At 70.5% G+C, this 56,197-nt stretch carries 52 protein-coding genes and 1 pseudogene (1 of these 53 running past the window's edge); 32 read left to right on the forward strand and 21 right to left on the reverse strand.

What is annotated here, in order from left to right; genetic code table 11:
- Positions 1-19 precede the first annotated feature (19 nt).
- The 15 genes from prfA to M6B22_RS19675 all read left to right on the forward strand — a co-directional run bounded on the left by prfA (position 20) and on the right by M6B22_RS19675 (position 11,848).
- Positions 20-1,081, forward strand: coding sequence for a peptide chain release factor 1 (gene prfA, locus M6B22_RS19605; protein WP_269443254.1), 1,062 nt, complete (start codon positions 20-22; stop codon positions 1,079-1,081).
- Positions 1,078-1,911 (forward strand): peptide chain release factor N(5)-glutamine methyltransferase, encoded by an 834-nt coding sequence (prmC, locus tag M6B22_RS19610; RefSeq protein WP_269443255.1) that lies wholly within the window; start codon positions 1,078-1,080, stop codon positions 1,909-1,911. The genes prfA and prmC overlap by 4 nt, the downstream gene beginning before the upstream one ends.
- A gap of 68 nt (positions 1,912-1,979) precedes the next feature.
- Positions 1,980-2,621, forward strand: a complete 642-nt coding sequence (locus M6B22_RS19615; protein ID WP_269443256.1) for an L-threonylcarbamoyladenylate synthase — start codon at positions 1,980-1,982, stop codon at positions 2,619-2,621.
- Entirely contained in the window at positions 2,621-3,760 is a 1,140-nt protein-coding gene (locus M6B22_RS19620) for a glycosyltransferase family 4 protein (protein ID WP_269443257.1), read from the forward strand. Before M6B22_RS19615 ends, M6B22_RS19620 begins: the two co-directional genes overlap by 1 nt.
- On the forward strand, positions 3,757-4,128 hold the full coding sequence (locus tag M6B22_RS19625; RefSeq protein ID WP_269443258.1) for a hypothetical protein: 372 nt from the start codon (positions 3,757-3,759) through the stop codon (positions 4,126-4,128). The genes M6B22_RS19620 and M6B22_RS19625 overlap by 4 nt, the downstream gene beginning before the upstream one ends.
- A gap of 33 nt (positions 4,129-4,161) precedes the next feature.
- Positions 4,162-4,473, forward strand: a complete 312-nt coding sequence (locus tag M6B22_RS19630; protein ID WP_269443259.1) for an AtpZ/AtpI family protein — start codon at positions 4,162-4,164, stop codon at positions 4,471-4,473.
- Entirely contained in the window at positions 4,470-5,267 is a 798-nt protein-coding gene (atpB, locus tag M6B22_RS19635) for a F0F1 ATP synthase subunit A (RefSeq protein ID WP_269443260.1), read from the forward strand. Before M6B22_RS19630 ends, atpB begins: the two co-directional genes overlap by 4 nt.
- A 66-nt stretch (positions 5,268-5,333) precedes the next feature.
- Positions 5,334-5,540, forward strand: coding sequence for an ATP synthase F0 subunit C (gene atpE, locus M6B22_RS19640; protein ID WP_269443261.1), 207 nt, complete (start codon positions 5,334-5,336; stop codon positions 5,538-5,540).
- A gap of 43 nt (positions 5,541-5,583) precedes the next feature.
- A complete protein-coding gene (locus tag M6B22_RS19645; protein ID WP_269443262.1) occupies positions 5,584-6,180 on the forward strand; it encodes a F0F1 ATP synthase subunit B in 597 nt (198 codons plus the stop codon).
- Positions 6,177-7,001 carry a F0F1 ATP synthase subunit delta gene (locus M6B22_RS19650; protein WP_269443263.1) on the forward strand — a complete coding sequence of 275 codons (825 nt, stop codon included), beginning with the start codon at positions 6,177-6,179 and terminating at the stop codon, positions 6,999-7,001. Before M6B22_RS19645 ends, M6B22_RS19650 begins: the two co-directional genes overlap by 4 nt.
- Positions 7,002-7,041: 40 nt before the next feature.
- Positions 7,042-8,610 carry a F0F1 ATP synthase subunit alpha gene (gene atpA / locus M6B22_RS19655; RefSeq protein ID WP_269443264.1) on the forward strand — a complete coding sequence of 523 codons (1,569 nt, stop codon included), beginning with the start codon at positions 7,042-7,044 and terminating at the stop codon, positions 8,608-8,610.
- A 10-nt stretch (positions 8,611-8,620) separates the two neighbouring features.
- On the forward strand, positions 8,621-9,568 hold the full coding sequence (locus M6B22_RS19660) for a F0F1 ATP synthase subunit gamma (RefSeq protein ID WP_269443265.1): 948 nt from the start codon (positions 8,621-8,623) through the stop codon (positions 9,566-9,568).
- Positions 9,565-11,019, forward strand: a complete 1,455-nt coding sequence (gene atpD / locus M6B22_RS19665; RefSeq protein ID WP_269443266.1) for a F0F1 ATP synthase subunit beta — start codon at positions 9,565-9,567, stop codon at positions 11,017-11,019. Before M6B22_RS19660 ends, atpD begins: the two co-directional genes overlap by 4 nt.
- Before the next feature lie 4 nt (positions 11,020-11,023).
- A complete protein-coding gene (locus M6B22_RS19670) occupies positions 11,024-11,413 on the forward strand; it encodes a F0F1 ATP synthase subunit epsilon (RefSeq protein ID WP_269443267.1) in 390 nt (129 codons plus the stop codon).
- 30 nt (positions 11,414-11,443) lie between these two features.
- Positions 11,444-11,848 (forward strand): DUF2550 domain-containing protein, encoded by a 405-nt coding sequence (locus M6B22_RS19675; protein WP_269443268.1) that lies wholly within the window; start codon positions 11,444-11,446, stop codon positions 11,846-11,848.
- Between the two features lie 51 nt (positions 11,849-11,899).
- Here the strand turns inward: M6B22_RS19675 and M6B22_RS19680 are convergent, their stop codons facing one another.
- From M6B22_RS19680 to M6B22_RS19690, 3 genes are read right to left on the reverse strand one after another with little or no spacing between them, the layout of a single operon-like run.
- A complete protein-coding gene (locus tag M6B22_RS19680) occupies positions 11,900-13,309 on the reverse strand; it encodes a GntT/GntP/DsdX family permease (RefSeq protein WP_269443269.1) in 1,410 nt (469 codons plus the stop codon).
- An 8-nt stretch (positions 13,310-13,317) separates the two neighbouring features.
- Positions 13,318-13,806 carry a gluconokinase gene (locus M6B22_RS19685; protein ID WP_407935744.1) on the reverse strand — a complete coding sequence of 163 codons (489 nt, stop codon included), beginning with the start codon at positions 13,804-13,806 and terminating at the stop codon, positions 13,318-13,320.
- A gap of 41 nt (positions 13,807-13,847) precedes the next feature.
- Positions 13,848-14,420, reverse strand: a complete 573-nt coding sequence (locus M6B22_RS19690; RefSeq protein WP_269443271.1) for a cob(I)yrinic acid a,c-diamide adenosyltransferase — start codon at positions 14,418-14,420, stop codon at positions 13,848-13,850.
- A 49-nt stretch (positions 14,421-14,469) separates the two neighbouring features.
- Between M6B22_RS19690 and murA the strand changes: the two genes are divergently transcribed.
- Positions 14,470-15,753: a UDP-N-acetylglucosamine 1-carboxyvinyltransferase gene (gene murA / locus M6B22_RS19695; RefSeq protein ID WP_269443272.1), complete on the forward strand. Its 1,284-nt coding sequence runs from the start codon at positions 14,470-14,472 to the stop codon at positions 15,751-15,753.
- Between the two features lie 9 nt (positions 15,754-15,762).
- Here the strand turns inward: murA and M6B22_RS19700 are convergent, their stop codons facing one another.
- Entirely contained in the window at positions 15,763-16,524 is a 762-nt protein-coding gene (locus tag M6B22_RS19700) for a CDP-alcohol phosphatidyltransferase family protein (RefSeq protein WP_269443273.1), read from the reverse strand.
- A gap of 161 nt (positions 16,525-16,685) precedes the next feature.
- Between M6B22_RS19700 and M6B22_RS19705 the strand changes: the two genes are divergently transcribed.
- From M6B22_RS19705 to M6B22_RS19715, 3 genes are all read left to right on the forward strand, one after another.
- On the forward strand, positions 16,686-18,695 hold the full coding sequence (locus M6B22_RS19705) for a protein meaA (RefSeq protein ID WP_331459753.1): 2,010 nt from the start codon (positions 16,686-16,688) through the stop codon (positions 18,693-18,695).
- 70 nt (positions 18,696-18,765) lie between these two features.
- Positions 18,766-20,094, forward strand: coding sequence for a multicopper oxidase domain-containing protein (locus tag M6B22_RS19710; protein ID WP_269443274.1), 1,329 nt, complete (start codon positions 18,766-18,768; stop codon positions 20,092-20,094).
- Between the two features lie 4 nt (positions 20,095-20,098).
- Entirely contained in the window at positions 20,099-20,539 is a 441-nt protein-coding gene (locus M6B22_RS19715; RefSeq protein WP_269443275.1) for a hypothetical protein, read from the forward strand.
- A gap of 12 nt (positions 20,540-20,551) precedes the next feature.
- On the opposite strand, the gene M6B22_RS19720 is transcribed toward M6B22_RS19715, so the two are convergent.
- Positions 20,552-21,382 carry an aldo/keto reductase gene (locus M6B22_RS19720; RefSeq protein ID WP_269443276.1) on the reverse strand — a complete coding sequence of 277 codons (831 nt, stop codon included), beginning with the start codon at positions 21,380-21,382 and terminating at the stop codon, positions 20,552-20,554.
- 105 nt (positions 21,383-21,487) lie between these two features.
- Here M6B22_RS19720 and nucS point away from each other — a divergent pair, with 105 nt between their 5' ends.
- Positions 21,488-22,147: an endonuclease NucS gene (gene nucS / locus M6B22_RS19725; protein ID WP_269443277.1), complete on the forward strand. Its 660-nt coding sequence runs from the start codon at positions 21,488-21,490 to the stop codon at positions 22,145-22,147.
- A gap of 298 nt (positions 22,148-22,445) precedes the next feature.
- The gene (locus tag M6B22_RS19730; protein ID WP_269443278.1) at positions 22,446-24,221 is read left to right on the forward strand and encodes a 3-hydroxyacyl-CoA dehydrogenase family protein; all 1,776 of its coding nucleotides are present in this window, start codon (positions 22,446-22,448) and stop codon (positions 24,219-24,221) included.
- Positions 24,222-24,410: 189 nt separating this feature from the next.
- Here M6B22_RS19730 and M6B22_RS19735 read toward each other — a convergent pair whose 3' ends face one another.
- The 3 genes from M6B22_RS19735 to mce all read right to left on the reverse strand — a co-directional run bounded on the left by M6B22_RS19735 (position 24,411) and on the right by mce (position 27,213).
- The gene (locus tag M6B22_RS19735) at positions 24,411-25,340 is read right to left on the reverse strand and encodes a DivIVA domain-containing protein (RefSeq protein WP_269443279.1); all 930 of its coding nucleotides are present in this window, start codon (positions 25,338-25,340) and stop codon (positions 24,411-24,413) included.
- A gap of 49 nt (positions 25,341-25,389) precedes the next feature.
- Positions 25,390-26,721 (reverse strand): crotonyl-CoA carboxylase/reductase, encoded by a 1,332-nt coding sequence (gene ccrA, locus M6B22_RS19740; RefSeq protein WP_269443280.1) that lies wholly within the window; start codon positions 26,719-26,721, stop codon positions 25,390-25,392.
- 66 nt (positions 26,722-26,787) lie between these two features.
- Positions 26,788-27,213: a methylmalonyl-CoA epimerase gene (mce, locus tag M6B22_RS19745; RefSeq protein WP_407935745.1), complete on the reverse strand. Its 426-nt coding sequence runs from the start codon at positions 27,211-27,213 to the stop codon at positions 26,788-26,790.
- Between the two features lie 163 nt (positions 27,214-27,376).
- On the opposite strand from mce, the gene M6B22_RS19750 reads away from it, so the two are divergent.
- On the forward strand, positions 27,377-28,561 hold the full coding sequence (locus M6B22_RS19750; RefSeq protein WP_269443282.1) for an acetyl-CoA C-acetyltransferase: 1,185 nt from the start codon (positions 27,377-27,379) through the stop codon (positions 28,559-28,561).
- 5 nt (positions 28,562-28,566) lie between these two features.
- Positions 28,567-29,535 (forward strand): methylmalonyl Co-A mutase-associated GTPase MeaB, encoded by a 969-nt coding sequence (gene meaB / locus M6B22_RS19755; RefSeq protein ID WP_269443283.1) that lies wholly within the window; start codon positions 28,567-28,569, stop codon positions 29,533-29,535.
- 4 nt (positions 29,536-29,539) lie between these two features.
- Here the strand turns inward: meaB and M6B22_RS19760 are convergent, their stop codons facing one another.
- On the reverse strand, positions 29,540-30,310 hold the full coding sequence (locus M6B22_RS19760) for a DUF2127 domain-containing protein (RefSeq protein WP_269443284.1): 771 nt from the start codon (positions 30,308-30,310) through the stop codon (positions 29,540-29,542).
- 689 nt (positions 30,311-30,999) lie between these two features.
- Between M6B22_RS19760 and M6B22_RS19765 the strand changes: the two genes are divergently transcribed.
- From M6B22_RS19765 to M6B22_RS19775, 3 genes are all read left to right on the forward strand, one after another.
- A complete protein-coding gene (locus tag M6B22_RS19765) occupies positions 31,000-31,353 on the forward strand; it encodes a YciI family protein (protein WP_269443285.1) in 354 nt (117 codons plus the stop codon).
- Complete coding sequence (locus M6B22_RS19770; RefSeq protein WP_269443286.1) at positions 31,354-32,631, forward strand: RNA polymerase sigma factor; 1,278 nt, start codon at positions 31,354-31,356, stop codon at positions 32,629-32,631.
- Positions 32,632-32,734: 103 nt separating this feature from the next.
- Complete coding sequence (locus tag M6B22_RS19775; RefSeq protein WP_269443287.1) at positions 32,735-33,370, forward strand: LysM peptidoglycan-binding domain-containing protein; 636 nt, start codon at positions 32,735-32,737, stop codon at positions 33,368-33,370.
- A gap of 13 nt (positions 33,371-33,383) precedes the next feature.
- Here the strand turns inward: M6B22_RS19775 and M6B22_RS19780 are convergent, their stop codons facing one another.
- On the reverse strand, positions 33,384-34,556 hold the full coding sequence (locus M6B22_RS19780; protein WP_269443288.1) for an acyl-CoA dehydrogenase family protein: 1,173 nt from the start codon (positions 34,554-34,556) through the stop codon (positions 33,384-33,386).
- A gap of 48 nt (positions 34,557-34,604) precedes the next feature.
- Here M6B22_RS19780 and M6B22_RS19785 point away from each other — a divergent pair, with 48 nt between their 5' ends.
- The 4 genes from M6B22_RS19785 (at position 34,605) to M6B22_RS19800 (ending at position 38,534) form a co-directional block, all read left to right on the forward strand.
- Positions 34,605-35,156, forward strand: a complete 552-nt coding sequence (locus M6B22_RS19785) for a MarR family winged helix-turn-helix transcriptional regulator (protein ID WP_269443289.1) — start codon at positions 34,605-34,607, stop codon at positions 35,154-35,156.
- A gap of 48 nt (positions 35,157-35,204) precedes the next feature.
- Positions 35,205-35,765, forward strand: a complete 561-nt coding sequence (locus M6B22_RS19790; protein WP_269443290.1) for a DUF421 domain-containing protein — start codon at positions 35,205-35,207, stop codon at positions 35,763-35,765.
- Between the two features lie 98 nt (positions 35,766-35,863).
- Positions 35,864-37,531 carry an acyl-CoA mutase large subunit family protein gene (locus tag M6B22_RS19795; protein WP_269443291.1) on the forward strand — a complete coding sequence of 556 codons (1,668 nt, stop codon included), beginning with the start codon at positions 35,864-35,866 and terminating at the stop codon, positions 37,529-37,531.
- A 1-nt stretch (position 37,532) separates the two neighbouring features.
- Complete coding sequence (locus M6B22_RS19800; RefSeq protein WP_269443292.1) at positions 37,533-38,534, forward strand: DUF2891 family protein; 1,002 nt, start codon at positions 37,533-37,535, stop codon at positions 38,532-38,534.
- Here M6B22_RS19800 and hrpA read toward each other — a convergent pair.
- Positions 38,524-42,403, reverse strand: a pseudogene (gene hrpA / locus M6B22_RS19805) (ATP-dependent RNA helicase HrpA); the annotation flags it as partial. The gene M6B22_RS19800 and the pseudogene hrpA sit on opposite strands and share 11 nt — an antisense overlap.
- On the reverse strand, positions 42,318-43,070 hold the full coding sequence (locus M6B22_RS19815; protein ID WP_269443294.1) for a crotonase/enoyl-CoA hydratase family protein: 753 nt from the start codon (positions 43,068-43,070) through the stop codon (positions 42,318-42,320). The pseudogene hrpA and the gene M6B22_RS19815, both read right to left, overlap by 86 nt.
- A 54-nt stretch (positions 43,071-43,124) precedes the next feature.
- Here M6B22_RS19815 and M6B22_RS19820 point away from each other — a divergent pair, with 54 nt between their 5' ends.
- On the forward strand, positions 43,125-44,084 hold the full coding sequence (locus tag M6B22_RS19820; protein WP_269443295.1) for a tetratricopeptide repeat protein: 960 nt from the start codon (positions 43,125-43,127) through the stop codon (positions 44,082-44,084).
- 68 nt (positions 44,085-44,152) lie between these two features.
- On the opposite strand, the gene M6B22_RS19825 is transcribed toward M6B22_RS19820, so the two are convergent.
- Entirely contained in the window at positions 44,153-45,127 is a 975-nt protein-coding gene (locus M6B22_RS19825; RefSeq protein ID WP_269443296.1) for a pirin family protein, read from the reverse strand.
- A gap of 197 nt (positions 45,128-45,324) precedes the next feature.
- On the opposite strand from M6B22_RS19825, the gene M6B22_RS19830 reads away from it, so the two are divergent.
- Positions 45,325-45,510, forward strand: coding sequence for a hypothetical protein (locus M6B22_RS19830; protein WP_269443297.1), 186 nt, complete (start codon positions 45,325-45,327; stop codon positions 45,508-45,510).
- 6 nt (positions 45,511-45,516) lie between these two features.
- On the opposite strand, the gene M6B22_RS19835 is transcribed toward M6B22_RS19830, so the two are convergent.
- The 8 genes in view from M6B22_RS19835 to M6B22_RS19870 are tightly spaced (at most 55 nt apart) and all read right to left on the reverse strand, a layout consistent with a single transcriptional unit that may run on beyond the window.
- Positions 45,517-46,806 carry a competence/damage-inducible protein A gene (locus M6B22_RS19835; protein WP_269443298.1) on the reverse strand — a complete coding sequence of 430 codons (1,290 nt, stop codon included), beginning with the start codon at positions 46,804-46,806 and terminating at the stop codon, positions 45,517-45,519.
- A gap of 26 nt (positions 46,807-46,832) precedes the next feature.
- A complete protein-coding gene (gene glgB / locus M6B22_RS19840) occupies positions 46,833-49,076 on the reverse strand; it encodes a 1,4-alpha-glucan branching protein GlgB (RefSeq protein ID WP_269443299.1) in 2,244 nt (747 codons plus the stop codon).
- Complete coding sequence (locus M6B22_RS19845; RefSeq protein ID WP_269443300.1) at positions 49,073-50,458, reverse strand: maltokinase N-terminal cap-like domain-containing protein; 1,386 nt, start codon at positions 50,456-50,458, stop codon at positions 49,073-49,075. Before M6B22_RS19845 ends, glgB begins: the two co-directional genes overlap by 4 nt.
- Before the next feature lie 37 nt (positions 50,459-50,495).
- The gene (gene treS, locus M6B22_RS19850; protein WP_269443301.1) at positions 50,496-52,259 is read right to left on the reverse strand and encodes a maltose alpha-D-glucosyltransferase; all 1,764 of its coding nucleotides are present in this window, start codon (positions 52,257-52,259) and stop codon (positions 50,496-50,498) included.
- Between the two features lie 55 nt (positions 52,260-52,314).
- Positions 52,315-53,274, reverse strand: coding sequence for an ABC transporter permease (locus tag M6B22_RS19855; protein ID WP_269443302.1), 960 nt, complete (start codon positions 53,272-53,274; stop codon positions 52,315-52,317).
- Positions 53,275-53,286: 12 nt separating this feature from the next.
- A complete protein-coding gene (locus M6B22_RS19860) occupies positions 53,287-54,234 on the reverse strand; it encodes an ABC transporter permease (RefSeq protein WP_269443303.1) in 948 nt (315 codons plus the stop codon).
- Positions 54,231-55,328, reverse strand: a complete 1,098-nt coding sequence (locus tag M6B22_RS19865) for an ABC transporter ATP-binding protein (protein WP_269443304.1) — start codon at positions 55,326-55,328, stop codon at positions 54,231-54,233. Before M6B22_RS19865 ends, M6B22_RS19860 begins: the two co-directional genes overlap by 4 nt.
- Positions 55,325-56,197, reverse strand: the 3' portion of a protein-coding gene (locus M6B22_RS19870) for an ABC transporter ATP-binding protein (RefSeq protein WP_269443305.1). It continues 195 nt past the right edge of the window; only the last 873 of its 1,068 coding nucleotides appear in the window; its start codon lies beyond the right edge, outside the window; it ends in the stop codon at positions 55,325-55,327. Before M6B22_RS19870 ends, M6B22_RS19865 begins: the two co-directional genes overlap by 4 nt.

Below are 56,197 nucleotides of genomic sequence, written 5' to 3' on the forward strand. Positions count from 1 at the left end.
CGTTTCACGATGTGGGCAGATGAAGCAACTACCTGAACTGATGGCCGAGTACTCCGAGGTCGAGCGCGAACTGTCCGACCCGGCGGTGCACGGGGACCAGGCCCGGGCACGCACGCTGGGCCGGCGGTTCGCACAGCTCGCGCCCGTCGTTGCCGCCGCGCACGACCTGGACACCACCCGCGACGACCTTGCGGCCGCCCGCGAGCTGGCCGCGGAGGACGCGTCTTTCGCCGCTGAGGCCGAGACGCTCACCGCGCGGATCGCCGAGCTGGAGGGCCGGCTGCGCGAGCTGCTGCTGCCCAAGGACCCGAACGACGACAAGGACGTGATCCTGGAGATCAAGGCCGGCGAGGGGGGCGACGAGTCCGCGCTGTTCGCCGGTGATCTGCTGCGCATGTACCTGCGCTACGCCGAGCGCCAGGGCTGGGCGACCGAGGTGCTCGACCAGGAGTCCACCGACCTGGGCGGCACCAAGTCGGCGACGGTGGCGGTGCGCGCCCGTAAGGCCGACGACGCCGTCTGGGCCCGGCTGAAGTACGAAGGTGGCGTGCACCGCGTCCAACGCGTCCCGGCCACCGAGTCGCAGGGCCGCATCCACACCTCGGCCGCCGGGGTGCTCGTGCTGCCCGAGGCCGAGGACGTCGAGGTCGAGATCGACCCGAACGACCTGCGTATCGATGTCTACCGCTCGTCCGGACCCGGTGGCCAGAGCGTGAACACCACCGACTCGGCGGTGCGGATCACGCACGTGCCCACCGGGACGGTCGTGTCGATGCAGAACGAGAAGAGCCAGTTGCAGAACCGCGAGGCGGGCATGCGCGTGCTGCGTGCGCGGTTGCTCGCCGCTGCCCAGGAAGAGGCGGCGGCCGCGGCCTCGGACGCCCGCCGCTCGCAGGTGCGCACCGTCGACCGCTCCGAGCGGGTGCGCACGTACAACTTCCCGGAGAACCGGATCAGCGACCATCGCGTCGGGTTCAAGGCGTACAACCTGGACCAGGTGCTCGACGGCGCGCTCGACGACGTGATCGACGCGCTGGCCAAGGCCGACACCGACGCCCTGCTGGCCGGCACCGAGGGGTGAGCGTCCGGGCGCTGCTCGCGGACGCCGTCGCCCGGCTTGGCGCCGCCGGGGTCGCCAGCCCCCGCGTCGACGCCGAACTGCTCCTGGCGCACTGTGCGGGCGTGCGGCGCTCGCGCCTGATCACGCTGGACGACGTGCCGGCCGAGGCCGTCAGCAGGTTCGCGGCGCTGCTCGAGCGGCGCGCGCGCCGCGAACCGCTGCAGCACCTGACCGGCACGGCGCCCTTCCGCAACCTGGAACTGGCGGTCGGCCCCGGGGTGTTCGTGCCGCGGCCGGAGACCGAACTGCTCGTGGACGCGGTGCTGCCGCTGCTCGCCGGCGTGCCCGCGCCGCTCGTCGTCGATCTCTGCAGCGGGTCCGGCGCGCTCGCCCTCGCGGTCGCTGACGAGGTGTCAGCCGGCCGCGTCATCGCCGTCGAGCGCTCCGGCACCGCGCTGGGGTGGTTGCGGCAGAACGCGGCCGGCTCGCGTGTCGAGGTGGTGGCCGCGGACGTCACGTCATCCGGCCTGTTGCCGGCCGAGCGCGGGTGTGTCGACGCGGTACTGAGCAACCCGCCGTACGTGCCCGCAGCCACCCCGGTCGACCCGGAGGTGCGGGCCGACCCGGACGAGGCGGTCTTCGCCGGCGCCGACGGGCTCAGCGTGATTCCCGCCGTGCTGGACCGGGCGGCCGAACTGCTGCGTCCCGGGGGAGTGCTCGCGCTCGAGCACGACGACACGCACGCCCAGGCGGTGCCCGCGCTGCTGTGCGCCGGCACAGGTTGGGACCAGGTGTGCGAACACGCCGATCTGTCCGGCCGGGCACGGTTCGTCACCGCCCGCCGCGTCTGAGCGCACCTGCGTGGCCACACATCCTGCCGTGTGCGGCAGGATGACGGCGTGGATACCCGGACGCGCCGATGAGCCTGTTCTACGACTGCAGCGACCTCACCGTCCGCGCCGGCGCGCTGTCCTCGGCCGCGCACTGCGTCTCGTCCGGCCAGCTCGTCGTGCTGCCGACCGACACCGTGTACGGCATCGGCGCCAACGCATTCGATCCGGTCGCAGTCGCGGACCTGCTCGCCGCCAAGGGGCGCGGCAGGGATATGCCGGTACCGGTGCTGGTCGGTTCCTGGTCGACGATCGACGGCCTGGTGAACGTCGTCACCGACCAGGCTCGCGCGCTCATCGAGGCGTTCTGGCCGGGCGGGCTCACCCTGGTCGTGACCCACGCGCCCAGCCTGGACTGGGATCTGGGTGACGCGCGCGGGACGGTCGCGGTGCGGATGCCGCTGCACCCGGTCGCGATCGAGTTGCTGGAGGCGACCGGGCCGATGGCGGTCTCGAGCGCGAACCGGTCCGGTCAGCCGGCGGCGACGACGGCCGAGGAGGCGCGCGCGCAACTCGGCGACGACGTCGCCCTGTACCTGGACGGCGGCCCGGCGGAGGCCGGCATCGCCTCCACCATCGTGGACGTGACTGCCGAGGTACCACGGGTCCTGCGCGCCGGCGCGGTCAGCATCGAGAGCCTACGCAAGGTCGTCCCGGACCTCGTGGGCTGATGCATCCGTCGCTGGAGTACATCCTGGTCGGGGCGATCGCCGCGGCCGGGAGCTTCCTGCTGACTCCACTGGCACGCTGGGTCGCGATCAGCTGGGGTGCGGTGGCGCGGCCGCGTGACCGGGACGTGCACGCGGTCGCGATCCCGCGGCTGGGTGGCGTCGCGCTGTTCTGCGGGTTCGCGCTCGCGCTGTTCGTGGCCGCCCGGCTGCCGACACTGCGCGGCTCGTTCGAGAACGGGCCGGAGATGCCCTGGGTCGTCATCGCGGGCGCGATCATCTGTGGAATCGGGATCCTGGACGACCGGTACGAACTCGACTCGCTCACCAAGCTCGCCGGACAGGTGCTCGCGGCCGCGATCATGGTCACCCGTGGCGGCGTCCAGCTCGCCGAGTTCTACATTCCGGGCAGCACGGTCAGCCTCGGCCAGGACCTGGCCGTCCCGCTCACCGTCGCGCTCACCGTGCTCACCATCAACGCGATCAACTTCATCGACGGCCTGGACGGGCTTGCCGCGGGCGTCACGGCGATCGGGGCCGGCGCATTCTTCGTGTACTCCTACCACCTCGCGCAGGGGAACATCCTCGACGTCGCGGCCGCTCCACTGCTGCTCACGGCCGCCCTGGTCGGCACCTGCGTGGGGTTCTTGCCGCACAACTTCTTCCCGGCCCGGATCTTCATGGGCGACTCCGGTTCGATGCTCATCGGGCTCATGCTCTCCGCGGCCGCGGCCACCGCGACGACCAGCGCCGACCCGCAGACGTTCGCCGGAGCGGCCGGGTCGATCCCGCTCGCCCTGCCACTGCTGATCCCGCTGGCCGTGCTCGTCATCCCGTTCGTCGACCTGCTGCTGGCGGTGATCCGCCGCGTCCGGCACGGCCAGTCACCGTTCGCGCCGGACAAGCGCCACCTGCACCACCGGCTGCTCGAACTGGGGCACAGCCATCGGCGCGCGGTACTGCTGCTCTACTTCTGGGCGGCGCTGCTGGCCTTCGGCGGCGTCGGCTTCGCGGTGTTCCGCGGACCCTGGGTGCTGCTGTCGATGTTGTGCGCTGGGGTGCTGCTCGCCCTGTTCGTGTCGATGGTGCCCCGGCTGCACCTGGGACGCGGGCATCCACCCGTCGTGCGGCAGGCGCCGTGACCCGGTGGGCCGGGCACCCGGCGCGCTGGCTCGTGCTGCTCGGGCTGCCGATCGCGGTGCTCGGTGGCGCCGGCTTCGCCGTGGGCCGCGACGCCAAGGCCGGCTGGAGCTTCCTCGCCGGGTTCCTCATCGCGCTCGCCGTGGTGTCCACCGGCGTGCTGATGGTCGATGTCGCCGGCCGCATCGCGCCGTCGATGGCGATGATCGCGGCCGTCTCCAACTACGTGCTCACGACCCTGGCTTTCCTGCTGCTGCTGACGGTCATCAGCCCTGCCGTGGCGGACGTCCCGGCGTTCGCGACCGGCCTCGCGGCGGCGGTCGCTCCCTACGTCGCATGGCAACTCGGCCGGGCCCGCCCGGGTCAATGACCTGACCGTCTTACTGATAAAGTTCACAGCGCGATGAGCGAGAAACCGCCACCTGCGAAGCGAGCCAAGGGCGGCGGGGATCCGTGGTCCGCCTTCGGTTATCTTGTAGCCGGAGTAGGGGTTTACGGCCTGCTCGGCTGGGGATTGGGAACGTGGCTGCACGCCAGTTACCTGACACCCATCGGCATCCTGGTCGGCGCTGGACTGGGGCTGATCCTGGTGTACTACCAGTTCGGCCGTATGCCAGACCCCGACCGTGATACCAGCACCACCCACGAAGGCAGTTCGACACCGGAAGAGCCGCCACCCGGCCAGCCGACGGAGCATCGAGGAGAGACCGAGTGACGCACGCCAGCGTGCTTGCCGCCAACCCGGGGTTCCATGCGCCGGGTCCGGTCGACTTCAAGCTGCCCGACATCCTCGGCGGCGACCAGATCCTGCTGACGAAGTCCTCGCTGCTTCTCGTGCTCGCCGCCGTGATCGTCTTCGGCGTATTCTTCGCCACCTCGCGCAAGGCAGCGGTCGTGCCGGGCAAGCTGCAGTACGCGGGCGAGTCCGCCTACTCGTGGGTGCGCGACAGCATCGGGCGCGACATCATCGGTGAGAAGGACTTCATCCGGTACGTCCCGCTGCTGGTGAGCATCTTCTTCTTCGTCCTGGTCAACAACCTCTACGAGCTCACCCCGTTCCTGCAGTTTCCGTCCTTCTCGCGGGCCTCTTTCGCCTACGGACTGACGGCCATCGTCTGGATCCTCTACAACGGCGTCGGCATGGTGCGCCACGGCCCGCTGCGCTACCTGAAGAACCAGACAGTCCCCAGCGGGGTGCCCAAAGCGGTCCTTCCGCTGCTCATCCCGCTGGAGTTCTTCTCCAACATCCTGGTCCGTCCGGTGACGCTGTCGCTGCGTCTGTTCGCGAACATGTTCGCCGGCCACCTGTTGCTGCTGCTGTTCTCCAGCGGCGCCGATTACCTACTGCTCCACGCGACCGGCCTGCTCGTCAAGCCGGCCGGCGTCGTCTCGTTCCTGATGGGCATCGCCGTCGGGTTCCTCGAGTTCATCATCGGCATTCTGCAGGCGTACGTCTTCGCGTTGCTGACCGCCACCTACATCGCAAGCTCGCTCGCCGAAGAACACTGATCCGTCACGTCACAAGCGCCCGGCGAACCTCGCCCGGACGTACACACCACCGAAAGGAAGCCTCACATGGCTGGCTCGCTCAACATGATCGGTTACGGCCTGGCGGCTGTAGGCCCCGGTATCGGCATCGGCCTGATCTTCGCGGCCTTCATCAACGGCACGGCCCGCCAGCCGGAGATGCAGAGCCGCCTGCAGCCGATCGCGATCCTCGGCTTCGCCCTCGCCGAGGCGCTCGCCATCATCGGTATCGCCCTGGCTTTCGTGCTCAAGTAGTCGACGCCCGTAGTACCCGACTGACCGAGACCGAGGTCGAAAGATGACACCGATCCACCTGGCTGGGCTTGTTGCCGAGTCGTGCACGGGCGACAACTGCGTCAAGGAGCCGAACCCGCTGGTTCCCGCCGTCGCGGAGATCATCCTCATCGCGGTGATCTTCCTGGCGCTGTGGTACCTGATCGCCAAGTTCGTCGCGCCACGCTTCGAGCAGACGTTCGCGGCGCGCCGCGACTCGATCGAGGGCGGCATCGCCCGCGCGGAGGCCGCTCAGGCCGAAGCGCAGGCCGCCCTGGCGCAGTACCAGCAGCAGCTGGCCGAGGCACGTGGCGAGGCGGCGCAGATCCGCGAGAACGCGCGCGCCGAGGCGCAGCGGATCGTCGAGGACCTGCGCGCCCAGGCGCAGGAGGAGTCCGCACGCATCGTGGCCAGGGGCGAGGAGCAACTGGCCGCCCAGCGCGGCGCGATCGTGCGCGAGCTGCGCGGTGAGATCGGCTCACTCGCCCTCGAGCTGTCGGAGAAGATCGTCGACCAGCGGCTGTCCGAGGACGCCCAGGTACGCGCGACGGTGGACGCGTTCCTGGCCGACCTCGAGCAGCGCGACGGGGCAGGGTCCGCCAGCGGGGGTCCGGACGCATGATGCGGTCCGCGAGCCGCGAGGCACTGGCGCACCTGCGCCGGCGCCGGGACGAGGCCGTCGGTGCGCGTGCCTCGGTCAAGACGCTGACCGGCCTGGCCGAGGAGCTCTACGCGGTCGCCGCCCTGCTCGTCGCGCAACCCCGGCTGCGACGCATCCTCGGTGACCCGGCCACCGCGCCGGAGGCCCGAGCTGAGTTCGTCGGTGGGCTGCTCGCGGGCAAGGTCGGCAAGACCGCGGTGACCATCACCCAAGCGGCTGTCAGTGAGCGCTGGTCCTCGCCCTGGGACCTGACCGATTCGCTCGAGGCCGCCGGCGACGACACGCTGTTCGCCGCGGCCGAGCACGACGGGATGCTGGACCGGGTCGAGGACGAGTTGTTCCGGTTCGAGCGGGTTCTGGACGCCGAGGGTGAGCTGTCCACGTTGCTGGACGAGAAGGCGGCCGACGGCGAACATCGCGTCGAGCTGCTGGACCGCGTCGTCAGCGGCAAGGTGCACCCGATCACGCTGGCGCTGCTGCAGCACGCCGTACGCAGCGATCGCAAGCGCAGCGTGGCGCTCGCGATCGACGACCTGCTCGAGGCGGCGTCCGCGCGCCAGGCGCGGTCGGTGGCTCGCGTCGTATCCGCGGTCGCGCTCAGCGAGGAGCAGCAGCAGCGGCTCACCGCAGCCTTGAGCGAGTTGTACGGCCGCGCGATCAACCTGCGCACCGCCATCGATCCGGGCGTGCTCGGTGGGCTGGTGATCCGCGTCGGCGACGAGGTCATCGACGGCAGCGTCGCCGCCCGGCTGGCACAGGCGCGCACCGCCCTCGCGGGCTGAGAACTTCACAACAACATCCGACGGAAGCAAGGACAGGTTGATGGCAGAGCTGACGATCTCCGCAGATGAGATCCGTAGCGCGATCGAGGGCTACGTCTCGTCGTACTCGCCCGAGGCGTCGCGCGAAGAAGTGGGCGTGGTCGCCGAGACGGGTGACGGCATCGCCCGCGTCGAGGGTCTGCCGAGCGCGATGACCAATGAGCTGCTGCAGTTCGAGGGCGGGACGCTCGGCATCGCACTCAACCTCGACATCCGCGACATCGGTGTCGTCATCCTCGGTGATGCCTCGGCGATCGAGGAGGGCCAGCAGGTCAAGCGCACCGGCGAGATCCTCTCCGTGCCGGTGGGCGACGCCTACCTCGGCCGCGTCGTGAACCCGCTCGGCGAGCCGATCGACGGCCACGGCGAGATCGCAGCCGAGGGCCGCCGCGCCCTGGAACTGCAGGCGCCGACGGTCGTGCAGCGCAAGGAGGTGCGCGAGCCGCTGCTGACCGGCATCAAGGCCATCGACGCGATGACGGCGATCGGTCGCGGGCAGCGTCAGCTGATCATCGGCGACCGGCAGACCGGCAAGACGACAGTGTGCCTGGACGCGATCATCAACCAGCGCGACAACTGGAAGACCGGTGACCCGGTCAAGCAGGTGCGTTGCATCTACGTCGCGATCGGGCAGAAGGGTTCGACGATCGCGGCCGCGCGGGACACCTTGGAGGAGGCCGGCGCGATGGAGTACACCACCATCGTCGCGGCGCCGGCGTCCGACTCGGCCGGCTTCAAGTACCTCGCCCCGTACACCGGCTCGGCCATCGGGCAGCACTGGATGTACGCCGGCAAGCACGTCCTGATCGTGTTCGACGACCTGTCCAAGCAGGCCGAGGCCTACCGTGCCGTATCGCTGCTGCTGCGCCGCCCACCGGGCCGCGAGGCCTACCCGGGCGACGTCTTCTACCTGCACAGCCGGCTGCTCGAGCGCTGCGCGAAGCTCTCCGACGAGCTGGGCGGCGGCTCGATGACCGGCCTGCCCGTCATCGAGACCAAGGGCAACGACGTGTCGGCGTACATCCCGACCAACGTCATCTCGATCACCGACGGCCAGTGCTTCCTGGAGACCGACCTGTTCAACGCGGGTGTGCGTCCCGCGATCAACGTCGGCATCTCGGTCTCGCGTGTCGGCGGCGCGGCGCAGCCCAAGGCAATGCGCGCCGTGTCCGGCCGGCTGCGCGTCGACCTGGCCCAGTACCGCGAGCTGGAGGCGTTCGCCGCGTTCGGCTCCGACCTGGACAAGGCCAGCCAGCAGCAGTTGGCTCGCGGCGCCCGGATGGTCGAACTGCTCAAGCAGCCGGCGTCCTCGCCGTTCCCGGTCGGGCACGAGATCGTCTCCATCTGGGCCGGCACGACCGGCAAGATGGACGACGTCGAGGTGGACGACATCCATCGCTTCGAGGCCGAACTGCTCGAGTTCGTGGCGCACCACAAGCCGGAGCTGTTCGAGACCCTGGCCAACGCCAAGGCGCTCGAGGACGACATGGTGTCCGCACTCGAGCAGGTGGTCGAGGAGTTCAAGGGCCAGTTCGAGGCATCTGCGCCGGCCCCGGCGTCGGCAGAGTAGGTAGTCGCTCGTGGGAGCCCAGCTTCGCGTCTACCGGAGCCGAATCCGTTCGGTCCAGTCGACCAAGAAGATCACCAAGGCGATGGAACTCATCGCCGCCTCGCGCCTGACCAAGGCACGTGCGCGGATGACCGCTGCTCGCCCCTACGCCGCCGAGCTCACCCGTGCGCTCGCGGCGCTCGGCAAGAACGCGTCCCTGCAGCACCCGATGCTGACCGGCGTGGAGAATCCGCGCCGGGCGGGCATCTTGCTGGTCACCAGCGATCGAGGGCTGGCCGGCGGCTACAACGCGAACGCGATCAAGCGGGCGAACGAACTGGCGCACCGGCTCGAAGGCGAGGGCAAGCAGGTCGTCCGGTACGTGATCGGCCGCAAGGGCGTGGCGTACTACCGCTTCCGGAACATCCCGGTCTCCGGGTCGTGGACCGGCTTCTCCGAGCAGCCGAACTTCGCGGACGCACGCGCGGCCACCGAGGCCGTGGTCGCGGCGCTGACCGCGACGTCGAGCAGCGAGTCGCACGGCGAGGCCGGCATCGACGAGCTGTACGTGGTGTTCACCCAGTTCAAGAACTCGGTGAGCCAGCTGCCCGTGATCGCGCTCGTCTCGCCGGTGAAGGGCGCGGGCGACGACGAGGTGGAGACCGAGAGCATCGAGGCCGACGTCGAGCACGGCCCGCAGCCCTCGTACGAGTTCGAGCCAGAACCTGCACAACTGATCGCGGCGCTGCTGCCGCGCTACATCAGCGCGCGCATCTACTCGGCGCTGCTGGAATCGGCGACCTCGGAGTCCGCCGCCCGGCGGCGTGCGATGAAGTCGGCGAGTGACAACGCGACCGAGCTCATCAGCACCTACACCCGGCTGGCCAACCAGGCGCGCCAGGCGGAGATCACCCAGGAAATCAGCGAGATCGTCGGCGGCGCCGATGCGCTCGCCGCGGCAGGAAGTGACGGACGATGACCACACTGTTCGAGAGCGAGACCAGCACGGGTACTGGCCGCAGCGCCACCGGGCGGGTCGTCCGGGTCATCGGCCCGGTCGTCGACGTCGAGTTCGGGCGCAACAGCATCCCGGAGCTGTACAACGCGATCACCACCGAGATCAGCCTCGGCGAGCTGTCCAAGACGCTCACCCTCGAGGTGGCTCAGCACATCGGCGACGACATGGTCCGTGCCATCGCCATGCAGCCCACCGACGGCCTGGTGCGCGGCGCCGAGGTCGTCGACACCGGTGCACCGATCAGCGTCCCGGTCGGCGATGTCACCAAGGGGCACGTCTTCAACGTGCTCGGCGAGTCCCTCGACGTGCCGATCAGCTCGCTGGAGGTCACCGAGCGCTGGCCGATCCACCGTGACCCGCCGGCGTTCGACGCGCTGGAGTCCAAGACCGAGATGTTCGCTACCGGTATCAAGGTCATCGACCTGCTGACGCCGTACGTGACCGGCGGCAAGATCGGCCTGTTCGGCGGGGCCGGGGTCGGCAAGACCGTGCTGATCCAGGAGATGATCTACCGCGTGGCCGAGAACTTCGGTGGCGTGTCGGTGTTCGCCGGTGTCGGCGAGCGCACCCGCGAGGGCAACGACCTCATCACCGAGATGACCGAGTCCGGCGTGCTGGAGAAGACGGCGCTCGTGTTCGGCCAGATGGACGAGCCGCCGGGCACGCGGCTGCGCGTCGCGCTGTCGGCGCTGACGATGGCCGAGTACTTCCGCGACGTGCAGAAGCAGGACGTGCTGCTGTTCATCGACAACATCTTCCGGTTCACCCAGGCCGGTTCGGAGGTGTCCACGCTGCTCGGCCGGATGCCTTCGGCGGTCGGTTACCAGCCGACCCTGGCCGACGAGATGGGTCAGCTGCAGGAGCGGATCACCTCGACGCGCGGCCACTCGATCACCTCCATGCAGGCGATCTACGTGCCCGCCGACGACATCACCGACCCGGCCCCGCACACCACGTTCGCCCACCTGGACGCGACCACCGTGCTCTCCCGGCCGATCTCGGAGAAGGGCATCTACCCGGCGGTCGACCCGCTGGACTCCACCTCGCGGATCCTGGACGCGCAGTACATCGGGCAGCAGCACTACGACGTCGCGCAGCGCACCAAGCAGATCCTGCAACGGTACAAGGAGCTGATGGACATCATCGCGATCCTCGGCATCGACGAGCTGTCCGAGGAGGACAAGGTCATCGTGGGCCGTGCGCGTCGGATCGAGCGGTTCCTGTCGCAGAACACCTTCGTGGCCGAGCAGTTCACCGGTATCCCGGGCTCGTTCGTCCCGCTCGAGGAGACGGTCGACGCGTTCAAGCGACTCACCGAGGGCGAGTTCGACAGCTACCCGGAGCAGGCGTTCTTCATGTGTGGTGGCCTCGAGGATCTCGAGCGCAAGGCCGCCGAGCTCAGGAACGCCTAGTTCGATGGCAGCCACCATGCACGTCGAGCTGGTCTCGGTCGAACGCCGGATCTGGTCCGGCGAGGCGACCGCGGTGTACGCGCGCACCCCGGAGGGCGAGCTGGGCGTGCTGCCCGGACACACCCCGTTGCTGGGCGCGCTCGAACCCGGTTGGGTCGTGCGCATCGATCGCCAGGACGAGCCGGAGCTGCGGGTCGCGGTCCACGGCGGCTTCCTGTCGGTACGCAATGACGGGGTGTCCGTGCTCGCCGAGATGGCCGAGCAAGCCTCGGACATCGACACGGCGAGGGCCCGCGAGGCACTGCAGCGGTCCGAAGCCGACACCGGGCCCGAGGGCGTGACGGCGCGAAACCGTGCCCTGGCCCGGCTGCGGGCCGCGGGCGAAGCGGTCTGAGCCGGCCGCAGGCGAGCTAGGGACGCGGCCATGCACACTGTCGACATCGTCGCGTTGTGCGTGGCCGCCGCCCTGATCGTGGGCTGTCTGCTGGTCCTGGCGCGGCAGCGCTACATGTTGCGCGTCGCCGGGGCGATCCCGCTCGCGGTGCACAACGGCAAGCGCTGGCTGTACGGCGTGGCCCGGTACGTCGGCGGCGAGCTGCGCTGGTACCGCTCGCTGGGGCTGGCGACCCGGCCGTCCCGGGTGTTCCGGCGCGGCGAGTTGCGCATCGTCGGCCATCGCCGCCCCTCCGGCGCGGAGCTGAGCGCGCTGCCGGCGGCGGCGGTGATCGTCGACTGCCAGGTTGCGGGTGCGCAGGCGTTGCTCGCGCTGGGCGAGGGCGCCTTCACCGGGTTCATCTCCTGGATCGAGGCGTCCTCCCCGGCGGCCTGACCCGATCGTGCAACCCGCTGCGCCCGGGCGGCGCCCGGTCGCACGATCGGGTCAGGTGAGCGCCCAGAGGATCGAGGTGAACCCGAACGCGATCAGCGAGATCAGCGTCTCCATCGCCGACCAGGTCTTGAACGTCTGGCCGACGGACAGCTTGAACATCTGGTTGACCAGCCAGAACCCGGCGTCGTTGACATGGCTCAGGAACAGCGAACCGGCGCCGACGGCGAGTGCCACCAGGGCGAGGTGGCTCGATGGCAGCCCGCCCACGAGCGGCGCCACGATGCCGGCCGCTGTGGTGGTGGCCACCGTCGCGGAGCCGGTTGCCAGCCGGATCGCCACCGCGATCAGGTAGGCGATCAGCAGCACCGACAGGCCGGAGCCGTTCGCCGCCTTGGCCACCGAGTCGCCCACCCCGGCGCCGATCAGGGTCTGCTTGAACCCGCCGCCGGCGCCGACGATCAGGATGATCCCGGCGATCGGGCCGAGGCTGTCGCCGACGCGCGCATTGATCGCCTTGCTGTCGAAGCCGACCGCGTAGCCGAAGGTGAACATCGCGAGCAGCACGGCGAGGAACATCGCGACGAGCGGTTCGCCGATGAAGTCCAGCACGTGCGCGGTCAGCGGCGGATGGTCCTGGCCGTGCCAGATGATGTCGCCCGCGGCCTTGAGCAGCATAAGTACGACGGGGAACAAGATGGTGGCGAGCGTGACCGCGAACGACGGCGGCCGCGTGACGTCATCGGAGGCCGCCCGCTCGCTGGTGGTGTCCACCCCGCCACCGCTGGCCGGTGGCCCCACGGGGACCCAGCGCGCCGCGAACAGCGAGAACAGCGGCCCGCAGATCGCGACCGTCGGGATGGCGACCAGGATGCCGAATGCGAGCGTGACGCCCAGCTGCGCGTGCAGGAAGTCGATCGCGATCAGCGGCCCCGGGTGCGGTGGGATCAGGCCGTGCAGCACCGACAGGCCGGCCAACGCCGGGATCGCGATACGCATCAACGGCAGCTCGGACTTCTTGGCCACCAGCACGATGACCGGCAGCAACAGCACCAGCCCGATCTCGAAGAACATCGGCAGGCCGATGATCATCGCGACGAGCGCCATCGCCCACGGCACCATCCGCTTACCCGAACGGCTCACCAGGGTGTCGACGATCCGATCGGCGCCGCCGGATTCGGCAAGCAGCTTGCCGAGCATCGCGCCGAGCGCGATGAGCAGGCCGACCTCCTTGAGGGTGTCGCCTACGCCCTTCTCGAAGTTGGTGATCACGTCGCCCACCCCGACGCCGGACGCGATACCGACGAGTGCCGAGCCCAGCACCAGGGCGAGGAACGGGTGCATCTTCGCGGCGGTGATCAGGATGACGATCAGCGCGATTCCGGCCACAGCCGCGCCCATCAGCCTGGTGTCGTGTGCCACCCACGGTTCGCTCTTGGCCGCGAGCTCGAGGGCCACCGGCATGAGGCCTCCTAACGGGGCCTGGCGCGCAGCCCCAAGGTCGAGATGATGCCGTCGGCCAGCGTCGCCGGCGGTGCGCCGATATCGACCGTAACGGACTTCTCGTCCGATTCGGGCACCTGCAGGTCCGCGAACTGCGTGTCGAGCAGCGTCGGCGGCATGAAGTGGCCCTGCCGCGCAGCCAGCCTGCGGCCGATCAGTTCGGGCGTCCCGCGCAGGTAGACGAACACCACCGCGTCGCGGCGCAGCACGTCACGGTAGCTGCGCTTGAGCGCCGAGCAGGTCACCAGGGCGGGGGAGCCGGCCACTATGTTGCCGTCGATCCACTCGGCGATCTTGGCCAGCCAGGGCCAGCGGTCCTCGTCGGTCAACGGATGACCGGCGTGCATCTTGGCGACGTTCGCGGCCGGGTGCAGGTCGTCGCCCTCCTCGAACGGCCAGTTGAGCCGGCCGGCCAGCAGCGCGGCGACGGTCGACTTGCCGCACCCGGACACGCCCATCAGCAGCAGGACGGGGGAGGCACCGACGCCCGCCGGTGCACTCACCTCTGCCCGCCCGGGATCCACTTCACGTCACCGTCGGGGTTCGCCACGCGGGACAGGATGAACAGCAGGTCCGAGAGCCGGTTCAGGTAGAGCAGCGCCTCGCGGTTGGTGTGCTCCGGATCGGCCTCGTAGAGCGCCCAGGCGCTGCGTTCGGCACGGCGGGCCAGGGTGCGCGCCTGGTGCAGCAGGGCCGCGCCCGGCGTGCCGCCCGGCAGGATGAAGCTGTTCAGTTTGGCCAGGTCGGCATTGAACTCGTCGCACCAGCCCTCCAGCCGGGCGACGTAGGCCGGTTCCACGCGCAGTGGCGGGTACTTCGGGTCCGGCACGACCGGCGTGCACAGGTCGGCGCCGACGTCGAACAGGTCGTTCTGGATGGTGCCCAGCACCGTCGCGACCGCGTCGGGCAGCTGGCCGAGCGCCAGCGCAACCCCGATCGCGGCGTTCGTCTCGTCGCAGTCGGCATACGCACCGACACGCGGATCGGTCTTGCGCACGCGGGACATGTCGCCGAGCGCGGTGGTGCCGTTGTCGCCGGTCTTGGTGTAGATGCGGGTCAGGTGCACGGCCATGCTGCGCACCCTATCCGGAGCAACACCGTGCGCGGGCTAGCCTGGTTCGGTGCAGGTACTGAGAGTGGCCGGGGGTGCGCGCCTGGCGGGATCGGTCGAGGTCGTGGGCGCCAAGAACAGCGTCCTCAAGCTGATGGCTGCCGCGCTGCTGGCTCCCGGAAGTACCACGCTCGGCAACCTGCCGGCGATCTCGGACGTCGCGATCATGCACCAGTTGCTCGGGCGGCTCGGCTGCGAGGTGAACACGAGCGGCACCGGAGCCACGGACGAGGTGTGCATCACCGTCCCGGACCACCCGCAGTGGGAAGCGCCGTACGATCTGGTCCGCAAGATCCGCGGCTCGATCTGCGTGCTCGGCCCGCTGCTCGCGCGCACCGGGAAGGCGAAGGTGGCCCTTCCCGGCGGCGACGCGATCGGATCACGTCCGCTGGACATGCACTTCGCCGGGATCGAGCGGATGGGCGCCGAAGTGCGGGTCGAGCACGGCTACGTGGTCGCCGAGGCGCCCGACCTGCGCGGGGCGTCCATCTGGCTCGACTTCCCCAGCGTGGGCGCCACCGAGAACATCCTCACCGCGGCAGTGCTCGCCAAGGGCACCACGGTGATCGACAACGCCGCGCGTGAGCCGGAGATCGTCGACCTGTGCCAGATGCTGGTGTCGATGGGCGCGCAGATCGGCGGCATCGGCTCGTCCACGCTGGAGATCACCGGGGTCGACGGCCTGAAGCCGACGACGCACCGGGCGGTCGCGGACCGGATCGTGGCGGGGACGTGGGCCATGGCTGCGGTGGCGACCCGCGGTGACATCACGGTGCGCGGCGCGCATCCTGAGCATCTTGAGATCGCGCTGGACAAGCTGGCGCGGGCCGGCGCCGAGGTCGAGGCGCTGCCCGGCGTCGGGTTCCGCGTGGCGATCGCCGAACGTCCGCGCAGCTTCGACGTCGTCACGCTTCCCTACCCAGGACTGGCGACCGACCTGCAGCCGCAGGCCATCGCGCTGTTGTCGGTTGCCGACGGCACCGCGATGATCACCGAGAACCTGTTCGAGGCGCGGTTCATGTTCTGCGACGAGATCGCCCGGATGGGGGCGGACGTGCGCACGGACGGGCACCACGCGGTGGTGCGCGGCCGCGAGCAGCTCTCCGGAGCGCCGGTGCGGGCGACCGACATCCGCGCCGGCGTAGGGCTGGTCATCGCCGGCCTGGTCGCCGAGGGCGTCACCGAGGTGGCCGAGGTGCACCACATCGACCGTGGCTACGTCCGCTTCGAGGAGCAGCTACGCGCGCTCGGTGCCGACGTGCAGCGTGTCGAATCCGACACCTTCGGCGGCTAGCGCCGACGATCAGCCAGCTTCCGGCACGGCCCGCTTGGCGCGGTAGTCGTGCAGGGCGCGGATGCCCGACAGCGCGACGAAGTACGCGCTGCCGAGGTGCAGCAGGATGCGCACGTAATGCGGGTGCCCGGGGTAGGCGAAGGTGCCCGCGACGATGCCACCGATCCAGACCGTGGCGCCCACCGCGGTGAACGGCCGCAGGTAACGCGCCCGGGCGATGTGCGGGAACGGCATGTTCGTCAGCGAGAGCACCGACAGCACGAGGGTGAGGACGGCGCCGACGGAGGTGCGGGCGTCCATCAGGAACAGCAGCGGCGCGACGATGTTCCAGGCCGCGGGGAAGCCGCGGAACCAGAAGTCGTCGGTCATCATGTCCTTGCGGGCGAACCAGATCGCCGAGGTGAAGACCATCACGCAGAGCACGGCCACGCCGAAGTTGTTCTGCGGGACGACCTTGAACTCCCACATGAACGCGGCCGGCACCACCACGCAGGCCACGTAGTCGATGATCAGGTCGAGCATGAACCCGTCGATGCGCGGCACCCGCCGCTCGACCTCCAGCGCGCGGGCGATCGGGCCGTCGACGCCGTCGATCAGCAGCGTGACGAGCAGCCAGATGATGGCCCGCTCGGGGCGGCCGGTGAGCACGTCGCGCAGCGCGAGCATGCAGGCGACGATCCCCAGCGTCGTGAACACATGCACGGCCCACGCCTGGCGTACCTGCGTGCGGCTGCACTCGGCCGCCTCGCGCGAGGCCGGATTGGTATTCACACGCGCACTTTATGTCCGCGCGGCACGGCGGGGAAATCGGGTGCCCCGATTTGCCAGCGGGCGCGTTGCGAGGTCCGCCACATCGGTTGCCCGACGCCTAGGTTCGCGCCGCGCGCGGAAATAGACTGCACAGATTCCCGGGAAGCTTGCGAGGTACGCACATGCCCTACCCGAGCGACGACAAGCGCGACCGGCCCTGGTTGATGCGGACCTACGCGGGGCACTCCTCACCCGCCGAATCCAATGCGCTGTACCGCCGGAACCTGGCGAAGGGCCAGACCGGACTGTCCGTCGCGTTCGACCTGCCCACGCAGACCGGGTACGACCCGGATGCCGAACTGGCCCGTGGCGAGGTGGGCAAGGTCGGCGTCCCGGTCGCGCACATCGGTGACGTGCGCGCCCTGTTCGACGGCATCCCGCTCGAGAAGATGAACACCTCGATGACGATCAACGCGCCGGCGATGTACCTGCTCGCGCTGTACCTGAGCGTTGCCGACGAGCATGCCGAGGCCGCCGGGCTGGACAAGGCCGCGCTACGGGCCGAACTCGCCGGCACGACGCAGAACGACATCATCAAGGAGTACCTCTCGCGCGGGACCTACGTGTTCCCGCCCGCGCCGTCGCTGCGGCTGATCACCGACATGATCGCGTACACGGTGGCCGAGGTGCCCAAGTGGAACCCGATCAACGTGTGCAGCTACCACCTGCAGGAGGCCGGGGCCACCCCGGTGCAGGAGGTCGCGTTCGCGATGTGCACCGCCATCGCCGTGCTCGACGCCGTGCGCGAGTCCGGACAGGTGCCCGAGGACAAGTTCGGCGACGTCGTTGCCCGCATCTCGTTCTTCGTCAACGCCGGCGTGCGATTCGTCGAGGAGCTGTGCAAGCTGCGCGCCTTCGGCCAGCTCTGGGACGAGATCACGCTGGAGCGGTACGGCGTGCAGGACCCCAAGCAACGGCGCTTCCGGTACGGAGTGCAGGTGAACTCGCTCGGGCTGACCGAGGCGCAGCCGGAGAACAACGTCTACCGCATCCTGCTGGAGATGCTGGCGGTCACGGCCTCGCGTGACGCGCGCGCCCGCGCCGTCCAGTTGCCGGCCTGGAACGAGGCGCTCGGCCTGCCGCGAGCGTGGGACCAGCAGTGGTCGCTGCGGATGCAACAGGTGCTCGCGTTCGAGTCGGACCTGCTCGAGTACGACGACCTGTTCGCGGGATCCACAGTGGTCGAGGCCAAGGTCGAGCAGATCAAGCAGGGCGCTCGAGCCGAGATAGCACACATCCTCGAGCTCGGCGGCGCGGTGGCCGCGGTCGAGTCCGGTTACCTGAAGTCCGCGCTCGTCTCGTCCCTCGCGCGTCGGCGCCGGCGCATCGAGTCCGGCGAGGACGTCGTCGTGGGCGTCAACAAGTTCACCGAGACCGAGCCGAACCCGCTCGTCGCCGGCGCCGACGGCGGCATCCTCACCGTCGATCCGGCGGTCGAGGAGGCCGCGAAGGCGGCGATCCGCGAGTGGCGGGCGGGGCGCGACAACGCCGCCGTCGAGGACGCCTTGACCGGCCTGCGGGACGCCGCGAAGACGGATCGGAACCTGATGGAGCCCTCGCTGCAGTGCGCCCGGGTGGGTGTCACGGTCGGCGAGTGGGCCGGCGTGCTGCGCGAGGTGTTCGGCGAGTACCGGCCGCCGACCGGGGTCGCCGGAGCGAGCGGCGGCGGCAACGAGTCAGAGCTGTCCGCCGTGCGCGCCCGGGTACGGGCGCTGGGCGAGGCGCTCGGTCGGCCGCTGAAGTTCCTGGTCGGCAAGCCCGGCCTGGACGGCCACTCCAACGGTGCGGAACAGATCGCGGTCCGCGCACGCGATGCCGGCTTCGAGGTCGTCTACTCCGGCATCCGGCTCACGCCCGGGCAGATCGTTGCCGCGGCGGTGCAGGAGGACGTCGACGTCGTCGGCCTGTCCGTGCTGTCCGGCTCGCACCTGTCCGTGGTCCCCGAGGTGCTCGAGGGGCTTCGTTCGGCCGGGCTGGACGACGTGCCGGTGGTCGTGGGCGGCATCATTCCCGAGGCCGACGCCGCAACCCTACGAGCCGCAGGCGTGGCCCGCGTGTTCACGCCCAAGGACTTCGCAATCACCGACGTGCTCGGCGAGATCGTCGAGGCGATCGAACAGGCCCGCGCGTAACGCGACTCACGCCCGGATCGGGACCTTCGTCACTGACGGCAGGCACGGCCCGCCACGTTGACTGTGCCGCGTGAGATCCACTCGGTCCGGGTCACGCGTGCCGGTCGCCGCCGGTGTGCTGCTCGGCGTCGCGATCCTGGTCGCCGCGGTGCTCTACGCGAACAGCGGCACGCAACCGCACGCGCGCGTCGCGGCCGGCCCGGCGGGTACGGTAACGGTCTGGCTCACCGAGATGCGCGTGACGCCGAACAGCATCACGGTGACCAAGGGGCAGCACGTGGTGCTGCGAGTGGTCAACGAAGGCACGATGCGCCACGATCTGCGGCTGTCCGACGGCAAGCAGACGGCGCTGCTGGCCCCCGGGAGCAGCGCAGTGCTCGACGTGGGCACGGTCACCGCGCCGCTGTCCGGCTGGTGCACGGTCGCCGGGCACCGGATGGCCGGCATGACCATGGCGATCACGGTGGGGCCGCAGGCCGAGCACCGGACGGGGGACGGCGCCGCCGCGGGCAAGGACGCCGTGTCGCCGGATCTGGCAGCCGCGCCCGGCGCCGGCTGGCATGCGCCCGAGGCCGCCCTGGAACCTGTGCCGCCGGGCACCGTGCACCGGCTGAGCTGGCGCATGCGCGACGTGGTGAGCGAGGTGGCACCCGGCGTGCGTCAGCAGGTCTGGACGTTCGACGGCGGCGTGCCCGGCCCGGTGCTGCACGGCAGGGTCGGCGACACGTTCGTGATCACCGTACGCAACGACACGGCGATGACGCACAACCTCGACCTGCACGTCGAGTCCGGGCCGCCCGCGGACGTCATGACACCCGTCGCGCCGGGAGGCACGCACACCTACCGGTTCCGCGCGCGCTACGCCGGTGCCTGGTTGTACCACTGCGGCACCATGCCGATGCTGCAGCACATGGCCAACGGGATGTACGGCGCACTGATCGTCGACCCGCCGAACCTGGCAGCGGTGGCCGGCCAGTACGTGCTCGTCGGGTCCGAACTCTTCTTCGGGCCGGACGGTGCCAGCGGGGACTACGCGAAGATGCGCGCGGACCGGCCCGACGCGGTGGTGTTCAACGGCTACCCGTTCGCCTACCAGCACCAGCCGTTGACGGCTCCGGTGGGTGAGCGGATCCGGATCTGGGTCGTGGCGGCCGGGCCCGATCGCGGGCTGGCCTTTCACGTCGTCGGTGCGCCGTTCACCGCCGCCTACCTCGGCGGGGCGTACCTGGTACGCCCCGGCGAACCCGCCCGGGGCGCCGCGCAGACGCTGACGGTCGCGCCCGGAGACGGCGGGTTCGTCGAGTTCACGCTCGATCGGGCCGGGACGTACCCGTTCCTGTCGCACGACATGGCCGATGCCGAACTGGGCGCGAGCGGCTCGATCACGGCGACGGACTGACCCGATGGTGAGCTGGTGGTCACTGCTGCGCTTCGTCCACGTGCTCTCGGCGGCGGTCTGGGTGGGCGGCCAGCTGACGCTGAGCCTGCTCATGTTGCCGCTGCTGCGCCGCCGGCTGCCCGCCGAGGTGCGCACCGCGGTGCTGAGTTCGCTCGGCAAGACGTTCGGCATCTACACGGTGGCGGTCTTCCTGCCACTGCAGATCGGCAGCGGGATCTGGCTGGCGAGCTATCACCACGTCACGCTCGCCAGCCTGGGGGAGCCGGGCTACGGACGTACCCTGCTGACCAAGCTGATCGTGTTCGCCGTGGTGATGTTGCTGTCCGGCCTGCACGGTTGGGCACACGGCTCCGGGCGGCTCGGCGTGGCACGGGCGCTCGCGCTGGGTTCGCTGCTCGGCTCGTGCGTGATCGTCCTGCTCGCGACCGCGCTCGTCGGCGGGTGAGCGCCCCGGCCGTTACGGGTTGAACGTCTCGGGGTTCGGCCCGGTGCGCCCGTCCCGGTCCAGCCCGCTGATGGCGACCACGTCGTCGGGGTCGAGTTCGACGTCGAACACCGCGAAGTTCTCCCGGATGCGGGCCGGGGTGACCGACTTCGGGATCACCACGTTGCCGAGCTGCAGGTGCCAGGCGAGGATCACCTGAGCCGGTGTCTTGCCGTACTTCTCGGCAAGTGACGTGATCACCGGGTCGGCGAGAACATCGCCGCCGGATGCGAGCGGTGACCAGGCTTCGGTCGCGATCCGGTGCCTGGTGTCGAACTCGCGCAGCGGCTGCTGGGTCAGGTACGGGTGCAGTTCGATCTGGTTGACGGCGGGCACCGTCCCGGACTCGTCGATCACCCGTTGCAGGTGCGGCGCGTGGAAGTTGGACACGCCGATCGCGCGCACCACGCCGTCGGCCAGCAGCGTCTCGAATGCCTGCCACGTCTCGACGTAGCGATCCTGCGCCGGCAGCGGCCAGTGGATCAGGTACAGGTCGACATAGTCGAGGCCGAGGTTCTTGCGGCTCTGCTCGAACGCGCGCAGCGTTGCCTCGCGGCCGTGCCCGTCGTTGTTCAGCTTGGTGGTGACGAACAGTTCGTCGCGGGCGATCCCGGACGCGGCGATCGCCTTGCCGACACCGGATTCGTTCCGGTACATGGCCGCGGTGTCGATCGAGCGGTAGCCCGTCGCGAGCGCCGTCGCGACGGCCGGCGTGGCCTCGTCGTCGGGCACCTGCCAGACCCCAAAACCCAGCTGCGGCATGACCACGCGGTTGTTGAGCGTGACTGTCGGCTGTTCGGGCATGGTGCATGACCTCCTGGTGTCGGGATACCTCGGCTACTACCCGTGCTACTACCCGCGGCGGCCCGCAAACATTCCCGGGCCCGCGCGAAGGTAGCCTCGCGGACTGTGCGCCTCGTCATCGCCCGCTGCAGTGTCGATTATGTCGGCCGGCTCACCGCCCACCTGCCGCTGGCCACCCGGCTGCTGCTGGTGAAGGCGGACGGTTCGGTGCTGGTGCACTCCGACGGCGGCTCCTACAAGCCGCTGAACTGGATGAGCCCGCCGTGCACGCTCGTCGAGGCGGACGGCAGCTGGACCGTGACGAACAAGGCCGGCGAGCAGCTCATCGTCACCATCGAGGCGATCGAGCACGACTCGGCGCACGAACTCGGGGTCGATCCCGGGCTGGTCAAGGACGGCGTCGAGGCGCACCTGCAGAAGCTGCTCGCCGAGCACATCCACACCCTCGGCGAGGGATACCGCCTGGTGCGCCGCGAGTTCCCGACCGCGATCGGGCCGGTGGACATCATGTGCCGCGATGCGGCCGGTGTCGCGGTCGCCGTCGAGATCAAGCGCCGGGGCGAGATCGACGGCGTCGAACAGCTTTCCAGATACTTGTCATTACTGAACCGCGATCCTCTGCTGGCGCCCGTCCGAGGCGTCTTCGCAGCCCAGGAGATCAAGCCGCAGGCACGGACCCTCGCGGAAGACCGTGGCATCCGGTGCGTCGTGCTCGACTACGACGCGCTCCGCGGGATCGACGACCCGTCACTTCGGCTGTTCTAGGCTCCGCGGCCGCGGCGAGGGGGCCTCGACCGCCGCCCTCGCGTCGGCAGGCCGCCATGATCAACGACGGGTTGTGGTCGCATTGCCGCCACAAGTCTGTCTTGATCAAGGAAACCTGGCGGATCAAGGGAATCGGTTGATCAAGGAAATCGCAGCTGGGCGCGATTGCCGGATCCGGTCCGCACCGCCCGGCGGTGACGTGAGCCTCAGTGCGCTCCCGCCACGCCGGACGGGCAGACTAGGGTTCGGCGATTGGCACCTTTCGCAGGTTGCCGGCATTCGGTAGGAGGACGGCTTCATGGCACGGGAGTTCCAGCAGGTCGGCGTCGTCGGGCTCGGCACCATGGGTGCCGGCATCGCGGAGGTGTTCGCGCGCAACGGGCTGTCCGTCGTCGCGGTCGAGGCGGACGAGCGAGCTGTCGAGCGGGGTCGGGGCCACCTGGAGAACTCGGCCGGCCGCGCACTGGCGCGCGGCAAGCTCACGCAGCCAGAGCACGACGCGCTCCTCGCCCAGGTCACCTACGCCACCGACCTCAATGCGCTCGCCGACGTCGACCTCGTCGTCGAGGCCGTGCCGGAGCACCTCGAGCTCAAGCGCGCGATCTTCACCCAGTTGGACAAGATCTGTAAGCCGGACGCGATCCTTGCAACGAACACCTCGTCGCTGTCGGTCACCGAGATCGCAGTGGCCACCGGACGGCCCGGCAAGGTCGTCGGCATGCACTTCTTCAACCCGGCGCCGGTCATGAAGCTGGTCGAGGTGATCCGCAGCGTGGTCACCGAGCAGGACGTGGTCGACGACGTCGAGGCGTTCGCGCAGAAGCTCGGCAAGGTCGACGTCACGATCGGCGACCGCGCCGGCTTCATCGCGAACGCCCTGCTGTTCGGCTACCTCAATCACGCGGCGTCCATGTACGAATCCCGATACGCCAGCCGCGAGGACATCGACGCCGCCATGAAGCTGGGTTGCGGCCTGCCGATGGGCCCGCTCGCGCTGCTCGACCTGATCGGGCTCGACACCGCCTACGAGATCCTCGACACGATGTACAAGCAGGGCCGCGACCGCCTGCACGCGCCCACGCCCATCTTCAAGCAGATGATCACGGCGGGCCTGTTGGGCCGCAAGAGCGGCCGCGGGTTCTACAGCTACGACGCGGCCGGCTCGCCCAACGTCGTGGCCGACGCACAGACGCCGTCGCCGGACGCCGTTCCGGCCGGTGCGCGCGAGGTCACCAAGGTAGGCATCGTCGGCTCCGGGACGATGGCGACCGGGATCATCGAGGTGTTCGCCAAGGCCGGCTACCAGGTCACCTTCGTGGCGCGCAGCGAGGACAAGTGCGCGAGCGTGCTCAAGTCCGTCACCCGTTCCCTGGAGAAGGCCGTGCAGCGCGGCAAGCTCGCCGAGGCCGACCGCGACGCGACGCTGAGCCGGATCACCGCGACGTCCCGGCTGGACGACCTCGCTCCGATGCAACTCGTGGTCGAGGCCGTGGTCGAGGACCTGACCGTCAAGCAGGCGCTGTTCTCGAACCTGGACGAGATCTGCGCGCCCGGCACGGTGCTGGCCACCACGACGTCCAGCCTGCCGGTGATCGAGTGCGCGATGGCCACGTCCCGACCGTCCGACGTGATCGGTATGCACTTCTTCAACCCGGCCGCGATCATGAAACTGGTGGAGGTCGTATCGACGGTCGCAACGGCGCCCGACGTCGAGGCGACCGTGCTCGGTGTCAGCAACAAGCTCGGCAAGCACGCGGTACGTTGCGGCGACCGCGCGGGGTTCATCGTCAACGCGCTGCTGTTCCCGTACCTCAATGACGCCATCAAGATGCTCGAGGCGCACTACGCGACCGCCGACGACATCGACTCGGCGATGAAGGTCGGCTGCGGCTACCCGATGGGGCCGTTCGAACTGCTGGACGTCGTCGGCAACGACGTCTCGCTGGCGATCGAGCGCGAGCTGTACCTGGAGTTCCGCGAGCCGGGCTTCGCACCCGCGCCGCTGCTGGAGCAGCTCGTCACCGCCGGCCGGCTGGGCCGCAAGACCGGCAAGGGCTTCCGGGACTACTCCTAGAGATCGCGTCCTAGAGATCGCGTCCTAGAGATCGCGTCCTAGAGATCGCGCGATCGGAGCCCAGCGTCGCGCGCGAAGCCCGTTGAGTGGCGGGTTATGCGTTGAGTGGCGGCTTAGAGGCCGCCACTCAACCGGAAAGTCGCCACTCAACGGGGGTGGTGCGAGCCGGGGTCAGGGGACGGGCGGGGGTCAGGGGACGGGCGGGGGGTCCGTGCGCGCTGCGTCCAGGGCGGTGCCCAGGTCGGCGTGCAGGGTGCGCAGCGTGGCATGCACCTGCTCGCGGTGGGCCTGCAGCCGCTGCACCTCCGCGTGCGCGGCGTCCACCAGCGCGCGTGCCTGCGCGTGCGCCTCGCTGACGATCCGCTCCGCCTCGGCGTGCGCCTGCACCCGCTCCTGCTCGATCGCCTCGTTCTCGTGCGTGCGGCGCGCGCGCAGCGTGATCTCGAAGTCCTCGTCCGCCTGGCTGCGCGCCGCCGCGGACGCCGCGTCCAGCCTGTTCCGCTCGGCCTCGTGCTCGGCGTCCAGCCTGGTGCGCTCGGCCTCGGCCTGACGGCTGAGCTGGTCCTCGTCGGCGCGGGCCCGTGCGGTGCTCGCGGCCAGCTGGGCCTCGACCTCGGTGCGCCGCTGCTCGGCCTCGGCCAGCCGCCGCCGGAACGTCTCGTCGGCCTCGGCGAGGCGCTGGGTGGCCTGCGCGAGGATCCGCTCGGACTCGGCGTGTGCCGCGGCCCGGGTGCGCGCCGCGCCGTCGGACGCGCCGTTGCGCAACTGCTCGGCCTGCGCCTCGCTCTCGGTCCGGATCCGCACCGCCTCGGCCTGCGCGGTCTCGACCATCTGGCGCACCCGGGCGTCGACGTTCTCCGGCGTGATGGTTTCGGTCGCCGCGCGCAGCTGCCGGCGCAGCGACTCGATCTGTGCCCCCGCGCTCGCCAACTGGGCCGCCATGTCGGCACTGCGTGCGGTCGCCGAGTCACGCTCGGCCAGCGACGCGCGCAGCTCCTCCTCCAGTTGGGCGAGGAACTGGTCGACCTGCGCGCGGTCGTAGCCGCGCATCGCGGGATCGAACCCGCGATGCGCATCGGTCAGGATGGGCAGGACGTCCGAGGCTTGGTCCGGGCTCATGACGACAATCTTCGCACTTCGTCTGCGCCCGCCCCAAGCGCTTCGCCGCTCAGCGGCCGCGGAACCGGTTGATCTGGTCCAGGTGCTCGGCGCGCAGGTGCTCGTCGCGCACACCCAGCCCCTCCTGCGGGGCCAGGCATAGCACGGCGACCTTGCCCTGGTGCAGGTTGCGGTGCACGTCGTAGGTGGCCTGCCCGGTCTCCTCCAGCGTGTACACCCGCGACACGGTGGGGTGGATGGCCCCCTTGGCGATGAGCCGGTTGGCCTCCCACGACTCGCGGTAGTTCGCGAAGTGCGAGCCGATGATGCGCTTGAGGTTCATCCACAGATACCGGTTGTCGTACTCGTGCATGAACCCGGAGGTCGCCGCGCAGGTCACGATCGTGCCGCCGCGTCTGGCCACGTACACCGAGGCGCCGAAGGTCTCGCGGCCCGGATGCTCGAAGACGATGTCCGGGTCGTCGCCGCCGGTCAGCTCACGGATCTTCGCCCCGAACCGCTTCCATTCGCGCGGGTCCTGGGTCTGCTCGTCCGACCAGAAGTGGTAGTCCTCGGCGGTCCGGTCGATGATCAGCTCCGCCCCCATCCGCCGGCACAGATCGGCCTTCTCCGGCGAGGACACCACGCACACCGGGATCGCGCCGCCGTTGAGCGCGAACTGCGTCGCGTAGCCGCCCAGGCCGCCGGACGCGCCCCAGATCAGCACGACGTCGCCCTGCTTCATGGCCGCGCCGTTGTGGCTGACCAGCTGCCGGTAGGCGGTCGAGTTCACCAGCCCGGGGGAGGCGGCCTCCTCCCAGCTCAGATGGGCCGGCTTGGGCATGAGCTGGTTCGACTTCACCAGCGCGAGCTCGGCCAGCCCGCCGAAGTTCGTCTCGAAGCCCCAGATGCGCTGCTGCGGGTCCATCATCGTGTCGTCGTGGCCCTGCGGGTCCTCCAGTTCGACCGACAGGCAGTGCGCGACGACCTCGTCCCCGGCCTTCCAGCGGGTGACGCCCGCTCCCACCCGCAGCACCACGCCGGCCAGGTCCGAACCCACGACGTGATACGGCTGGTCGTGCTTGCGCGCCAACTCGGACGACCGGCCGTAGCGCTTGAGGAAGTCGAAGGTGGACACCGGCTCGAAGATCGACGTCCAGACGGTGTTGTAGTTGATCGCGCTCGCCATCACCGCGACCAGCGCCTCGCCGGGACCGAGTTCCGGGGTCGGGGTGTCCTGCACGTGCAGGCTCTTGCGCGGGTCCTTGTCCTTGCTCGCCAGGCCTTCGAACATGCCGACCTCGTCGGCGAGCACGGCCACCCCGCGGTAGTGCTCCGGGACGGGCAGTTCGGCGAGCGCGGCGAGGTCGTCGTTCAGGATCGCGTTACGGATGTCGTCCACGGGAGGGCCTCCACGAAAGGGTGGGTGGTCGGGCGTGCGGCAGATGTTACTAGCCGGTAATTTAGCTCACTGCGCGGCTGACGGCTCGACGAGTTCGACGAGCACCCCGCCGGCGTCCTTGGGATGGATGAAGTTCACCCGGCTGTCCGCGGTGCCGCGGCGCGGCTCGTCGTACAGCAGCCGAAGCCCCTTGTCACGCAGTGTCCGGCACACCGCGTCCAGGTTCTCGACGGTGTAGGCGACCTGCTGCACGCCCGGCCCGTTGCGTCCGATGAACTTGGCGATCGTCGACTCCTCGGTGAGCGGGGCGAGCAGTTGGACCTGCGTCGTGCCGTCGCCGACAGCGAGCATCGCCTCGCGGACGCCCTGCTCCTCGTTGACCTCCTCGTGCACGCTCTGCACCCCGAACGTGTCGGCGTAGAAGGCGATTGCGGCGTCCAGGTCGGGCACGGCGATGCCGACGTGGTCGATCTTCGTGAACAGACTGGTCATGGCCATCTGCCAATCGTGGCAACTGAGACCGCTTCCGGCGACCCGGGCGTGCCGATGTTCACATTCGCCTTGCCCGCGCGGCTGGTTACAGTGGGCTGTTAGCCGAACTGCGCGGTCGGGGTGTCGGCGACGCCTGGCGCCCGGCCCAACGAGGAGGAACGCCATGGCTGGATCGGTCATCGTCGGCGGTGCACGCACGCCCATGGGGCGCCTGCTCGGATCGCTCAAGAGCCTCTCGGGCGCGGACCTCGGCGCCGTGGCGATCAAGGCAGCGCTCGAGCGTGCCGGTGTCGCGGCCGACCAGGTGCAGTACGTGATCATGGGGCAGGTGCTGCAGGCGGGCGCCGGTCAGATCCCGGCGCGCCAGGCCGCGCACAAGGCGGGGATCCCGCTGAACGTGCCGGCGCTGACCATCAACAAGGTGTGCCTGTCCGGGCTGGACGCGATCGCACTCGCCGACCAGTTGATCCGCGCCGGCGAGTTCGACATCATCGTCGCCGGCGGCCAGGAGTCGATGACCAACGCGCCGCACCTGCTGCCCAAGTCGCGTGAAGGCTTCAAGTACGGCTCGATCGAGATGCTCGACGCGATGGCCTTCGACGGGCTGACCGACATCTTCGAGAACATCCCGATGGGCGAGTCGACCGACAACGTCAACAAGCGGCTCTCGCTCACCCGTGAGGAGCAGGACGAGTTCTCCGCCCGTTCGCACCAGCGTGCCGCGCTCGCCCAGAAGAACGGCGTGTTCGACGAGGAGATCACGCCGGTGCTGATCCCGCAGCGCAAGGGCGACCCGATCGAGTTCCGGGAGGACGAGGGCATCCGCGGCGACACCACGGTCGAATCGCTGGCCAAGCTGCGTCCGGCATTCACGAAGGACGGGACGATCACGGCGGGGTCGTCCTCGCAGATCTCTGACGGCGCGTGCGCGGTCGTGGTGATGAGCAGGGCGAAGGCCGAGGAGCTGGGGTTGAGCTGGCTGGCCGAGGTCGGTGCGCACGGCAACGTCGCCGGCCCGGATAACTCGCTGCAGTCGCAGCCGTCCAACGCGATCAAGGACGCGCTGCGCAAGGAGAACCTGCAGGTGTCCGACCTGGACCTGATCGAGATCAACGAGGCGTTCGCTGCCGTCGGCGTGCAGTCGATGCGCGATCTCGGCGTCAGCGCGGACATCGTCAACGTCAACGGCGGCGCGATCGCGCTGGGGCATCCGATCGGCATGTCCGGCGCCCGCCTGGCCCTCACCCTCGCGTACGAGCTGAAGCGGCGCGGCGGAGGTACCGGTGCGGCCGCGCTGTGCGGTGGCGGCGGCCAGGGCGACGCCCTGATCCTGCACGTGCCTGCCTGACCGCGATGGCTGGCTCTCGGCGCACGGTCGACGTCGCCGAGTTGGTCGAGCGCGCGCGCGCCGGGGAGGCCCGTGCGGTCGCCCGGCTGATCTCGCTCGTCGAGAACGACTCGCCGCGGCTGCGTGAGGTCGCGGCCGCACTCGCGCCGCACGGCGGGCATGCGCAGGTCGTCGGGTTGACCGGCTCGCCCGGCGTCGGCAAGTCGACGTCGACGTCCGTGCTCGTGACGGCGCTGCGTGCCGAGGGCAAGCGCGTGGGCGTGCTCGCGGTCGATCCGTCCTCGCCGTTCTCCGGCGGTGCCCTGCTCGGTGACCGGGTCCGGATGCAGGACCATGCCACCGACGACGGCGTGTTCATCCGGTCGATGGCCTCGCGCGGGCAGCTCGGTGGGTTGTCCGCGGCCGTGCCTCAGGCGCTGCGCGTTCTCGACGCTGCGCGCTGCGACGTGGTGCTGGTGGAGACCGTGGGGGTCGGCCAGGCAGAGGTCGAGATCGCCTCGCTGGCGGACACCACGATCGTGCTGCTCGCACCGGGGATGGGCGACGGCATTCAGGCGGCGAAGGCGGGGATCCTGGAGATCGCCGACATCTTCGTGGTGAACAAGGCCGACCGCGACGGCGCCGACCAGGTTGCCCGCGATCTGCGCTACATGCAGTCACTCGGCGGCCGGCACAGCGAGGCCGGCGCCTGGCGGCCCCCGATCGTCAAGACGGTGGCGGCGCGCGGCGAGGGCGTGGACAAGGTGGTCGCGGCGATCGCCAAGCACGCCGACTGGATGCAGCGGCACGGCGTGTTGGCGGAGCGGCGCCGGGCGCGGGCAGCCAGCGAGATCGAGGCGATCGCGCTGGGTGAGGTCCGTCAGCGCTTCGCGTCGGTGCACGGCTCGGCCGCGCTGGACGCCGCGGCCGCGCGGGTCGTCGCGGGCGAGACCGATCCGTACACGGCGGCCGGCGAGCTCGTCGAGGCGCTGTAGCGCCTCAGCCGCGTTCGCCCGCCGGTCCGGCCGCGGAGTGTTCGACCTCGAGCAGTGACACCTCGTGCAGCGATCGCTCGTAGGCCGCGTGCCCGCCGCGGATCCCGAACAGGCGCTTGCTGAACAGCAGGTACAGGACCGCGGCGACGTTCACCACGAGAATGGTGACCTTGAGCCAGCTCAGCTTCTCGGTGAGCTCGTAGACTTCGAGCGGGATGAAGATCGTCGTGCCCACAACCGCGACGTACTCGCCCCAGCGCCGCAGCGACCACAGGCCGACACCCTCGGTGATCTGCAGTGCGCCGTACACCATCAGCCCGGCCGCGATCAGATTCAGCGTCGACGGCTTGGCGTTCAGCGCCTTCTCGATCGCATGGATGGTGCTGGAGTCGGACACGTTGAAGTGGATCTGGTCGAAGAACGGCTGCAGTGATTTCAGGTCGCGCTCGAACAGTTGGTGCAGGCCGACCTGGGTGCTCTTGAGCCGTAGCACCCCGACGCCGAGCAGTACCAGGACTATGCCGCGCACCCACCGTTCGAGGGCGAGCGCGCGGAGGATGAAGGCGGCCCGCAGTGCCTTGCCGCGCAGCAGGACCGGCGCCTGCTCGGCCGGGCCGGCGCCGTGCGGAGCTCCCAGAACGTAGCTACCACAGCGCAGGCACCGCCAGGCTTCGCCCAGCGGAGTGCTCGCCTCCAGCTTGGTGCGGAACTCCGCCTCGTCCGGCCGGTAGGTGAGATGGCCGTGCCGCGAGCATGAGCGGAGGTTCCAATCCACGATCGCGCAGCCTAGACGTTCCCGGGCCGTCCAGCCGTCTAGGTTGACAGCGTGTACATCCCGCCGTTCAACGCTGTCGCCGACGAGAGCCGGCTCCGCTCGGCGAATATTCGGGCGATCGGAACACGCGAAGCGGGAGGGGACCACAACGGGTGCAAACCCAGCAGCCCAGCGCGAAGGCAACCCGGCAGCGCGAACCGGCCACGAGATGAACGACCGCCGTCGGTGCGCGCTTCCACGACGCGGAACGCGACCCGGCAGCGCGACCCCGAGCATGGATCCACCCGTCCCCGTCGGTGCGTCCTTCACCACGCGGAACGCGACCCGGCAGGGTGAGCCGAGGAGCGCCTACTTCCTCGTCGGCGACGTCCGTCTCGACAGCCCAAAGGTGACCCGGCTGCGACAGCGGAGCACGAGACGAACCGCGTCGGTCGGTGCGCGCCGTTCGCCCCAGGCGGCCCGCGAGCCGAGCAGCGACAGCCGAGACACCCGTTGCGCGGGATCGGCGACCGCGCAGCGGCAATCACGACAGTTCCGCCGCAGTCCAGGGTCACCTCGCAGCTGCGAGCCGTGACGCGGCAGCGGAACGTTTCTAGGCTGGTGTCGATCCGGGCGACTCCCGTTCGTCGGAAGGGTGATCGGCCCGGACGGCGGGCCGGCGGTCTGACCCAGCGAAGGGGAGTGCTGAGATGTCGAAGTACCTGATCCTCATCTATGACGAGGAAGCGGCGTGGATGAACGCCAGCGAGGACGTAGCCAACGAACTGATGGCCAAGCACAACGCGTTCGGCGAGAAGAACGGCGAGGCGGTCCTGGGCGGTAACGCGCTGCAGTCGGTGTCGACCGCGACGACGCTGCGTCCGGACGGCGCGGGCGGCCTCACCGTCACGGACGGCCCGTTCGTCGAGACGAAGGAAGCCCTCGGCGGCTACTACCTGGTCGAGGCGGCCGACCTGGACGAGGCCATCGAGATGGCCCGCCAGGTGCCGCTCGCCGGTTCCTCCGGTGGCCTGGAGGTTCGACCGATCATGGTGTTCAGCTAGGTGCCTGCGCACCCGGCGCCGCCCGGCGGCGCGGGCGACGCCGTCGCCGCAGCGGTCGCCGACGCGCATCGTCGCGAGTGGGGCTTCGTCCTCGCCGCGACGATGCGCGTGACGCGGGACTTCGATCTGGCCGAGGAGTGCGTGCAGGACGCCTATGCGCGAGCGTTGTCCACGTGGCCGGACCGGGGCGTGCCGCGGAACCCGGCCGCGTGGTTGAGCACCGTGGCACGCAATCGCGCCATCGACCAGTTGCGCCGCGAGTCGCTGTTGCGACGCGCGCTGCCCGAACTGGTGATGGACGAGTCCGCCCCGGACTACGGCGCATCCTGCGGTGACGGTGCGTCGGACATCCCGGACGACCGGCTCCGGCTGGTCTGCACCTGCTGCCACCCCGCGCTCGCCCAGTCGGCGCAGGTCGCGCTGACTCTGCGCATGCTGTGCGGCCTCAGCACCGCCGAGGTGGCGCGTGCCTTCCTGGTCAGCGAGCCGACGATGGCCGCGCGCATCACCCGTGCGAAGAAGAAGATCTCCGCCGCGCGGATCCCGTACCGGATCCCGTCCCGCGAGGACCTGCCGGCGCGCATCGAGTCGATCCTGGCGGTCGTCTACCTGATCTTCACGTCCGGGCACGCGCCGCCGTCGGGGCCGGGTCTGGTGCGCGCGGACCTACTGGGCCGGGCACTGGACCTGGCCCGGATGCTGCACCTGCTGCTGCCCGGTGACGGTGACGTCACCGGCCTGCTCGCCCTGATCGTGCTCACCGATTCGCGGCGGGCGACCAGGCTCGATGCCGCCGGGGAACTGGTGCGCCTGCAGGACCAGGACCGCGCGCGATGGGACCGCGCGGCGATCAGCGAGGGTCAGGCGCTGACCCGCGCCGCCCTCAGGGCGCGCCCGCACGGCCGGTACGCGCTGCAGGCCGCGATCGCCGCGGTTCACGCCGGCGCCCCGAGCTGGGACGAGACCGACTGGGCCGAGGTGGTCGGGCTGTACGACGTGCTGCTCGCCGGTTGGCCGTCACCGGTCGTGGCGCTGAACCGAGCGGTCGCGGTCGGTTTCGCGGCCGGCCCGGCAGCCGGCCTGGCCGCGCTGGAACCGCTGGCGCTGGAACCGCAGCTCGCCGGTTACGGGTACCTGCCGGCCGCCCGGGCGGAGTTCCTGCAGCTGCTGGGGCAGCGGGAGCCGGCCCGGCTCGCGTACTCCGAGGCGCTGCTGCTCACCGAGAACGAGGTCGAGCGGCGGCACCTCGCCGCGCGGCTGGCCGCGCTCGAGCACTAACCACAAAGCTGTCGTTTTGTCCCTGTCTAGGGCCGTTTGCCCTTGTGGTGTTTGTTGCCTAGCGTGGCCGGTGGTTCAGCTGTCGGCTCGAGAGGACTCACCCATGGCCCGATCCGCCCACGGACGTCGCCGCCACTGGCAACGAGCAGCAGGGGCGACCGCCGCCGCCGGCGCGCTGCTCGCCTCGACGACCGCGCTGCCCGAGCCGGCTCAGGCGGCACCCGCCGCGCCGTGGGACCGGGTCGCGGCGTGCGAGAGCAGCGGCCGCTGGCACGTGAACACGCACAACCACTACTACGGCGGGCTGCAGTTCTGGCAGCCCACCTGGGTTGACCACGGCGGGACGAAGTACGCACCGCGCGCTGACCTGGCCACCCGGCGGCAGCAGATCGAGGTCGCCCGCCGGGTGCTCGCGGCGCAGGGCCCGAAGGCATGGCCGGTGTGCGGCAAGAAGGCCGGGCTGACCCGAGCGAACGGTCGGGCGAGCCGAGCCCCGCTGCCGGCGATCGGCCCGTACGTGCACACCGTCCCGACCGCGAAATCGACCCGGCCGACCCCGCCGAGAGCGAACCCGCAACCGCGCGTGCAGCGCTACCAGGTGCGGCCGGGTGATTCGCTCAGCGGCCTCGCCGAACGGTTCGGCGTCTCGGGCGGCTGGCAGGCGCTGTGGCACTACAACCGCACCAACGTGCCCAACCCGAACGTGATCCTGGTCGGCCAGTTGTTGCAGATCCCCTGACACGGACGGCGCGTCAGCGGAAGGCGTCCAGGCCGGTCAGTTGCGCGCCGAGTACCAGGGTATGCACCTCATGGGTGCCCTCGTAGGTGTAGACCGTCTCCAGGTTCACCGCGTGCCGCAGCACCGGGTACTCGGTGGTGATGCCGCTGCCGCCGAGGATCGAGCGAGCTTCCCGGCAGATCTCCAGCGCACCCCGCACGTTGGCGAACTTGCCGAAACTGATCTGGTGCGCCTTGATCCGTCCGGCGTCCTTGAGCTCGCCCAGGCGCCGCGCGGTGAGCTGCATCTGCTGCAGTTGCACCGCCATCTCGGCGAGCTTGCGCTGGGTGAGCTGGAACCCGCCGATCGGCTTGCCGAACTGGGTGCGGCTGCGCGCGTAGTCCAGGGTGGCCGCGAGCGCGTCCCGCGCCGAGCCGGTGACCCCCCAGATGATGCCGAAGCGGGCCTCGGTCAGGCAGCCGAGCGGGGCGCGCAGCCCCTCGGCGCCGGGCAGCCGCGCGGACTCGGGCAGCCGCACCTCGTCCAGGATCAACTCGCTGGTGACCGACGCCCGCAGCGAGATCTTGTGGTGCACGTCCTGCGCGGAGAAACCGGGCATGCCCTTCTCCACCAGGAAGCCGCGGATGCCCTCGTCGGTGCGCGCCCAGACGACGGCGACGTCCGAGATCGAACCGTTCGTGATCCACATCTTGTTTCCGCTGAGCACCCAGTCCGCGCCGTCGCGGCGGGCGCGGGTACGCATCGAGCCCGGGTCCGAGCCCGAATCGGGTTCGGTCAGGCCGAAGCAGCCGATCAGGTTGCCCTTGGCCATCTCCGGCAGCCAGCGCTGCTTCTGCTCCTCGCTGCCGTACGCGTAGATCGCGTACATCGCAAGGGACCCCTGCACGCTCACCAGCGAGCGCAGGCCGGAGTCGACCGCCTCGATCTCGGCGCCGACCAGCCCGTACTGCGACGGCTTGGCGCCCTGGCAGCCGTACCCGTGCAGGTGCATCCCCAGCACGCCCAGCGCGCCGAACTCCTGCGCGAGCTCGCGGGCCGGCAACGTCCCGTCCTCGAACCACTGCCGGATGTGCGGCCGCAGCCGGTCGTCGGCGAACTTGCGGACCGTGTCCCGCAACAGGCGGTCCTCGTCGTCGAGGTCGTCGTCGAGGTCGAGCAGGTCCAATCGAGCCAGGGCGTCACTCATGAGCGGCACGTTACCCGCGTGAGCGGCGCGGCCGGATACCCTGCCAGCGTGACGCGTCAGCCGTTCCTGAACTTCGACCCGATCGAGCGGGCGGGCCGGTTGTGGGAGCAGCACTGGCCGGACGAGGATCCCGCCGTGTATGCCTCGATGCGGGCGGTCACCTCGATCATGCGGGCGCACCAGATCCTGATCGCCGAACTCGACGCGATCCTGCGCCCGTACGGGATCACGTTCAGCAGGTACGAGGCGCTGGTGCTGCTGTCCTACTCGCGGGACGGGTCACTGCCGCTGTCCAAGATCGGTGAGCGGCTGCAGGTGCACGCCACGTCCGTCACCAACGTCGTAGACCGGCTGGAAGCGGCCGGCCTGGTGCGCCGCGAGCCCAACCCGCGCGACGGCCGCGGCACGCTGGCCACCATCACCGACGCCGGGCGCGAGGTCGTCGCGAAGGCCACCGCCGAGTTCAACGCGGCCCGCTTCGCGATGTCCGCGATCGGCCTCGCCGACCTGAAGTCGCTGTTCGCCATACTGCGCGAGCTGCGCCTGGACGCCGAGGACTTCAACCCGGACGGCCACGGCAACGACCCGCGGCGCCGCTAGCCTCCTGTCATCCGGATCGGGTCCGGCGGCAGGAAGAGAGGCGCTGCGATGTGGCACGAGATGTTCGCCCAACAGGTCCCGTTCGCCGAGAAGGTGATCCGCACCGTCCTGGTGTACGCGCTGATCGCCGTGCTGCTGCGCGCGACCGGCAAGCGCGGGCTGTCCGGCCTGAACAGCCTGGACTTCGTGGTGATGTTCCTGCTCTCGAACGTGGTGCAGAACGCGGTGATCGGCGCGGACAACAGCATCACCGGCGGCGCTATCGGCGCGGTGACCCTGGTCGTGGTCAACACGGCAGTCACCCGGGCCGCCCTGCGCAACGAGGTGTTCGCACGGATCTTCGAGGGCAATGACACCCCGGTCATCCGGTCCGGGCGGGTCGACCAGGGCGCCGTGCGCCGGCTCGGGCTGCGGCGGCACGAGCTGGACCGGGCGGTACGCCTGCAGAACGGTGAGGACGTGCGCGACATCGAGTCCGGCGACTTCGACCCGGACGGCCACCTGATCCTCACCCTCAAGAAGGACGCGCGGGACGCGAACCACAGCGACGTCGTGCGGATCGAGGCGAGGCTCGAGCGCATCGAGCGGCTGCTGCTCGAGCGAGGTTGAGTTGGGCTTCAGCCGGGGCCGGTTGGCCTTTAGTAGGACGTCCAAGTAAATTGGACCCAGGACGGACCGACCCAGCATCGAGAACCGAGGGGCACCGCATGGACGCCGAGCAGATCGCCGAGGGCCGCGCGCGCTGGCAGCAGCGCTACGACGCAGCACACAAGAGCGATCGGGACTTCACCACCTTGTCCGGCACGGAGGTGGAGCCGCTCTACGGGCCGACCGAGGCCGACTCGCGCTTCGAGCGGATCGGCTGGCCGGGGGAGTACCCGTTCACTCGCGGCATCCACCCGACCGGCTACCGCGGCAAGCCCTGGACGATCCGCCAGTTCGCCGGTTTCGGCAACGCGCAGCAGACCAACGAGCGCTACAAGATGATCCTGGGCGAGGGCGGCGGCGGGCTGTCGGTCGCCTTCGACATGCCCACGCTGATGGGCCGTGACTCCGACGACCCCCGTGCGCTCGGCGAGGTGGGTCACTGCGGCGTCGCGATCGACTCGGCCGCCGACATGCAGGTGCTCTTCGACGGCATCGACCTGGCCGGGACCACGACGTCGATGACGATCAGCGGCCCGGCCGTCCCGGTGTTCTGCATGTACGTCGTGGCGGCAGAGCGCCAGGGTGCGGACACCGCCGCGCTCAACGGCACGCTGCAGACGGACATCTTCAAGGAGTACATCGCGCAGAAGGAGTGGATCTACCCGCCCGAGCCGCACCTGAAGCTGATCGGCGACCTGATGGAGTACGTCGACGCGAACATCCCGGCCTACAAGCCGCTGTCGGTGTCCGGCTACCACATCCGCGAAGCGGGTTCGACGGCCGTGCAGGAGCTCGCGTTCACGCTGGCCGACGGGTTCGGCTACGTGGAGCTCGGAAAGTCGCGCGGGCTGGACGTCGACCGGTTCGCCCCGGGCCTGTCGTTCTTCTTCGACGCGCACATCGACTTCTTCGAGGAGATCGCCAAGCTGCGGGCGGCACGCCGCATCTGGGCGCGCTGGATGCGCGACGTGTACGGGGCCAAGACCGACCGCGCCCAGTGGCTGCGGTTCCACACCCAGACCGCCGGCGTCTCGCTCACCGCGCAGCAGCCGGACAACAACATCGTCCGGACCGCGGTCGAGGCGATGGCGGCGGTGCTGGGCGGGACGAACTCGCTGCACACCAACGCGCTGGACGAGGTGCTTGCCCTGCCGTCGGAGAAGGCCGCGCAGATCGCGCTGCGCACCCAGCAGGTGATCGCCGAGGAGACCGGCGTGCTCAACGTCGCCGATCCGCTGGGTGGCTCGTGGTACGTCGAGGCGCTCACCGACCGCATGGAGGCCGAGGCGGAGAAGATCTTCGCGCGGATCACCGAGCTCGGTGGTGACGGCACCATCGGCTCCGGCCTGCTGCGCGGCATCGAGGAGGGCTGGTTCATCGGCGAGATCGCGGATTCGGCCTTTGCCTACCAGGTCGCGCTGGAGAAGGGCGACAAGCGCGTCGTCGGCGTGAACACGCTGACCGGCGACGTGGGCGACGACCTGGAGATCCTGCGCGTGTCGCACGAGGTCGAGCTGCAGCAGCGCGACCTGGTCGCTTCGCGGCGGGCCGCTCGTGACCAGCACGCGGTCGACGAGGCGATCGGGCGCATGGTCGCGGCCGCCGAGAACGACCAGAACACCGTCCCGGCCATGCTCGATGCGGTGCGCGCGGAGGCGACGCTCGGCGAGATCTGCAACGCGTTCAAGCCGCTGTGGGGCGAGTACCGCGAGCCGGCGCGCTTCTAGGATGTCGGCCGCCGGCTGGGCCGAGGTCGCGCTACGGGTGCTCGACACGCGGTACCCGCACAAGTCCGGCCACCTCGCGCACGGGCCGCACGATGTGGACGTGACGCCCACCCGGCTGTTCCCGGCGTTCCACGGCTGCCTGGACTGGCACTCGTCGGTGCACATGCAGTGGTCGCTGCTGACCCTGCTGCCGGCGCTGGACGGTGACCTGCGCGGGCGCGTGATCCAACTGCTCGACGCGCGGCTCACCGCGGCGAACCTCGCCGCCGAAACCGCGTACCTGCGCCGTGACCCAGGCTTCGAGCGGCCGTACGGCTGGGCCTGGGCGGCACGGCTGGCCGCCACGGCTCACGAGTCGCGCACGCCTGACGCGGCGCGGTGGGCGGCCGCACTCGACCCGCTCGCCGACGCGATCGCCTCGGCGACCGTGACCTGGCTGCCCCGCCTCGCCTACCCGGTTCGCCACGGCACGCACGCGAACACCGCGTTCGGCCTGCTGCTCTTGCACGACGCGTTCGGTCGCCTGGGCCGGGCTGACGTGGTCGCTGAGATCGCCACGCACGCGCGGCGGTTCTTCGCCGCGGACACCGACTATCCGCTGCGCTGGGAGCCGTCCGGCAGCGACTTCCTCTCACCCGCCCTGTGCGAAGCCGCGCTGATGCAGCGGGTGCTGCCGGACTTCGCCGACTGGCTGCCGCGGTTCCTGCCCGGCCTCGCCGATCCGGACTGCCCGCTGTTCGCGGTCCCGCAGGTGCTGGACCGCGCCGACGGGCAGGCTGTGCACCTGGTCGGGCTGGCCCTGTCGCGTGCCTGGCAACTGCGCCTGCTCGCGACCGCGACCGCGACCGCGACCGCGACCGCGACCGCGGCCGGCGGCGAGAAGGCGCGGCGCTGGCGGCATGCCGCAGACCGGCTCGTCGAGTCGGCGCTGCCGGAGATCGCCGACGGCGACTTCATGGCCACGCACTGGCTCGTCTCGTTCGCGCTACTCGCTACGGGTTGATGGCGTCGAGCGCGCGGAAGATCCGCTTCTCGCTCACCGCACGGGCCGTGCCAAGCTGCTGGGCCCACAGGCTGACCCGCAGCTCCTCGATGAACCAGCCGACGTCGCGCACGTCCGCGGCCGCAGCCCGGGCCGGGGGCAGCGCGCGGACCAGGTCGTCGTACGCCTGCTGCACGACCTGGACACGCTGCATCCGGCCACGGTCGACGTCCACGGCCCTCGGCAACGCGTCGAGCCGTAGCCCGATCGCGCGCACGTAGCGGGCGAGGTCGCGCAATCGCCCGGCGCCGGTGCGGGTGACGAAGCCGGCAGGCAGCAACCGGCGGAACTGGGCGCGAACGTCCTCGATGCTCTCCAGCTGCGCCAGCGGCGGCGTGGCCGGCAACGCGGCGCGTACCTCGTGCGCCGCGGCCAGCACCTGCTCGACGAGGCCGGCGACGTCGACCGTCCGCGGCCCCAGCTGCGGCGCGAGCCGTTCGCGCAGCGCGTCGAAGTCCGTTCGCGTCCACGGCAATCCGTCGGCGCGCAGGTCGTCGACGGCCGTATCGGCGCAGTCCGCCAGCAACGCGGCCAGCGAACTGTCCGGGTTGGTGCCCAGGATCAGCCGCGCGCGACCCGACAGCGAGCGCTCCACCGTCTTGACCGGCGACGGAAGCGCCAGGCGCAGCAGGCGTCGGACGCCCGGTCCCATCGAGGCGAGCTGCTCCGCCTCGGTGGCGAACACCCGGACGGCCACGCTGTCGCCGGAGTCGACCAGTGCGGGGTAGCCGCGCACCAGGTGCTCGCCGCTCGTGCGCTCGACCAGCCGCGGCAGCTCGGCCAGGTCGTCCGGCCAGCTGCGCAGCCCGTCGCGCTCCAGCTCGCCGGCAACCGCCTTCGCGACGGCCGCGCGCACCGGTGCGGCGAGCTCGGCCTGCAGCGTGGCGAGGTCGTCGCCACGCGCGATCACGGTGCCCCGCTCGTCCTCGACCGCGAACGTCAGGCGCAGGTGTGCGGGCACCTTGGCCGCGTCGAACGCCTCGAGCGGAACGAGCACGCCGGTGCGCGCGTGCAGTTCGCGTTGCAGCCCGGTCAGCAACGGCTCCTGACCCGGGGTGAGTGCGGCGAGGACGGCGCGGGCGGTGTCCGGAACAGGCACGAAGCTGCGGCGCAGGTCCTTCGGCAGCGAGCGGATCAGCGCCGTGACCAGCTCCTCGCGCAGCGCGGGCACCTGCCAGCTGAACTGCTCGCCGCCGAGCCGGGACAGCACGTCCACCGGCACGTGCACGGTGACGCCGTCGTCGGCCGCGCCCGGTTCGAACCGGTAGCTCACCGGTAGCTCGAGCTCGCCGGCGCGCCACGTGTCCGGGTGCGCGTCGCTGTCCTCGGGCTCGCCGGCCAGCAGGTCGTGCCGCCGCATCGTGAGCAGCTCCGGCCGCTCGCGCCGCGCCGTCTTCCACCAGGCGTCGAAGTGTCGCGCCGAGACGACGTCGGCAGGGACCCTGCTGTCGTAGAACGCGAACAGCGTCTCGTCGTCGACCAGGATGTCGCGGCGGCGGGTGCGTTCCTCCAGCGCGGCAAGCTCGTCGATCAGTGCCTGGTTCTCGGCGAGGAACCGGTGCCGGCTGTTCCAGTCGCGCTCGACGAGGCCGTGCCGGATGAACAGCTCGCGCGCCTCGGCGGGCTGCACCGTGGCGTAGCCGACCCGGCGGCGCGCGATGATCGGCAGGCCGTAGAGCGTGACCCGCTCGTAGGCCATCGCGGCGCCGCGGCGGCCGTCCCAGTGCGGCTCGCTGACCGTGCGCACGACCAGGTGCCCGGCCACCTGCTCCACCGCCGCCGGGTCGATGCGGGCGGCGATGCGGCCGAACAGCCTGGTGGTCTCGACGAGTTCGGCGACGACAACCCAGCGAGGAGGCCGAGCGCTCAGCACCGATCCCGGCGCGAGCACGAAGCGCGAGTTGCGGGCGCCGGTGTAGGTCCGGGACCACCGCCCGGTCTCCTCCTGCATCCCGACGTGGCTGAGCAGTCCGGCCAGCAGCGCCGCGTGCACCCGGGCCGGCTCGGCGGCCTGATCAGACTCGACGATGTCCAGCGAACGGGCGATGGTGCGCAGCTGGCCGACGAGGTCCTGCCACTCGCGGATGCGCAGGTAGTGCAGGAACTGCTCGCGGCACAGCCTTCGGAACTGGTTGCCGGACAGCTCGCGACGCTGCTCGCGCAGGTACAGCCACAGGTTCAGGTACGCGGTGAAGTCCGAGTGCTCGTCGGCGAAGCGGGCGTGCTTGTGCCGCGCGGCGTCCTCGCGGTCGGACGGCCGCTCGCGCGGGTCGGGGATGGACAGTGCGGCGGCGATGACGAGCACCTCACGCACGCAGCCCTCCTGCTGGGCCTGCAGGATCATCCGGCCGATCCGCGGGTCGACGGGCAACCGGGCGAGCCGGCGGCCGAGCGGGGTGATCCGCGCCTCGGCGTCGAACGCGCCGAGTTCGTGCAGCAGCGCGATGCCGTCGCGCACGCTGCGCCGGTCCGGCGGGTCGAGGAACGGGAAGTCGGCGACGTCGCCGATGCGCAGTGCGGCCATCTGCAGCAGCACCTGCGGCCAGGTTGGTGCGCAGGATCTCCGGCTCGGTGAACCGCGGCCGAGCCGCGAAGTCGCGCTCGGAGTACAGCCGGATGCAGATGCCGTCGGACGTGCGCCCGCAGCGCCCGGCCCGCTGGTTCGCCGAGGCCTGCGAGATCGGCTCGATAGGCAGCCGCTGCACCTTGGTCCGCCTGCTGTAGCGGGAGATCCGCGCGGTACCGGGGTCGATCACGTACTTGATGCCCGGCACCGTCAGCGACGTCTCGGCGACGTTGGTGGCCAGCACGATGCGTCGCTTCGAGTGTTCGGAGAAGACCCGCTGCTGCTCGGCGATCGGCAACCGTGCGTACAGCGGCAGCACCTCGGTGTTCAGCAGGTCGAGCGCACGCAGCGCCTCGGCGGTGTCGCGGATCTCGCGCTCGCCGGACAGGAACACCAGCACGTCACCGCGGCCGGCCCGGTCCAGTTCGGCGACGGCGTCCACGATCGCCTCGGTCTGGTCGCGCGGCTCGCGCCGGACGATGTCGTGATCGGGATCCTCCGCGTCGTCGTCGCTGTCGCGGTGGCTGTCGCTGTCGGCCGCCGCCGCATCCGGCTCCAGTGGCCGATAGCGGATCTCGACGGGGTAGGTGCGGCCGGACACCTCGAGTACCGGGGCACCGCCGAAGTGCCGGGCGAACCGATCCGGATCGATCGTCGCCGACGTGATGATCAGCTTGAGATCGGGACGTCTCGGCAGCAACGTGGTCAGGTAACCGAGCAGGAAGTCGATGTTCAGGCTGCGCTCGTGGGCCTCGTCCAGGATCAGCGTGTCGTATCGGCGCAGCATCCGGTCGCGCTGGATCTCGGCGAGCAGGATGCCGTCGGTCATCAGCCGGATCCTGGTGTCCGGGCCGACCTGGTCGGTGAACCGCACGCTGTAGCCGACCAGCCCGCCGAGGGGGGCACGCAGTTCGTCGGCGATGCGCTGGGCGACGGTGCGGGCGGCCAGCCGGCGCGGCTGCGTGTGCCCGATCAGGCCGGCGCTGCCGCGGCCGAGTTCCAGGCAGATCTTCGGCAGCTGGGTGGTCTTGCCCGACCCGGTCTCGCCGGCGACCACGACCACCTGGTGCGTGCTGATCGCCTCGGCCAGCTCGGCCCGCATCGCACTGACCGGCAGATCCGGGTAGCTGATCGCGGGGACGGACACTCCGCCCACCCTAATGCGACAGGCCCGCGGATCAGCCGGGCGAGCCGTGTCGGCCGGCCCCGCTCGCGAAGCGCGCAGCTCCCTGCATCGCGCCCGGGAGAACCTGCTGGCCGTGCGCGAACTCGCCCGCCAGCGCTTCGGCCTCGTCCCGTCCGAGCGCGTCGTACACCGAGCGGCGGTCCGAGCGCAGGCAGTCCTGCGGCAGCGCGGCGAGCGTCGCCGCCAGTGCCTCCGCCTCGGCCCGCGCAGCGCCCGGCGGGACGACGCGGGTCGCGAGCCCCATCGCGTACGCCTCGTCGGCCGCGACCGCGCGCCCGGTGAGGATGAGGTCCAGGGCCCGGCCCAGCCCGACGATCCGCGGCAGCCGCACCGTGCCGCCGTCGATGAGCGGCACGCCCCAGCGCCGGCAGAACACGCCGAGCACCGCGTCGGACTCCACCACTCGCAGGTCGCACCACAGCGCGAGCTCCAGCCCGCCCGCGACGGCGTGGCCGCTGATCGCGGCGATCACCGGCTTGCCCAGCGCCAACCGGGACGGGCCCATGGGCGCGGGCGCGGCAAGGTCGGCGTCGATCGGGTTGGACATCGAACACAGGTCCGCGCCCGCGCAGAACGTCCCGCCGGCACCCCACAGCACGGCGACGTGGGCCCGCGGGTCGGCGTCGAAATCGGTGAACGCGGCGGCCAGGGCGTGCGCCGTCGGGCCGTCGACCGCGTTGCGCACCTCCGGCCGATCCAGGATCACGGTGGTCACCGGCCCGTTGCGCTCCGTGCGAACCGTCATCCCTTGACCCCACCGGCTGCGGCGGTGCGTGTCAACGTCTGGGAAACTGGACGGATGCAACCTGGCCGTTCCCGACGACCTGCCCAGCCGGGCGCCGCACTGGGCGCCGCGATGGCCGGCGCCGTCGACCTCGCCGCGATCAAGGCACGCTCCGACGCCGCGGCACGCGCCGCCGAGGCACCGCCACCCGGTGCAGCTGACCTCGTCGTCGACGTCAGCGAGGCGACGTTCCAGGCCGACGTCGTCGAGCGTTCGTTCCAGGTGCCCGTGTTGATGTGTTTCTGGACGGCACGCGCGCCGTCCAGCGAACAACTGCTCGCCAGCCTCGAACGGCTCGCGCGCGCCGATGGCGGCAGCTGGGTCTTCGCCCGCGTCGACGTCGACACCAACATGCGCATCGCCCAGGCGCTGCAGGTGCAGGGCGTCCCGGCGGTGTACGCGGTCGTCGGCGGCCAGCCGCTGCCCGGCTTCGAGGGCGCACTGCCCGATGACCGGCTGCGCGAGTTCGTCGACGCGGTGGTGAACGCGGGCAAGGAGGCCGGGCTCACCGGTGTGCCGGCGGCGGGCGCCGACGACGCGCCGGCGGACGAGCCGCAACCGCCGGAGGACCCCCGCTTCGACGCAGCCGAGGCGGCCCTGGCCGAAGGCGACTATGCCCTCGCCCAGCAGCGGTTCCAGGCGATCCTGGACGTCGAGCCGGCCAATGCCGAGGCCGCGCTCGCGCTGCGCCAGGTCGCCCTGATGGCCCGGCTGGCCGACACCGCCCCGGACGTGACCGCTCGTGCCGACGCCGCTCCGGACGACGTGGCCGCCGCGCTCGGCGCGGCTGACCTCGCGTTCGCCGGCGGCGACGCCGATGCGGCGCTGAACCGGCTGTTGGGCACGCTCACCCGCACGGCTGGTGACGAGCGCGAGCAGGTGCGGCAGCGGCTGCTGGACTACTTCGAGCTGCTCGGCCCGGACGACGCGCGGGTGCCAGCGGCGCGACGGCAGCTGGCCCGCGCCCTGTTCTGACGCATCAGCAAGCGTTGGCCCCGTAGCAGGGAGTTTGCCGGCGTGTCGCCCTGCTACGGGGCCAACGGTCAGTTGACGCCGGTGTGCGGCATCAGGGCGTTCTCGGGGATCACGCCGAGCCGGCCGGCCTGGTAGTCCTCGATCGCCTGGACGAGCTCCTCCTTGGTGTTCATCACGAACGGGCCGTAGTGCGCGACCGGCTCGCGGATCGGCTGGCCGCCCAGGATGAACAGTTCGAGCGCGGGCCGGTTGGAGTCCTGCGCATCGGCTGCCCGCACGGTGATGCGATCTCCCGTCCCGAACACGGCGAGCTGGCCACCATGCACCGGCCGTCCCTCGGCTCCGACCAGGCCGTTGCCGGACAGCACGTAGACCAGCGCGTTGTAGTCGGGGTTCCACGGCAGCGACAGCTGCGCGCCGGGCTGGACGGTGGAGTGCGCGACGGTGATCGGGGTGTGCGTCGAGCCGGGACCGGCGTAGCCGCCGATCGAGCCGGCGATGATCCGCACCAGCGCGCCGCCGTCGGCCGAGGAGACCAGCGCCGCGTCGCCGCCCTCGATCGCCTGGTAGCGCGGCGCGGCGAACTTGTCCTTGGCCGGCAGGTTCACCCAGAGCTGCAGTCCGTGGAACAGCCCGCCCGAGACGACCAGTTCCTCCGGTGGCGTCTCGATGTGCAAGATCCCGGCGCCGGCGGTCATCCACTGGGTGGCGCCGTTGTTGATGACGCCGCCGCCGCCGTGACTGTCCTGGTGCTGGAAGGTGCCGTCGATCATGTAGGTGACGGTCTCGAAGCCGCGGTGCGGATGCCAGGACGTCCCCTTGGGCTCCATCGGGGCGTATTCGACCTCGCCCATCTGGTCCATGTGCACGAACGGGTCGAGGTCAGCCATCGAGACGCCCGCGAACGCGCGCACGACCGGGAAGCCGTCGCCTTCGAACCCGCGCGGTCCGGTGCTGACCTGCTTCACCGGGCGTTCGGTGTCGCCCAGCGAGGCTGCGGCGATGCGCGGCAGGGCGAGGGTGTCTGCGGTGACGGCTGGCATGGTGTCCTCCGGGTTGTTGTCGTGTCAACTATAGCATCCAACCGCCGCCCAGGACGAGGCATTCCCCGCAGGCGCGCCCTAAGGCTGCCGGGCGCGCCTAAGGCGACCGGCCCGCCGCCCGGGTCGGGTGATCTCCCGATGCGGCAGGCCCTGGCTTACCCGAAACCTGGAGCCATCACCGGATGAAGGAGCGCCCCATGAACCCGATCATCTCCGCGGCCCTGGCCGACGAGCGGATGTCCGACCTGCGCCACGCGGCCGAGGTCGTCCGCCGGGCGCAGGTAACGCAGTCCTCCCGTGCCCGTGGGCGTACGGCCGGTGCACCCCGCCTCGCAGTGCCGTTCATGGCGATCCGCGGCTGGCTCGCCCGCGGCTATCTCTGAGCGGCGCTAACCCTGAGCCGCGGTTTCCTCGAGCAGCCGCCGGATCAGGTGCAGGGCCACCGCGACCGCGCGGGCGCGTACGTCCGCGCGGGAACCCGGCAGCTGTACCTGCCGTGCCAGCGTCCGGCTCCCGTCGGTAACGCACAGGTGCACCAGGCCGACCGGTTTCTCCTCGCTGCCGCCGCCCGGCCCGGCGACGCCGGTGATGCCGACCCCGAGGTCGGCTCCGAGCCGGCCGCGCGCCCCGTCGGCCAGCGCGGCCGCGACCTCGGCGCTCACCGCGCCGACCCGCTCGATGAGTTCTGTCGGCACGCCGGCGAGGGCGTGCTTGGCCTCGTTGGAGTACACGACCAGCCCGCCCAGGACGTAGGCCGACGATCCGGCCCGTTCGGTGAGCCGGGCGGCGAGCAACCCGGCGGTGCACGACTCCGCGGTGGCGATCGTGCTGCCGCGCTCGATCAGCGACCCGGCCACGATCTCGTCCACCGTCCGCCCGTCCGTGGCGAAGATCGTGTCGGCGAACGCGTCCGTGAGCACCGACTCCAACCCCCCATAGGAGTCCTCGGCTTCGGCCCCGAACCGGGTGACGATCTCCAGCTCGCCCTCGCGCAGGCAGGTCGTGATCTCCAGCCCTTCCAGCCGCTGCTCGTGCGCGCGCAACACTGCCGCCAGCTCCGATTCCGGGGTACCCCAGAGCCGGATGGTCCGCTGCCGGATCTCGGCCGGCTCGCCCAGAGCCGCACGGACCGTCGGGTTGGCCAGCGCGCCGGGCCACATGCCCTGCAGCTCCGCCGGTGGCCCGGGCAGCACGAGTACCGGCGGCCCGCTGCGCCCCTCGGCCACCGGTACCACCAGCCCGGGAGCGGTGCCGATCGGCGCGAGCACGGCGGCACCCACGGGGACGAGCGCCTGCTTGCGGTTCGCGGCGGCGGTGGCCTGCGGGTCGAGCCGCCAGTTCCGGCTGCTGCTAAGCCGCTCGACGATCGCCGCGATGTGCGCCTCGATCTCGCTGTCCACCTCGCTGGGCCGGCCCTGGAACTCGCCGACCACCTGGGCGGTGAGGTCGTCGGCGGTCGGCCCCAGGCCGCCGGTGGTGATGACCAGCTCCACTTCTGTTCCGGCGAGGAACTCGAGCGCCGCGTGCAGGTCGTCCGGCCGGTCGCCCACCACCACGACGTGGGCCACGTCCACGCCCTGCTCGCGCAACCGCTCGGCCAGCCACGGCCCGTTACGGTCGGCCACCCGTCCGGTGAGCACCTCGGTACCTGTGACGACGATGCCTGCGCGTGTACCCACCGCGCCGATCCTAGGGAACCTGCCGGTCAGCCGGCGGGGGGCTGCTCGGGAACAGCCTGCGCGGGGCCCGCGTAACGCAGCCACAGGGCGCCGAGCGGCGGCACGCGCAGCGTGGCCGACGCGGGCAGCCCGTGCCACGGCTCGCCGACCGCCTCCACGGCGCCGAAGTTGCCGACGCCGGAGCCGAAGTACTGGTCCGCGTCGGTGTTGACCACCTCGTCCCAACGGCCGGCGAACGGCAGCCCGAGCCGGTAGCCCTCGTGCGGGACGGCCGAGAAGTTCGCGACGCAGGCGATCGTCGAGGTCGCCCCGTCGGCGCTGCCGGGGCCGAACCGCAGGAACGAGTAGACGTTGCCGGCCGCGTCGTTCGCGTCGATCCAGCGAAAGCCCTCGGGCACGGCGTCCAGCGCCCACAGTGCGGGCGACTCGCGGTAGAGCCGGTTCAGGTCCTTGATCAGCCGGGCGACCCCACGGTGGTCGGGCGCGTCCAGCAGCCACCAGTCCAGCGAGCGCGACTCGGCCCACTCCGCGCCCTGCGCGAACTCCTGACCCATGAAGAGCAACTGCTTGCCCGGGTGCGCCCACATGTACGCGTACATCGTGCGCAGCGTGGCCATCTGCTGCCAGCGATCGCCCGGGATCTTGTTCAGCAGCGAGCCCTTCCCGTGCACCACCTCGTCGTGCGAGAGCGGCAGCACGAAGTTCTCCGAGTAGGCGTACATCATCGAGAAGGTCAGCTCGTTGTGGTGGTACTGCCGGTGGATCGGCTGGTGCGAGACGTAGGCCAGGGTGTCGTGCATCCAGCCCATGTCCCACTTGAACCCGAAGCCGAGACCACCCAGGTGCGTCGCGCGCGTGACGCCGGGCCACGACGTGGACTCCTCGGCGATGGTGACGGCTCCGGGCACTCGCTTGTAGACGGTGGCGTTCATCTCCTGCAAGAACGCGACCGCCTCCAGGTTCTCGCGGCCGCCGTACTTGTTCGGCTCCCACTCCCCGTCGCGGCGCGAGTAGTCCAGGTACAGCATCGAGGCGACCGCGTCGACGCGCAGCCCGTCGATGTGGAACTCCTCCAGCCAGTACAGCGCGTTCGCGACCAGGAAGTTGCGCACCTCGCGCCGCCCGAAGTCGAACACGTAGGTGCCCCAGTCCGGCTGCTCACCGCGGCGCGGATCGCCGTGCTCGTACAGCGGTGTGCCGTCGAAGCGCGCCAGCGCCCAGGCGTCCTTGGGGAAGTGCGCGGGCACCCAGTCGACGATGACGCCGATGCCGGCGCGATGCAGTGCGTCGACCAGTTGGCGGAACTCGTCGGGATTGCCGAACCGGGCGGACGGGGCGTAGTACGACGAGACCTGATAACCCCAGGACCCACCGAACGGGTGCTCGGCCACCGGCAGGAACTCGACGTGGGTGAACCCGGCGTCCTGCACGTACGCGACGAGTTCCTCGGCCAGTTCGACGTACGAGCGCCCGACCTGCCACGAGCCGAGGTGCACCTCGTAGATCGACATCGGGGCCGCGTGCCAGGGTGTCTGCGCCCTTGACTGCAGCCACTGCGCGTCGCCCCACTCGTAACGCGGCGTGTGCACCACCGACGCGGTGGCCGGCGGCACCTCGGTGGCGAACGCCATCGGGTCGGCCTTCTCGCGCCACTGGCCGTCGGCACCGAGCACCTGGAACTTGTAGCGGCAGCCGTCACCGACACCCGGCACGAACAGTTCCCACACACCGGACGAGCCGAGCGAGCGCATCGGCAGCGCCTTGCCGGACCAGTAGTCGAAGTCGCCGGACACCCGCATCGCGCGCGCGTTCGGCGCCCACACCGCGAACGACGTCCCGGTTACCGCGCCGCCCGGCGTGTCATAGCTGCGCACGTGCGCCCCGAGCACCTGCCACAGGTTCTCGTGCCGGCCCTCGCCGATCAGGTGCAGATCGACCTCACCGAGCGTGGGCAGCCACCGGTACGGATCGTCGACCGGGTAGGTGTTCTCGCCGTAGGTGACGTCCAGCCGGTAGTCGCCGACGTCGCCGTCGACGATCGCCTCGAACACCCCGCCGTCGTGGACCAGGCCGAGCGGCGCGCGGTCACGGCCGGCTACCAGTTCGACCGCGTCCGCGTCCGGGCGGAGCGTGCGGATCGCGGTGCGGCCGTCACCGGTCGGGTGCCGGCCGAGGATCGAGTGCGGATCGTGGTGCGTGCCGGCGACCAACCGGTCCAGCTCCGCACGGGGAACGGTCACGTCGGGCGTGCCTCCACGTGGCGCGGTCACCGGACCACCTCCGTCTCGGCGAGCCGGCTCAGCGACGCCAGCGGGATCGGCAGCCAGGCAGGCCGGTGCCGGGACTCGTACACCGCTTCGTACACGGCCTTGTCGGCCTCGAACGCACGTAGCGCCACCGACTGCTCGCGCGGATCGTGCTGGGCGCTCTCGGCGTAGCCGGTGCAGAACGCGTCCCGGTTGCGCTCTGCCCACTCGTTGGCCCGGTACGCCAGTTGCGGCACGTACCCGGTCTCGATCAGCCGGTGATGCCCGGCGTACTCGAAGGAGCGCAGCATGCCGGCGATGTCGCGCAGCGTGGAGTCCGGGCGGCGCCGTGCGGACAGCTCGGCCATCGGCTCGCCCTCGAAGTCGATGATCACCCAGCGGTGCACCGTGCGCAGCACCTGGCCCAGGTGCAGGTCGCCGTGGATGCGCTGCACCGGCAGCGGGTCGCGCAGCTCGGCGAAGGCGTTGAACAGGGCGTGCAGTCCGGGCGCGACGTCCTGCAGTTCCGGCACCACCGACAGCGCGTACTCGAGCCGGGCGTGCATCGTGTCCGCCCGGTCGCGCACCTCCTCGGGGGTGGCGGTCGCGGTGGCGAAGGCCACCGCGAGGTCGGCGTGCACCTCGGCGACGGCCGCGCCGAGCCGTTCGGCCTCGCCCGCGAAGTCGCCGCCCGCCTCCTCGGCGTGCAGGTCCCCTTCGGCCATCAGATCGAGCACGCTCTTCTTCGCCAGCTCCCACCCGTCGGTCGCGGTGGTCATGAACTCCTGCAACATCGCCAGCTCGAAGTGCTCGCCGTCGACCTCGGCCGCGACGGAGCCGAGCAGCCGCGCCACGTGGCGGGCACCGCGCGCGCTCAGTGCGGCGTGGATCTCGATGTCCGGGTTCACGCCGGGCTGTAGCCGGCGGAACACCTTCAAGATCGCCTTGTCGGCATACATCAGCGAGGTGTTCGACTGCTCGGCGGTGAGCACCAGGCTCGGTTCGTCCACCGGGATGTCCGCGGCGTCGGCATGGTTGGTGAAGCGCAGCCGGTCGGTCCGTACCTCGTCGCGGATGTTGACCAGCCACGCCGCGGTGACGTCCTTGTCGTGCAGCGCGTCGTAGATCCACCGCAGCCCGTCGCCGTCCTCGTACGCGCCCACCAGCACGTGGTCCAGCCCCTCGTCGCGCGCGTCGCGCTCGACCAGCGGCAGCTGGTACACCTCGATCGACCCGTCGTCGTAGGTGACGCGTGCCGTCCAGATCGTCACCTCGGGCGAGGCGGCAACCAGGACGGCCAGCGGAACCACGTCGACCGTGCCGGCCCGCCCCTTGCCGGCGAACCAGCGCTGGGTCGGCAGCCAACCCTGGACCAGCGGCCGGAGCTGCTCGCTGCTAGCGCTCATGCCGTATTCCTGTGCAGGTAGCGGTATCGGTACGTGATCACGCCGTCACCTCCTCGTCCGTCAGGCCCTCGATGGGAGCTGACTCGTTCGGTCCGGCCGGCGCCGGGGTGCGGGGGATCCGCAGCCAGTAGAAACCGTGCCCGGCGAGCGTGAGCAGGTACGGCAGCTCGCCGATCGCGGGGAAGTGGGTGCCACCGAGCAGTTCGATCGGCTCCACGCCCTGCCACGCCCGCAGGTCGAGTTCCACCGGCTGGGCGAAGCGCGAGAGGTTGTTGACGCACAACACGATGTCGTCCCCGAATTCGCGCACGAAGGTGAGCACTGAGGGGTTACTACCCCCGATGTCGGTGAACGTACCCAGGCCGAACGCGGGATTGACCTTGCGCACCTGGATCAGCCGGCGCGTCCAGTGCAGCAGCGAGGAGGTGTTGCGAGTCTGCGACTCGACGTTGGTGACCTGGTAACCGTAGATCGAATCCATGTTGACCGGGAGGTACAACCGGCCGGGATCGCAGGTGGAGAAGCCGGCGTTGCGGTCCGGGGTCCACTGCATCGGGGTGCGCACGCCGTCGCGGTCGCCCAACCAGATGTTGTCGCCCATCCCGATCTCGTCGCCGTAGTACAGGACGGGCGAGCCCGGCAGCGAGAGCAGCAGCGCGGTGAACAGCTCGATCTGGTTGATGTCGTTCTCCAGCAGCGGGGCCAGCCGCCGGCGGATGCCGATGTTCGCCTTCATCCGCGGGTCTTTGGCGTACTCGGCCCACATGTAGTCGCGCTCTTCGTCGGTGACCATCTCCAGGGTCAGCTCGTCGTGGTTGCGCAGGAAGATTCCCCACTGGCAGTTGGCCGGGATGGGCGGCGTCTGCGCCATGATCTCCGAGATGGGGTAGCGGCTCTCGCGCCGGACGGCCATGAAGATGCGCGGCATCACCGGGAAGTGGAAGGCCATGTGGCACTCGTCGCCGCCGCTGGCCCGATCGCCGAAGTACTCGACCACGTCGGCCGGCCACTGGTTCGCCTCGCACAGCAGCACGCGGTCCGGGTAGTCGCGGTCGACCTCCTTGCGCACGCGGCGCAGGAACTCGTGCGTCTCCGGCAGGTTCTCGCCGTTCGTCCCGTCGCGCACGTACAGGTAGGGCACCGCGTCGAGCCGGAACCCGTCGATCCCCAGGTCCAGCCAGAACCGCAGCGCGTCCAGGATCGCCTCCTGCACGCCGGCGGAGTCGAAGTTCAGGTCCGGCTGGTGGCTGAAGAAGCGGTGCCAGAAGTACTGCTTGCGCACCGGGTCGAACGTCCAGTTCGACGGCTCGGTGTCGACGAAGATGATCCGCGCCTCCGGGAAGCGCCGGTCGTCGTCGTTCCACACGTAGAAGTCGCCGTACGGCCCGGTCGGGTCACTGCGGCTGGCCTGGAACCACGGGTGCGCGTCGGAGGTGTGGTTCATCACGAAGTCGACGATCACCCGGATGCCGCGCTCGTGCGCCGAGTCGAGGAAGAACTTGAAGTCCTCGATGGTGCCGAACTCCGGCAGCACGCCGGTGAAGTCGCTGACGTCGTAGCCGCCGTCGCGCAGCGGGGACGGGTAGAACGGCGGCAGCCACAGGCAGTCGATGCCGAGCCACTGCAGGTAGTCGAGCTTGTCGGTCAGCCCGCGCAGGTCCCCGGTGCCGTTTCCGTCCGAATCGGCGAAGCCGCGCACCAGCACCTCGTAGAACACGGCGCGCTTGAACCAGCCGGGGTCGGCGGGCAGCGGCTGCCCGAAAGCGGTTTCTGGGCCGTCCGGAAAGGGCGAGTGGCTCACGTTTCATTCCTAGCAGGTACTGCCCGAAATGCGCAGCCGCGCCGCGGCGAACGGCTCAGGACAACGGCACCCGGGGGTCGAGCACCGCGTAGAGCAGGTCGACCACGATGTTCGCGGCGACGATGAACGCCGAGGCGAGCAGGACCAGGCCGATGATCACCGGAAGGTCCTCGCGGCTGATCGAGTTGTAGATCTGCTGCCCGAGACCGGGCAGGCCGAACACCGTCTCGGTGACGATGATCCCCCCGAGCAGTGTCCCCAGGTCGATGCCGAACTGGGTGACGACCGGCGTCAGCGCGCTGCGCAGAGCGTGGCGGTACACCACCCGTCGCTCGGCGATCCCCTTCGATCGCGCGGTGCGGATGTAGTCCTCGCCGAGCACGTCCAGCATCGCGCCACGCGTCAGCCGTGAGTACGTGGCGGCGGTCACCAGGGCGATGGTGACCCAGGGGAGGATCAGGTGCACGAACCACTGGCCTGCGTTCTCGGTGAGCGGCACGTAGCCACTGCCCGGGAAGAAGTGCACGCCCGCCAGGTGCAGCCGGTAGAACAGGAACAGCAGACACAGTTCGCCGAGCAGGAACGTGGGCATCGAGTAGAACAGCAGCGCGAAGCCGGTCACCGCGCGATCCGCGGGCGTGCGCGGATGCGTCGCAGCGAACACGCCCGACACGACCCCGATGAGCAGCCAGAGCACGGCGCCGCCGATTGCCACCGATGCCGTGATCGGCAGATCCTGCTTGATGATCGTGCTCACCGGTTCGTTGTTGACGTAGGAGTAGCCGAGGTCGCCGTGCAGCAACCGCCACAGGTAGCTGCCGTACTGTGAGAGGATCGGCCGGTCCAGGCCCAGCCGGTGCGCGATGAGGTCGATGGTCTGCGCGGTGGCCTGGCGGCCGGCGAGGGTCTGCGCCACGTTGTGCGGTGCGACGAAGTAGAGGACGAACACGGCGGTGGCTACGACCCACATCACCAGCACGCCGAAGGCGATCCGGCGGATCAAGAAGCGCAGCACGGACGGCCTCCGTTACCTGGCGACGGTCCGGCCGAAGCGCGGGTCGAACGCGTCGCGCACGCTGTCGCCGAGCAGATTGAAGGCCAGTGTCGTGATCAGCAGCGCGGCGCCCGGGAAGACCACGTACCACCAGGCCACCTGGTAGTACTGGATCGACTCGGACAACATGCCGCCCCAGCTCGCCGTGGGCGGGACCACCCCGAGCCCGAGGAAGGACAGTGTCGCTTCGAAGACGATCGCCAGCGGGATCAGCAGTGTCGTGTAGACGATCACCGGGGCGAGCACGTTCGGCAGGATGTCGACGAACATGATGCGCACGTCGCCGGCGCCGAGCGAACGGGCCGCTTCCACGAACTCCTTCTGGGTGATCGACAGCACCTGGCCGCGCACGACGCGTCCGACGGACGCGAAGGAGAAGAACGCGATCACCGCGATGGACACGGTCAGCCCGGGACCCACGACGGAGATCAGCGCGATCGCGAAGACGAGGTAGGGGAGCGACAGGACGACGTCCATGAACCTGGCCAGGGCGGTGTCCAGCATCCCGCCGAAGTAACCGGCCAGCAGGCCGATGACGACGCCGACGGCGACGGCGAGCACGCTGGCGACCACGCCGGCAAGCAGGGAGACCCGCGCGCCGTAGCAGATCCGTACCAGCACGTCGCGTCCCAGTTCGTCGGTGCCGAGCAGGAACGCCGAACCGGGCCCCACCGGAATGCCTTCAGGTGTGAGACCGCTCGTGCGGTACTGGGTGTCGGGGCCGTGGCCGACGGCCGCGGCCACCACCGGCGCGAGGGCTGCCGTCAGTGCGATCAGGACGATCACGGCCGCCGAGGCGACCGCCACCCAGTCGTGGCGCAGGCGATCGAAGGCGAGCCGCCACGGGCTGCGGCCCTCGATCACGGCGATGTCCGCCGCGACCGGCCCGCTCTCGCTCCCCAGAGCCGCCGCGCTGCTCATCGGGCATCCCGCGGGACCGGGGCGGACGGCGCTGCGTCAGGGTAGGCGAGCCGCTCGCCGTCGCGCAGCGGGAAGTGGCACGCCACCACGTGTGAGCCGTCGTCGAGGAAGTTCGCGCCGAGCACGGGTGCCTCGCGCCGGCAGATCTCCTGTGCCTTCGGGCAACGCGGGTGGAACCGGCAGCCGGACGGCGGGTTGATGGGCGAGGGAACATCCCCGCGCAGCACGATGCGCTCGCGCCGGTCGGCCTCGTCCGGGTCGGGCACCGGTTCGGCGGACAGCAGCGCGCGGGTGTAGGGGTGCCGTGGCGTGCTGCCCAGCTCGCGCGCCGGGGCGAGCTCGACGATCTGGCCGAGGTACATCACCGCCACCCGGGTGCTCACCCGCTGCACGACCGCGAGGTCGTGCGCGATGAACACATACGTGAGCGCGTACCGGTCCTGCAACTCGGTGAGCAGGTTGATGACTTGTGCCTGGATCGAGACGTCCAGTGCCGACACCGGCTCGTCGCACACGATCAGCCGGGGGTGCAGCGCGAGCGCCCGGGCCACTCCGATCCGCTGCCGCTGGCCGCCGGAGAACTCGGCCGGGAACCGGTTGTAGTGCTCCGGGTTGAGCCCGACCTGGCTCATCAGGTCCTGCACGGCGCGCTTGCGCTCGGAGCCGGAACACACGTCGTGGACGGCGAACGGATCACCGATGATCGACCCGACGCGGCGGCGTGGATTGAGCGAGCCGTACGGGTCCTGGAAGATCATCTGAAGCTCGCGGCGATAGGGGCGCAGCCGCCGGCGGGACAGCGCGGAGATGTCGTGACCGTCGAAGACCACGTGCCCGGCGGTGAGCTCGTACAGCCGGGTGATGCACCGCGCCAACGTCGACTTGCCACACCCGGTCTCGCCGACCAGCCCGAGGGTTTCACCACTGCGTACCTGCAGGCTCACGCCGTCCACGGCATGCACCTGCCCGACGGAGCGCCGCAGCACGCCCCCGGACAGCACCGGGAAGTACTTGACGACGTCGTCCACCTCGACGAGCACGCGGTCCGCGTCGGCCGCGGCGCCGCTGATCGCGTGCAGCCGCCGGCGGCTCACCGTTGCGCCTCCGTCGCGTACCGGCGCGCGATCGGCCCGGCCGCGCCGGAGCGCCGGCTCGCGGCGAAACCGATGCGGGATCCGGTCGCGTCCCGTCCGAGGGTGCTCAGCGGGAGCCAGCACGCCGAGCGATGCGCCGCCGGACCCGCGACGAGGCGCAGCGCCGGCCGCGCGCTCACGCAGCGATCCATCACGAACTCGCAGCGCGGGTGGAACGGGCAGCCGGGCGGTGGACCGATCAGGCTCGGCGGCTGGCCGGGGATCGGGCGCAGCCGCTCGGCCGGGTCGCCGCCATCCGGCAGTGAACCGAGCAGGCCGAGCGTGTAGGGGTGGTGCGGGCGGTAGTACAGCTCACGCCGCGGCGCCTGCTCCATCGCCCGGCCGGCGTACATCACCAACACCTCGTCGGCCATGCTCGCGACGACGCCGAGATCGTGGGTGATCATCACGATGGCAATGGCGAACTGCTGTTGCAGGCGCCGCATCAGCTCGATGATCTGTGCCTGCACGGTGACGTCGAGCGCGGTCGTGGGTTCGTCGGCGATGAGCAGCTTGGGGTTGAGCGCGAGCGCCATCGCGATCATCACCCGCTGGCGCATGCCGCCGGAGAACTGGTGCGGGTAGTCGCGCACCCGTTGCTCGGCCTGGGGGATACCCACCAGGTCGAGCAACTCGACCGTCCTGGCGCGAGCGGCGGCGCGGCTGCAGCGCCGGTGCTCGCGGATCATCTCGGCGATCTGCCAGCCGACCCGGTAGTACGGGTGCAGGCTGGACAGCGGGTCCTGGAAGATCGTCGCGATCTGCGCGCCCTGGATCGCGCGCAGCCGATCGGGGCCCGCAGTCAGCAAGTCCTCACCGTCGAAGAGCGC

It is taken from the genome of Jatrophihabitans cynanchi (assembly GCF_027247405.1).
GTDB classification, from domain to species: Bacteria; Actinomycetota; Actinomycetes; order Mycobacteriales; family Jatrophihabitantaceae; genus Jatrophihabitans_B; species Jatrophihabitans_B cynanchi.

What these genes read in the sequence shown, in the direction of transcription:
- prfA (WP_269443254.1), top strand. Translation starts at nt 20, where the DNA reads ATGAAGCAACTACCTGAACTGATGGCCGAGTACTCCGAGGTCGAGCGC.
- M6B22_RS19615 (WP_269443256.1), top strand. Translation starts at nt 1,980, where the DNA reads ATGAGCCTGTTCTACGACTGCAGCGACCTCACCGTCCGCGCCGGCGCG.
- M6B22_RS19620 (WP_269443257.1), top strand. Translation starts at nt 2,621, where the DNA reads ATGCATCCGTCGCTGGAGTACATCCTGGTCGGGGCGATCGCCGCGGCC.
- M6B22_RS19630 (WP_269443259.1), top strand. Translation starts at nt 4,162, where the DNA reads ATGAGCGAGAAACCGCCACCTGCGAAGCGAGCCAAGGGCGGCGGGGAT.
- atpE (WP_269443261.1), top strand. Translation starts at nt 5,334, where the DNA reads ATGGCTGGCTCGCTCAACATGATCGGTTACGGCCTGGCGGCTGTAGGC.
- M6B22_RS19645 (WP_269443262.1), top strand. Translation starts at nt 5,584, where the DNA reads ATGACACCGATCCACCTGGCTGGGCTTGTTGCCGAGTCGTGCACGGGC.
- M6B22_RS19650 (WP_269443263.1), top strand. Translation starts at nt 6,177, where the DNA reads ATGATGCGGTCCGCGAGCCGCGAGGCACTGGCGCACCTGCGCCGGCGC.
- atpA (WP_269443264.1), top strand. Translation starts at nt 7,042, where the DNA reads ATGGCAGAGCTGACGATCTCCGCAGATGAGATCCGTAGCGCGATCGAG.
- atpD (WP_269443266.1), top strand. Translation starts at nt 9,565, where the DNA reads ATGACCACACTGTTCGAGAGCGAGACCAGCACGGGTACTGGCCGCAGC.
- M6B22_RS19670 (WP_269443267.1), top strand. Translation starts at nt 11,024, where the DNA reads ATGGCAGCCACCATGCACGTCGAGCTGGTCTCGGTCGAACGCCGGATC.
- M6B22_RS19675 (WP_269443268.1), top strand. Translation starts at nt 11,444, where the DNA reads ATGCACACTGTCGACATCGTCGCGTTGTGCGTGGCCGCCGCCCTGATC.
- M6B22_RS19680 (WP_269443269.1), bottom strand. Translation starts at nt 13,309, where the DNA reads ATGCCGGTGGCCCTCGAGCTCGCGGCCAAGAGCGAACCGTGGGTGGCA.
- M6B22_RS19685 (WP_407935744.1), bottom strand. Translation starts at nt 13,806, where the DNA reads ATGGGCGTGTCCGGGTGCGGCAAGTCGACCGTCGCCGCGCTGCTGGCC.
- M6B22_RS19690 (WP_269443271.1), bottom strand. Translation starts at nt 14,420, where the DNA reads ATGGCCGTGCACCTGACCCGCATCTACACCAAGACCGGCGACAACGGC.
- M6B22_RS19705 (WP_331459753.1), top strand. Translation starts at nt 16,686, where the DNA reads ATGCCCTACCCGAGCGACGACAAGCGCGACCGGCCCTGGTTGATGCGG.
- M6B22_RS19715 (WP_269443275.1), top strand. Translation starts at nt 20,099, where the DNA reads ATGGTGAGCTGGTGGTCACTGCTGCGCTTCGTCCACGTGCTCTCGGCG.
- M6B22_RS19720 (WP_269443276.1), bottom strand. Translation starts at nt 21,382, where the DNA reads ATGCCCGAACAGCCGACAGTCACGCTCAACAACCGCGTGGTCATGCCG.
- M6B22_RS19730 (WP_269443278.1), top strand. Translation starts at nt 22,446, where the DNA reads ATGGCACGGGAGTTCCAGCAGGTCGGCGTCGTCGGGCTCGGCACCATG.
- M6B22_RS19735 (WP_269443279.1), bottom strand. Translation starts at nt 25,340, where the DNA reads ATGAGCCCGGACCAAGCCTCGGACGTCCTGCCCATCCTGACCGATGCG.
- mce (WP_407935745.1), bottom strand. Translation starts at nt 27,213, where the DNA reads ATGACCAGTCTGTTCACGAAGATCGACCACGTCGGCATCGCCGTGCCC.
- M6B22_RS19750 (WP_269443282.1), top strand. Translation starts at nt 27,377, where the DNA reads ATGGCTGGATCGGTCATCGTCGGCGGTGCACGCACGCCCATGGGGCGC.
- meaB (WP_269443283.1), top strand. Translation starts at nt 28,567, where the DNA reads ATGGCTGGCTCTCGGCGCACGGTCGACGTCGCCGAGTTGGTCGAGCGC.
- M6B22_RS19765 (WP_269443285.1), top strand. Translation starts at nt 31,000, where the DNA reads ATGTCGAAGTACCTGATCCTCATCTATGACGAGGAAGCGGCGTGGATG.
- M6B22_RS19775 (WP_269443287.1), top strand. Translation starts at nt 32,735, where the DNA reads ATGGCCCGATCCGCCCACGGACGTCGCCGCCACTGGCAACGAGCAGCA.
- M6B22_RS19780 (WP_269443288.1), bottom strand. Translation starts at nt 34,556, where the DNA reads ATGAGTGACGCCCTGGCTCGATTGGACCTGCTCGACCTCGACGACGAC.
- M6B22_RS19790 (WP_269443290.1), top strand. Translation starts at nt 35,205, where the DNA reads ATGTGGCACGAGATGTTCGCCCAACAGGTCCCGTTCGCCGAGAAGGTG.
- M6B22_RS19795 (WP_269443291.1), top strand. Translation starts at nt 35,864, where the DNA reads ATGGACGCCGAGCAGATCGCCGAGGGCCGCGCGCGCTGGCAGCAGCGC.
- M6B22_RS19800 (WP_269443292.1), top strand. Translation starts at nt 37,533, where the DNA reads ATGTCGGCCGCCGGCTGGGCCGAGGTCGCGCTACGGGTGCTCGACACG.
- M6B22_RS19815 (WP_269443294.1), bottom strand. Translation starts at nt 43,070, where the DNA reads ATGACGGTTCGCACGGAGCGCAACGGGCCGGTGACCACCGTGATCCTG.
- M6B22_RS19820 (WP_269443295.1), top strand. Translation starts at nt 43,125, where the DNA reads ATGCAACCTGGCCGTTCCCGACGACCTGCCCAGCCGGGCGCCGCACTG.
- M6B22_RS19825 (WP_269443296.1), bottom strand. Translation starts at nt 45,127, where the DNA reads ATGCCAGCCGTCACCGCAGACACCCTCGCCCTGCCGCGCATCGCCGCA.
- M6B22_RS19830 (WP_269443297.1), top strand. Translation starts at nt 45,325, where the DNA reads ATGAACCCGATCATCTCCGCGGCCCTGGCCGACGAGCGGATGTCCGAC.
- M6B22_RS19845 (WP_269443300.1), bottom strand. Translation starts at nt 50,458, where the DNA reads ATGAGCGCTAGCAGCGAGCAGCTCCGGCCGCTGGTCCAGGGTTGGCTG.
- M6B22_RS19860 (WP_269443303.1), bottom strand. Translation starts at nt 54,234, where the DNA reads ATGAGCAGCGCGGCGGCTCTGGGGAGCGAGAGCGGGCCGGTCGCGGCG.